Origin of the sequence: Phaeodactylibacter xiamenensis (assembly GCF_000759025.1) — a bacterium.
Classification (GTDB): Bacteria; Bacteroidota; Bacteroidia; order Chitinophagales; family Saprospiraceae; genus Phaeodactylibacter; species Phaeodactylibacter xiamenensis.
Genome location: NZ_JPOS01000012.1, coordinates 403,700 through 460,642 on the forward strand (window position 1 = coordinate 403,700; position 56,943 = coordinate 460,642).

Here is a 56,943-nt window from a genome sequence, read left to right on the forward strand (position 1 = left end):
GGCCATAACCGTACTCCATACCACGGGTTTCCGGTACCCACTGTTGCATAGCCTCGTAGGTACTGCGATTGATGAGCTTGCCAGTATTCAGGGCTTCCATAAACTGCAGGAGGTCATCCGTAGTGGTAAGCAGCCCACCGCCAGCCCAGTCGGCACTCAGGCTTTTGAAGGTACTGATATCCATATCATCTGCATAAAGTTCTGCCATTCGCCCGGTGTAGGGATCCAAAGGGTCCGAACGGAAATACATACTCGTCTGGGTGAGCTGCAGTGGTTCCAGGATTTGGGCTTCCAACACCTCGTGCAGGGGCTGCCGGTACAGCCGTTCTATAATTAGCCCGAGCAGAAAATATTCCGTATCGGTGTAGTAATAACCCTGCCCCGGTGGAAAGTGGGGCTTCAGGTTTTGGCGGGTATAGTCCAAAATGGCCTGAGGTGTCCAGAATTGGTTAGGCTCGGTCAGCATACGCTCCAGAAAAGCCATGCCCTGCTCCGGGCGGTCCTCAAACCAATCGGGCAGCCCGGAGGTATGCTGCAGCAACTGAGCGATGGTGATTTGCCCGGTCATATCCACCCCATTCCACACATGGAGACCGGCGTAGGCATCTTCAGGAAGGTAGTTGCTTAGTGGCGCATCGAGCTCCAGCTTCCCTTCTTCCACCAACAGCATGACTAGTGTGGCGGTAAAGGTTTTACCAATACTTGCGGAATGAAAGGGACTGGCAGGGCTGACCAGGCTGCCGTCTTCAAATTGTCCCCCGGTGAAAGTCCACTGCAGGCCGCGGCCCGGCGCATAGACGGAGAGGAAGGCATTGTGAACCTTGGCCTTATCCAGCTCACGCTGAAACAGCTTTTCAATTTTGCGCTCTGCTTTTTTAAGCCGCTGAGCAGGCCCCGGCTTCGGAGGAAAAAGGAAAGATAGCATCATGGTTGCAGTTAGGATCGTTTTCATTAGCGATCATCTTTGTTTGATACAAAGGTGCTGCAACCTGTTCCGGGAATCGTCCGGGAATGAAAAAGCGGACTTAATCTTAAAATTCGCCGTTAGCTTCCCTGTACACCACCGCAAGGACCACCTGCCCCACTGCCCGGAGGGTCCGTTTGTCGATGATGTCGAGGTCATCATTGTGGGTATGCCAGTGCTCGCCAAAGCCGGTTTGGGTGCCCTGCGCCCGGTTGATGATGTCGATCATAGGTATACGGGCGATGGTATTGACGTAGTAGTGGTCATCGGTAATAGCGCCCCCCTGCTGATTGACAAAGTAATTGCCATAGCCCATATTCTGTGCCAGCGCCCACACTTTATTCATAATCTGCGGGGCATACTGCATGGAAAAATACTCTTTGGGGAAGCGTGCGCCCTTTGCGCCTACCATATCCAGCAGGATACCGTACTTTGGCTTCTGTGCACCGGTGACATGAGGGTTGCGCGACCAGTACTGAGACCCCAATGCGTAAGTATCCGGCGTTTCTCCACCACTTTCGCCAAAGTCTTCGGCATCAAAAAGCACAATATCGACGCCCATCTCGATAGGATTAGCCTGTAGCTGACGGGCGACTTCCAGTAGCACGCCAACGCCGCTGCCCCCATCGTCTGCACCCAGGATGGGCTCGTCCCGGCGCTCTTCACTGATTGGAGAATCTGCAAAGGGGCGGGTATCCCAGTGGGCGGCAAGGAGAATGCGCTTTTGGGCCCCGGGGTTGAACTGGGCAATGATATTGGTGGACTGCAGCACCTCGCCAGTGTAGGCCTTGGCTTCAAAGTCCTGCGCTATGACCTTTGCGCCGAAGCGCTCCAACTGTTCCACCAGCCAGGCTTTGGTCTGACGGTGCCCTTCGGTATTGGGTACACGGGGGCCGAATTCGACCTGCCGGGCGACATAAGCAAGGGCCGAGTCGCGCTCAAATTTTGGTACGCTGACTTTCTCTTTCGGTGGAGGAGGCGGGATGCTTTCACTACTACTATCCGTACCACAACTGCTCAGCAACAGCAACATGCTGAACCCCAGGGCTACAACTATTCTTTGCATGATGTTCATCGCTTAATTCTTAGAAGGATCGAAGTGTTTCCAGCCTTGCGCGGTGATATCGTGAAGTTTGCCTCCTTTGGAATTGAGCTTCACCCCATCTTCGGCAGGCACAATCTCTCCGGCGATGTAGATATCCGCCATATACTTCACCTTATCGAGGTCCTTTGGGTCTACTGTAAACAGCAGCTCATAGTCCTCTCCTCCGCTCAGGGCGACGGTAATCGGGTCCATATTGAAATCAATGGCCTGGAACTGTGCATCCTCGTGAATGGGTACGCCACTTTCTTCAAGCAGCACACCTACGCCCGATTGCTTCGCAATGTGGAAGAGTTCGGAGCCCAGCCCATCCGAAATATCGATCATAGCGGTGGGCACCAGGTCCGCTTTGGCGAAAGCCTCAATCATGTCCTTTCGCGCCTCCGGTTTGAGTTGGCGCTCCAGCAGATAGTCGTGCCCTTCCAGCGTCGGCTGCAGCTCGGGGTCAGACAGGTAAATCTGTTTCTCCCGCTCCAGAATTTGAAGCCCCATGTAGGCGGCCCCCAGGTTGCCGGTAATGCAAATCAGGTCACCCACTTTTGCGGTATTGCGATAAGTCAGGCGCTCTTTATGCCCCTTTCCGATTGCAGTAACGCTGATGACCAATCCTTTGGGGGAAGAGGTCGTATCTCCGCCTATGAGGTCGACATTATACACGCTGCAGGCCGTTCGAATCCCTTCGTACAGTTCTTCCATGGCTTCAACCGAGTAGCGGTTAGACAGCGCCACAGAAACCATAATTTGCTGAGGGATGGCATTCATGGCGTAAATGTCAGAAAGATTGACGACCACCGCTTTGTACCCCAGGTGCTTCAGGGGCGTATACATCAGGTCGAAGTGTATGCCCTCCACCAGCATATCGGTGGAAACAACGGTAAACGCGCCCTGATGGTCGATCACGGCAGCATCATCACCTATGCCTTTAACGGAAGATCTGTGGTGCAGCGGAAAGCGCTGCGTGAGGTGGTCGATAAGCCCAAACTCACCGAGTGTATTGACATCGGTGCGTTTGGGCGTATTAGATTCGTTGGCCATAATTTATATCTTGCTATATTGGCGCGCAAAGGTACGGCCAAACTTACAGACGCTCTATTTTTTCGAGCAGTTCCTTGGTCTCGGTGTAGTCTTCGCCGCTGGCTTTGGCTAGTTCGATGGCTTTCTTTGCGGCGGCTTTGGCCGCTTTTTTGTTGCCTAGTTTGTAGTACAGGGCAGCAAGGGTGTCATTATTGTAGAAAGTGGACTCGATTTCCACAGAGCGCTCGGCCCACTTCACGGCTTCTTTCAGCATCTTCTTGTCGTCTACGCTTTCGTAGAAAGTCCAGGCGATGGAGTTCAGCTCGTTGGCATCTTCGGAAGGATAATCCGTCAGGTAATCTACTGCAGCCTGTGGGAAAGCAGTGGGGTCGTTGACCCGATAGTAATTCATTTTGAAGTTGGCGAAGATTGGTCCCGGGTTGTCCGGAAAAGCAGCTTTGAACTTCGCCTCGGCGTCTGCCATCATCTTTTCTTCTCCATCTGCCGCACTCAACGTCTGCATAATGGCGCGCTGAATCTTAGCGGTAATGTAACGTTCGCTAAAAAGGGCTTCGTAAGCTTCGCGCCGCTTCAGTATTTCCTTGAAATAAGGGTCATCCATTTTAGTTGCCGCCTGGAAAATGAGCTGCATTTCGATCTCTCCTGTCCAGTCTTTCTGAGTACTCAGGTAAGCAGTAGCAATCTCATTGGCATTGGCAGCCATTGCATCAGCCGCAGCGATAGCATAGTTCTTCAGGAATTCAGGATCGCGCTCGCCTGCTTCAAACTTACGCTCCATGCTGGCAATTTGCCTGGATGGGTCCTGCGCTTCCCGGCCGAGCTGCAGAAAAGCTTCTGCATCCTGATAGCCTACGGCGCGGTGTACCAGCTCGCCATTAGCGTCAATGAACAACAAGGTTGGATAAGCCCGCACTTTGTATTTGCGTGCCAGCCCCATTCCTTCACCCTTTTCCATGTCAATTTTAGCATTGACAAAATTATTGTTGTAGTACTCGCCCACCTCGGCTTGGGTGAACACATCCCTGGCCATCATTTTGCAGGGCCCGCACCATTCTGCGTAAGCATCCACAAAAATCAGGCGGTCCTGATCTGCTGCTTTAGCCAGGATTTTTTTCCAGTTGCCGTCTTCAAACTGAATGCCTTCCTGCGCCAGTCCGGCGGTGGCAAGAGCTGCAATCAGTGCTATGGCGATGGATAGTTTCTTCATTGGTATGGTATTTATTGAATTTGCTTGATGTAGTGCTCTACAGCACGAACCGCTAACGGGCTGTCCGCAGCGGCCATTTCCAGTGCACGGTTGGCTGCTTCCAATGCAGCCGTACGGTCTCCGTTTTGCAGGAGAATATTGGAATAGATGAGCACATGCTGGTATTTGGTGGTCTGGGAAGCCGCTGATTCTGCAATATCCTGTGCTTCAGACATCACTTTGTCGTCGTTTTTGAAGGCTTCGGACATGTCTTTGGCAAGTGTAGCCAATGCTTCGGGGTCTTTATCAATACATTTTTTCGCATACTTTTTAGCCGCTTTCCGATAGTCATCGGTTTCTCCCCGGGACTGATAAAAAGCGAGTTGGGCTTCCAGCTCGAAAGCTTCTGCCTCATCGCCCAGGTAGTCATTGCCTTTGCTGATGGCTTCTTCCAGCAACATCTCACTGTCGTATTTCAGGGCTTTCTGCACGGTTGCCTCACAGGCACGGCGCAACTGATCGGCCACTGCCTGTTTGCCCACAATAGCGGAGATGGCTTCCCGCCGCTCTGCCATCATATTAAAAAGTTTGGAATCTGCTTCCGTCACAGCCTCGAACAGGAACTTGAGGTTCAGTTCAGCACTAAGGTCCGGCTCGGTGTCGAAGTATTCATTGGCTACGCGGAGGCTGGACTCCCCGACGTTGTTCAGGGCTTTTACATAGCGGTAGAGAAAAGCAGGGTCTCGCTTGCCTTCCTCGTACTGCGCCTGATACTCCTCCAGGTTATCGGCTTGGGAGAGGGCCGTCTGCCCCAGTTTGATGAGTCCATCCACCTGCTGTGCACCTTTGGCTTTTTGGACGACCTCGCCATCCGGACCAATGAAAAACAAGGTGGGAAAAGCAGAGACCGGGTATTTCTTGCGGAACTCCAGCCCCATCCCTTTTTCCATATCAATTTTCATATTGATAAAGTGGCGGTTGAAGAAGGCACCGACCTCCTCCTGCGGAAAAACATCCCGTGCCATCCGTTTGCAGGGGCCACACCACTCTGCGTAGGCGTCTACGAAAATGATTTTATCTTCCTGAGCAGCCTTCAACAAGGCGTCTTCCCAAGACCCCTGATAGAATTCAATGCCCTGAGCGGACAACAGGGTGCTGCTGCCGGACAGGAAAAAAAGCAGGGCGAAAAATGACAGTATAAAATTGCGCTTCATGAGTTACTCCGTTGCTTGGTTGTTTTGCTGAAATTCTTTGACGACTTCATTAGCTGACTTACCAGATTGAACGACGGCAAGCAGCATTTTAGCGTCTTTGGCAATAGGGTGCTTTGGGAACTGCTGCAGAAAAGCCTCGTACTTCTCCTCAGCCTTCGGCATATTCTCCAGGTCGTTGTCGTAGGTAAAGCCTTGAAAAAACAATGATTCCGGTACTTTTTCAAAATCCGGATAAACGGTGACCACACGGTCCCAAAGATCTATTGCTTTTTCGTACTGCCCAATGCCCCTGGCAACCGCACCGGATTTAAACAGGAAATGAGGCGTAAGGGAATCCTGCTGAAAACGGTCAGCGAAAAGATCCGATTTAATAATAAGGCTGACTGCAGAGGCGGTGTCAATCGTAGGGTTGTCCATTTGTTTTTTCAACGTCCCTTCCAGAGCCAGGATTTCTTCTGCCAGCCGGTCTTTGGGTTTGTCCTCATCCGCCATACGGCTGGGGTCGCCACAGGCTGTAAAAATCAGTGCGGCGAGGGCGAAGGTTAAAATATTCAGGGTTTTCATAATAGGGCGATTGGTCATTTGAGTAATCTGAAAGTAAATAATTCGCGGCAATCTGCCAAGGGTTACACTCCGGAATAACGGGCGATAAGGCGTTCAAACCACGCACCGGGCAATAGCCGCTTGAGTATAAGGGATAACCTTTGCAACGGTTTCCCTATAGCATAGAACGGATGAAGGTGCCCTCTGTTGATACGGCGGGCAATAGTTTTCGCGACAACTTCGGCGGGCAGTCCTTCTTCCACCTCCTGATCAATAATTCTGTAGGCGCGCTCAAAACTCTTGGCGTAAGGGCCATTGGGGTCATAGGCTTTGATCCGGTTGGCGTTGATATTGGTCCGGATATCGCCGGCGTGAATGCCAGTGATCTGAATGCCCAGCCCTCTCATTTCGAGGCGCAGCGACTCCGTGATCAAATCAACTGCTGCCTTGCTGGCACAATATACACTCCGGTAGGGCAATCCGACCTTAGCTCCGATAGAACTAATGGTAAAAATCTGCCCCTGCCCCTGAGCCCGCATGATGGGGAGCGCTGCCTTACATACCCGGATAACACCCAGAACGTTAGTGTTCATGACCCGCTGTACCTCCTCCATACTACAGTCTTCCAGAGGCCCCGCTATGCCGATGCCCGCGTTGTTGACCACGACATCGAGCCGCCCGGCTTCAGCCAATACCTGCTCCACACCGGACGCCACGCTCGCTTCATCCTGTACGTCCATTGTAATCATGCGAATATTGCCCTGATCGCCCCCGGGCGAACGGCTCGTACCAAACACGGTGTGCCCCTGATGGCTGAGCTCCCGGGCAAGTGCTTTTCCCAGCCCAGAACTGGCACCGGTGATAAGGATAACTTTTGACATAAATAGGTTGGGTTAACCGGGATTTCAAACGCAGAAAGTGCATTTTAGACCCTTGCTCCAATAAAGAACAAAAAAATAACGCATGAGTGGAAAGATAGGATAAAAAAAGCCGGTACAATTGTATGTACCGGCTACCAAAATAAACACCTAAAACCCTATTAACTATTTTTGGCTCCGTTAAATGTCAGGGTGCGGAGCCTGCCCCTGATACAGCATCTACTTGATTTCGATGCGCTTTACAGGCTGTCCTTTGACTTCTTCCTTTTTCGGCAGCTCGATAGTCAGCACGCCGTTTTCATACTTCGCTCCGATGCCTTCACCATTTACAGATTTAGGCAGTTGGAAGTTACGGGTGAAAGAAGTGTAATTGAACTCACGGCGGACGAAGTTATCTTCCTTTACTTCGTCTTTGTGCTCTCGTTCTGCTTTGATCAGCAAGTGGTCGTTTTCCACCTGAATGTCAAAGTCATCTCTTTCGAGACCGGGAGCAGCCACTTCAATCCGGAAGTGGTCATGAGTTTCCACGACGTTCACGGAGGGCTGAGTCATCGCAAAATCGCCACCCATGAAGTCAGTGATAGAATTGCCGAAGAAGTTGTCAAACATCTTGCTGATTCCTGTCGGTTGATAATTCACCAGATTTTTCATAGCATTTAACATTTGGTTTAACAAATAGCCTTCTTAGACAGATTTCGTGGGCAATAAGAGCAATGAGCGCACAGATGAAGGTTAACACACTCAGGTACCCATTGCTTTCATTGCATTAACCACTACACTCTACGTAGAAGAACAAATAGATTGCTGCTGAAATTCACTGCTTTGTGTAAAAGCTGTGTAAAAGCAATAGTCTAAGCAATTTCAATTTTGCGGGCAGGCTTGGGCTTAGCTTCCTCTTTTTTAGGAAGGTTGACCTGCAGGACGCCCTGCTCGTAAGCCGCTTCCACTTTCTCTGTATCGATCAGCTTACCGAGGCGGAAGGACCGCTGGAAACGGTAGTTGCCAAATTCCTGCCGCTTGATGGTTTCGCCTTCGCTGGCACTACAGTCGCGCTCCACTTTGATGGTAAGCAGGCCTTTATCCAGCTCAATCTCAAAGTCGGACTTCTGCAGCCCCGGAGCTGCTACCTGAAGCACAAAGTTGTCTTCCCGCTCGATGACGTTCACCGCAGGCTTGAAAGTGCGGGTCGCTACCGGCCGGTGGGCCGCTCCAAATACTTCGTTGACCACCCGGTCAAAGTCGGTGAAAAGCGAGGGGGCTGCAGTACGGTTTGGCTTAACGGTTACAAGTGTCATGGTTGTATTCTTTTTTGTTGGTTGTCTGATTAATTACACTTTAAGCTATGCAATTGGCATACCAACCCCGAAGAGCGGACAAACTTACCGGGAAAACAACAAAAAACATGTCATTTTGACACCAACAACTAATAAAGAGTGCCAAAATGACCGGAAAGTATTTGCATCCCCACAGCACTTCGCGTTTAGAGGTCAGAAAACACGTACCAAAGTAAGCCTATGGGCAAAAAACCTCCTACCCTGCCCGAGCCCTCCGCAATCTTTGCGCCCACTCCTTTGCGACCTTCGCGTGAAACCCTCCGCCCCCTTTGCGTGAAACCGTGAACCCCTCCGCCCCCAACTCTACCAATTTTCCTATCTTGCCCTCCGCAAAAAGACAAACGACATGTTTCAGGACAAGATTTTTGATGGCAAGACCGCCCTTGTCACCGGTGGTCGCAGCGGCATTGGGTACGAAATTGCCCGTCAACTGCTTAACTACGGCGCAGAGGTCTACATCGCTTCCCGCAAGGAGGAGCCCCTGAAAGAGGCAGCAGCAGCGCTCAATGAATTGGGCACCTGCCACCACTTCGCCCTCGACATCCGGGAGCCGGAAAAAATTGATGAGCTGGCGGAATACATCATGGACAAGAGTGGTAAGCTCGACCTGCTGGTCAATAATGCCGGCGGGCAGTTCCCCTCCCCTGCTGAAGGCATTGCCCGAAAGGGCTGGCTGGCCGTCATCAACACTAATCTGAACGGCACCTGGTTTATGACACAAGCCATGGCCAATACCTTTTTCCTCCCTCAGGAATCAGGCAGCATCGTCAATATCATCGTAGATCACTACCGGGGATTCCCGGGCATGTCACATACTGGTGCCGCCCGGGCAGGTGTAGACAACCTTACGAAATCGCTTGCTGTGGAGTGGGCCAACCGAAATGTGCGCATCAATGCCGTAGCGCCTGGCATTATCAAAAGCTCAGGTTTGGAAAACTACCCGCCGGAAATGGTCGCTCAGGTTAGCGGCACGATACCGGTGAAGCGGCTGGGCAAGGTGGAGGAAGTAGCAGAAGCGGTCTTATTCCTGTCGCTGGCCGATTATGTGACGGGCGAGACCCTTTACATAGACGGGGGTTCCCGCCTGTGGGGTGATATGTGGCAGGTCTAATGAAAAGGACAAGCCCTGGAGCCTGCCCTCTGTATAGATTTATTTCAAATTTCACCTTATTCTTCCAGCAACTTCGGGCTCATCCCCATATTGGAGAAGCCGCCATCGTGGTAGAGGTTCTGCATGGTCACCATGCGGGTTAGGTCTGAGAACATGGTTACGCAGTAATCCGCACAGGCTTCCGCCGAAGCATTGCCCAATGGCGACATTTTATCGGCATAATCGAAGAACTCCTGAAAGCCTTTGATACCGCTGCCGGCAGTCGTTACTGTTGGAGACTGGGAAATGGTATTCACGCGTACCTTTTTCTCAGCAAAGTGGTAGCCAAAGCTACGGGCAAAGGACTCGAGCAGCGCTTTAGACTCCGCCATCTCACTATAGTCCGGGAAAGTGCGCTGAGCTGCGATGTAGCTTAAAGCCACAATAGAGCCCCACTCGCTCATCGCATCCATTTTATACAGTTGCTGCATCACTTTGTGGAAAGAGATGGCTGAAATATCAAATGTTTTCTGCATCCACTCATACTTCAGGTCGGTATAGGTGCGGTTTTTTCGCACATTGAGCGACATGCCGATGGCGTGCAGCACGAAATCGATTTTGCCGCCAAGAATTTCCTGTGATTCGCCGAAGAGTTTCTCAAGATCTGCTTCGCTTGTGGCATCGGCCGGGATGACCTCGGCATTAAGTTTTTTGCCCAATTCCTGAATGCCGCCCATACGCAGTGCAACGGGGGCGTTGGTCAGGGTAATGGTGGCGCCTTCTTCCACACAGCGCTCGGCCACTTTCCAGGCGATTGATTTGTCATCAAGCGCACCGAAGATGACGCCGCGCTTTCCTGCTAGTAAGTTGGTACTCATATCGTTTGAATTCTGCTTTTCATTTAACTGCTCTGCAGCAATAATTCTTTAGCCGTATTGATGGCGGACTCGCTGGGCGGGTCCTGGCTGAGCATAGTCGCTATAGCATACACCCGGCCTTCCATTTCGAGGGGGCGGACCTCCGTGACGGTGCGGTCCTCCTTGTCTTTTTTGTACACAAAGTAATGGGCATTAGCCTTGGAGGCGATCTGCGGAGAGTGGGTAATGGACACCACCTGATGCTCATTGCTGAGTTGACGCAAGATAGAGCCCATCTTCAAGGCCACGTCCCCGGAAATACCAGTATCAATCTCATCGAAGATCAGGGTCGGCAGCGGGATGGCACTGGCCACGAGGGATTTCACCACAAGGGTCAGGCGGGACAATTCACCACCCGAGGCCACATCCTTGATCAGCTGCAAGCGGCCGCCCTTGTTAGCAGCAAAGAGGAAATTGACTTCGTCAAACCCGGTAGGCTCGAGGTCTTCCGTTCGGCTGATATCGACTTTGAGCTTGGCGTGCTGCATAGACAGCTGTGCCAGCATTTGCTCGACTTTGTTCTCAAAGCCGCCTACCACGCTATGACGGCGGGTGCTCAGTTCTTCAGCCATCGTCTCCAGCTGTTGGCGCTGCTCCTGCGTGGACTGCTGTAGCCGTTCGATTTCCTGACTGAGGTCACCAATATCATCAAGTTGCTGTTGTAAATCCGCCTGTATATCCAAAAGCTCTTTGATGGAAGCGACCTGATGCTTGTTTTGCAACCGGTAGACCATATCGAGTCGCTCCTGTACTTCCTGTGTGCGCTCCGGGTCATGTTCGGTTTCATCCGCGATAGACTCGAACTCCTGCGCCACATCCCGAAGCTCTTCCACGAGCCCACTAAATCGGCCATAGAGCCCTTCGATACGCCGGTCAAAACTACTGACCGACTTGATGGCCTGCGTCAGTTCTTCCATTTGCCCGATCACCGAGACCTCGCTTTCTGACAACTGCTGAAAGGAAGCCGCCAGCGTACGCTTGATGTCCTCTGCGTTGGTCAGGCGGCTGAGCTCTTCCTCCAGTTCCTCCTGTTCTCCATCCACCAGTTCGGCTGTATTGAACTCTTCCAACTGGAACTGCAGGAACTCGAGCTCCTTGGCAGACTGTTGCTGACGGGCAATAAGGGTTTTGAGCTGTTTTTGATCCTGCTGATAAGCACTAAACAGGCTTTGGTACTGTGCCAGCAGCGGGCGGTTCTCTGCCAGAGCATCCAACAGCCGTAGCTGAAAGGACACTTTGTGAATGTCCAGGTTGTCAAATTGCTGATGCAGGTCGATAAGCGTGGAGCTCAGGTCCTGCAGCACGTTGAGCGTTACCGGTGTATCGTTGACGAACGCCCGGGATTTGCCGGAAGGCGTGATCTCCCGCCGAATGACCACCTGTGGGTCAAAGTCCAGGTCATGCTCATCAAAGAAGCTGCGCAGGTCATAAGCTTCGACATTAAAAAAGCCCTCGATGGTGCACTTAGAGTCCAGATTGTAAAGGGACTTGATGTCCGCACGCCGGCCCATGACCAGGCCCAGCGCGCCCAGCAAAATAGACTTACCGGCCCCGGTTTCACCAGTAATAATGGTGAGCCCCTTCGAGAAGTCGATCGTCAACTCCTCGATGATGGCGTAATTCCGGATGTGAAGGCGCTCAATCATAGCGAATGTTCAAAATTTGCAGGGCAAAGGTACGGCTTTTCCCGATTATTGGAGCCCGGTTAAAAGATGGTGTTTGGTGTCCTGCCGCTACGCGTTTCCGGCGCGTTGCCCGAAATTGGTCAATTGCGGCCGCTTATCAAAGCTGTTGCTCAATAATTTGTCGGCAAATCCGTTATTTTGCCCCCGATTGATGCATGAAATTCGAATAAAATGAAACCAGATAAAATGAAAAAAGTACTATTTACCCTCCTGTCCGTTGTTTTATTGTGGAGCTGCCAAACCGATGGCGGCTCAAATTTGGTGGAAACCGACCTGATGCAGCACGGTGTGCCTGTTACAATTATGGCTCCGGACAGTGCTACAGTCAAGGCCCGCAATATGGGTACGCTCATGAAAGACGTCACGGTCAAAGGCGAAGGAAACTACGACCTGCAAATCATGGCTTCGAGTGCGACGACTAGTGATTTGGCGCGCGTTAAGGCGGAGCAGCTTGCGACCGTCAAGACCAACCGCTACTTCTCCCGAATCGTCAGCGAGGAGGAGAAGGGCTTCCTCTACGAAATGGCCCTCGACACCAACAACCTGAACTACAACTTCCGCTACATCCATCTGCAGGGCGATCAGGAGATCATTTTCTCTGCCGGGATGGCGAGCACCTTATCTCTTGAAGAGGCCGAGCGGATTTATGAGGCGGTGAAGCAGTAAGGGAGAACGATGGAGGGGTAAGCTTCATGAGCAAACCTGATACACATCTCACCGGGTGCATTAACCCAGGCCGGTGTTGGGGCATTCAACCGGTCTGCTATATTTCAAAGGGAAGTAAACCCGGCGAAAGTAGTGCGCCGGGCGAAGTAGTGCCTTAGACAGAAAAAGGCTTCCGCAGTAATTTGCGGAAGCCTTTTTTTCGTACATGTGATTTTCTGAATGGGACCCTAAAATGCTTCTTTTAGTACATCGACATTGAAGAAGATCAGGATCAACAGAAGAATGCTTAGAATGATCATGGGAAAAGGGATTAAAAATGAAAAAATGGGGTTGATATCATTCTTCTCCCGACCTGACACCCAGATGACTGTCAGATCGTTTTAGCATGTTGTTTGTAAAAGAACATCTTATTAACTTTCTCAAAGATACGGATTTTGGCCACTCGCCGCAAGGTGCCTATTGTCTCTATGCCTGCCAAACGACAATACCAAATTCCGTTAAACAAGCATTGCACAAAGAATAAATCACTGACAGCCAGCGTCTAAAAAAGAAATAGGCACTCTCCCAATACCAGGAAAGCGCCTATGTCAAAGTTTTCTTAAAATGTCAGTTTAGAAGGATGAAGCACCTTCGTTCGCGTCATTGTAATTTTCACTCACTTTGCCCCAGTCGATGACATTAAAGAATGCCTCGATATAGTCCGGGCGGCGATTCTGATAGTTCAGGTAGTAGGCGTGCTCCCACACGTCCAGGCCAAGGATAGGCGTGCCGTCCGCGTCCACGACATCCATCAGCGGGTTGTCCTGATTTGGGGTAGAAGTGACGAACAGCTTGTCGTCCCTATCTACGCATAGCCATGCCCAGCCGGAACCGAACTGTGTTGCCGCAGCATTGGCGAATTCATCCTTGAATTTCTCAAAAGAACCAAAGTCGCGCATAATCGCCTTGTGGATATTCATGCGCTCGGATGGCTCGCCGCCACCGTCCGGAGACATTACTTCCCAGAACAGTTTGTGGTTGTAGAAGCCACCGCCGTTATTTCGTACACCAGCACTATGCTTCGATACATGGGCGAGAATTTCCTTAATACTTTTCTTCTCCAGGTCTGTGCCTTCGATAGCGGCATTCAGCTTAGAGGTATATCCTGCGTGGTGCTTTGTGTGGTGGATTTCCATGGTGCGCGCGTCGATGTGCGGCTCCAGGGCGTCATAGGCGTAAGGTAACTTTGGCAATTCGAAAGCCATAATTTTGGAGTTTTGATTAGTTATGGAATTTATTCGTTTTTGTCAACGACCTGCCACTCAAACAGACCGTTCTTACAGGGATAACGCCGAGCCTCATTTTAAGTTTACCCAAAAAGTCGCAGAGTTGACCGGTCCTGCCCGATATCTTTGGCTGTTGGCTCCCAAAATCACCCGCTATGCTGTACCTTAGCGGCGCTTAATTTAGAGATCAAAAACCAATAGGAATATGGAATTCAGAAAGGAAAAAGATAGCATTGGGTACATAGACGTACCTGCTGATAAATACTGGGCTGCCCAGACCCAGCGCTCTTCCGAGAACTTCCGCATCGGTGGCCACACCATGCCGAAGGAGATCATCCGCGCCTTTGCCATTCTCAAAAAGGCTGCGGCTATGACCAATCAGGAGGCGGGCGTTCTGCCGGCTGACAAAGCGGAGGCTATCGCTACGGTATGCGATGAAATCCTGGCGGGCAAGCTGGATGATCAGTTCCCACTCGTAGTCTGGCAGACTGGCTCCGGAACGCAGTCCAACATGAATGTCAATGAGGTGGTGGCTAACCGCGCTCATGTCCTTAAAGGCGGAAAACTGACAGACGAAAAGAAATTCCTCCACCCTAACGATGATGTCAATAAGTCGCAATCCTCCAACGATACGTTCCCTACGGCCATGCACATTGCGGCATACCAGATGCTGGTGGAAACGACCATCCCGGGCATCGAAGCCCTGCGCGATACGCTGGACGCCAAGTCAAAGGAGTTCATGGACGTCGTAAAAATCGGCCGTACTCACTTTATGGATGCTACGCCGGTCACGGTGGGCCAGGAGCTTTCCGGCTATGTGGCTCAGCTCAACCACGGGCTGCGTGCCATTAAGAATACCCTGCCTCACCTGGCAGAACTGGCACTCGGCGGCACAGCAGTTGGTACGGGCCTGAACACACCCGAAGGCTACGCAGAAAATGTGGCGAAGCATATCGCTGACCTCACCGGGCTGCCATTCGTGACCGCACCCAATAAGTTCGAATCCCTGGCAGCACACGACGCTATCGTAGAGTCACACGGTGCACTAAAGACTGTCGCCGTTTCGCTTATGAAGATTGGCAACGACATCCGCATGCTGGCTTCCGGCCCCCGCTGTGGCATTGGCGAGCTCATCATCCCTGCCAATGAGCCGGGTTCATCCATTATGCCTGGCAAGGTCAATCCGACACAGTCAGAAGCCCTGACGATGGCGATGGCGCAGGTAGTGGGCAATGATGTGGCCATCAACGTAGGCGGCATGACCGGGCAGTTTGAACTGAATGTCTTCAAACCGGTGATGATTTTCAACTTCCTGACTTCCGCCCGCCTGATCGGTGATGCCTGTGTAAGCTTTGATGAGAATTGCGCCAAGGGCATTGAGCCTAACTACGACCGTATCAAACAGAATCTCAACAACTCGCTGATGCTGGTGACCGCACTGAATACCCACATCGGGTACGACAACGCAGCGGCCATCGCCAAAAAGGCGCATGCTGAGAACTCCACCCTCAAGGAAGCGGCCATTGAGCTGGGCCTGCTTACGGCAGAGCAGTTTGACGAATGGGTACGCCCCGAGAATATGATTTAAACCGTAATGCATACTGCCCGGAGCGTTATCAATCCGGGCAGTTTTCTTCTAGCTGGTCGCAAAAATCTTCGCCTGGTCGCGAAAGGCTTTGAACTCCAGGGCATTCCCGCTGGGATCGAGGAAAAACATCGTTGCCTGCTCACCGGGTTCCCCCTTAAAGCGGATATAAGGCTCGATGACAAAATCAGTCCCTGCCGCCCGCAGCCGGTCCGCCAGTTTTTCCCAGGTTTCCATGTCAAGAATAGCGCCGAAGTGGCGTACCGGCACCGACTTACCGTCTACCGGGTTGGTCATAGGGTCTGCCGGGCGCTCATCCGTCAGATGTGCCGATAGCTGATGCCCAAAGAAGTCGAAGTCGATCCACCGTTCGGCCCTGCGGCCTATTTTGCAGCCCAGGGTGCCTTCGTAAAACGCCCGGGTTACTTCTATATCGCTAACCGGAAAAGCCAGGTGGAATGGTGTCATCTTTTGATGGCAATATCGTAAAAAGGTCTTAAAACTGCCACCGCACGCAACCGAAAAGTTATTCCTTTGTTACGAAATGCTGAACGCAAACAGCCAGCCAAAATAATTCAGGCCGCTCAAACGTATGATCGTAGGGAGCAACATTTGTAGTAAATAGTGCTCCGTTTGGCGCTGAATATTCACGTTTTAAACCTATTGTAATACTCCGGGCAGAAGCTCGCTGCTAAAGCGGGACCGCCCTGTACATCTTAAGTCAACACCAATGAGAAGATTTGCATTTTCTTTCCTACTGCTTATTGCAGCTGTTAATCTCTGGGCGCAACCGGCTTCGGCCAAATACGCACCGGCACCTACCGACAAAGCGCTGCTCTGGCAAGTTACCGGCAACGGGCTGGAAACGCCATCCTACGTTTACGGCACCATTCACATGATTGGCCGGGACGACTACTTCCTGACCGAGTCGGCGAAGAAAGCTTTTGAGTCTGTTAAGCACGTAGCTTTTGAAATTGATATGGAAGACATGACCGATATGTCCAAAATGATGCCGCTGATGATGAAGGCTTTCATGGTGGGCGATACGACGCTAAAGGACCTGCTGACCGAGGAGGAATACGCACAGGTCAGCGAGCACTTCCAGCAGGTAGGGCTACCAATGATGTTTGTGGACCGCATCAAGCCGATGTTCCTGTCGGTACTGGGCAGCGGCGAAGACATGATGAGCTTCAACCCCAATGCCGAGAGCAGCATGGTTTCCTACGAGATGGAATTCATGAAAATGGCGCAGGAAAGAGAGATGGACATTGACGGGCTGGAGACCGCTGAGTTCCAGATGAGCATGTTTGACAGCATCCCCTATAGCGTGCAGGCCAAAATGCTGATGGATGCCATCAACGCTGAAGGCGGTGGCGCCACTGATCAGTTTGATGAGATGGTCAAGCTCTACAAAGATCAGGATATCTATGCTATGCAGAGCATGATGGACGAGGAAGGCGGCATTGCCGGGTACGAAGACCTGCTGCTGGTGCGCCGTAACCGCAACTGGATCCCCATCATGGAGGAAGCTATGAAACAGCGGCCTACGTTCTTCGCCGTTGGTGCAGGTCACCTTGGCGGTGAGGAAGGGGTGATCGCGCTGTTGCGGGAGGCAGGCTACACGGTGGAGCCGCTTGTGGATTAGTCGCTTAGATTTACTATGATCTGAGTCTTATCAGCGTTATGCTTGATTTGACTTTGATAATTTTGTATATTTACGGTAAATAGTCTTATTTACCGTAAATATGCAAAATCGCGATCCCATTAATCAACTGTTCGCCGCATCAGGTGGTGTACTAAGTACCGCTCAATTAAATAACGCAGGATACTCTCACTATGCCATAAAAAAGCTACTAGAAGATGGCACGATCGAAAGAATCCGACATGGCTGGTATCGACACCTCACACTAGCGAATAATGAATGGGAAGAAGTAAATACTCTTGTAAAGGATGGGGTTTTCTGCCTGCATTCGTCCGCTCAGCTTCATGAGCTGAGTACATTCGTATCTGGGGCGTATCAGGTAGCGATAGACTGGAAAAGGCGAATCAGGCTGCCTGCTTACCCGCCAGTAAAACTTTACTATTGGAAAGATGAACAGTACACGTTGGGAATAAGTCAGAAAATAGTAGATGGTGCTAAGTTAAGCGTCTACGATATGGAAAAAACAGTGTGCGACTTCCTTAAAGCTCGAAATAAGCTTGGCTTGGAGGCGGTAAAGGAGGTAACTCAACATTACTTCGATCACCCTGAACAAGACATCAACAAACTAATGCGCTATGCCCGGAAGTTGGGTATCTATTCAGTAGCCAGGCAATATTTCGAACTAATGGTATGAAAAACACAGTAGCTTCCATACAGGATCGCCTTAGGGCTATCTCGCGCTCGAATGGTCAGAATCATCAGCTAATACTCACGCGTTATTTTCAGGAGCGTTTACTGTACCGACTCGCTCAGTCTGCTTACCGAAGTGATTTTCTACTTAAAGGCGGGACCTTGCTCTATGCATGGGAAGGGCTAACTACTCGCCCAACTTTGGATGTAGACCTACTGGGTTGGCAAATTTCCAATGATTTGAACTCTATCAAGGTAATCTTTCAGGAAATCTGTGGTATTGATTATCCTAAAGACTGTGTCATTTATAATTTTTCAAAGCTGGAAGTGAGCAAGATTGTAAAAGAAGGAAATTACACAGGTGTGCGGATAAAGGTGCCTGTAAATCTGGGTCAAATTAGCCAGCGCCTGCAGATTGACATCGGTTTTGGTGATGCTGTAACTCCAGGTCCGGTAGAAATGGTCTATCCAACGCTTCTGCCAATGGATGAACCTGAAATCCTTGCCTATTCAAAGGAGAACCTCATTGCAGAAAAGTTCGAAGCGATGATTGCACTTGGAGAACTCAATAGCCGGATGAAAGATTTCTACGACCTTTACTCCATTCTTACAAGTGATAATTCTATCGACCTGGGACAGTTAGAGGCTGCTATTCTGGCTACATTCAATAGGAGACGAACTCGGCTAACCAAAGACCACCCTCTCTTTGATCCTGCTTTTGCAAAAGACAAACGGAGAGTAACTCAATGGCGGGGCTATTTAAAGAAGATAAAGCTCGATCCTGGCATTTCATTACATCAGGTAATGACTATAATCCAGGAAAAACTGGAAAGCATTTACGTATCAATGCTGAAAAATAAAAACAATTAGTCTGAAAGTCCGCATAATTTTGAAAATCAGTGCCTTAGGGTGATAAATGACAGTGCAGGCAGGCTCAGATATTCGTATTTTGAATCTCATCTTGCTTTTTCACCATAAACCTGATTATCATGTGGACTAAAGATATCAAGAACGTCAGAGCCGGAACGCTGATTGACGTGCGCTACCGGGAAGAGTTTGACCAATGCAATGTACCAGGATCGGTAAACATTCCGTGGGACCTTCACCTTTACTATCTGGATGAGCTGATGGAATACCCAAAACCGCTCGTCTTTTTCTGCGAAGAAGGCTACCGTTCCGGATTAGTCGCCCTGTCCTTACAAACCCTCGGTTTTGAAGAGGTCTACAACGGCGGATGCTGGCTGGATGTCCTCAACGAACTCGAAGCAGACGTATTAACGGCTGCCTAAAACCATTTTTTATGCATTACAAAACGGCTACGGCCTGGATTTTCGCGGTTCTGGTACTGAGTGTCGTCTTAATGATGCTTTACCCCACGGGCTTGGTAATCGGTCTGGGCATGTTCCTGGTGCCGGTACTACTCCTGGTACAGACCGTGATTGTCTTGCGTTCCAGCGAGCGCAGTGAAAAGACCTTTTCAGACGGGCATTGGTACGAAGACCGCGAAAAGCAATCATAATTTAGTCCTGCCGGGGAACTTATCCGCAGTGCCTGTGTGTAGTATTCCATAATTACTGCATAACTACAGTAGGCAACCGCTGCTGAAAAGTACACCCAATGTTCCAAAAAGGATTTGCTGTTTATGTGGATGCCTTCCGGGGGCTGTCCAAAGAGATATGGCTCCTTTCCAGCGTAATGCTCATCAACCGGGCCGGCACGATGGTCCTTCCTTTCCTTTCTGTTTATCTTACACAAGACGTAGGCTTCAGCCTGTCCCAGGCGGGCTGGATCATGAGCTGCTTTGGCGGAGGCTCCATTCTTGGCGCTTATGCGGGTGGCAAACTTGTAGACCGGATTGGGTTCTACGAGACGCAGTTTTGGTCGTTATTCCTGAGCGGGTTTATCTTCATCGCGCTGGGGCAGGTGAAAGGCTTCTACGGGCTTTGCGCGATGGTCTTCCTGGCCAGTACGGTAGCAGATGCTTTCCGCCCGGCCAACTTCGCGGCTGTAGCCGCTTACAGCCACAGCGCCAACCGGACCCGGGCAGTAGCCCTGCTCCGTCTCGCTATCAATCTGGGCTGGGCTGTAGGCCCCGCCGTAGGTGGCATGGTCGCTATTGCCTATGGGTACGAATGGCTGTTTTGGGTGGACGGGCTGACCTGCATCGCTGCTGCTCTGTTTTTCCGGGCCGCTCTGCCTAAGCGCTTCCTGGAAACCGATGAGGAGGAAGCAACCGAAACGGGTATTTTCCAGGGCAAAGCCCACCACGATAAACGATATTTATTTTTCCTGCTGCTGGCTTTGCTCAACGCGATTGCCTTTATGCAATTGTTTTCTACCCTTCCGGTCTATTTTAAACAGGAAGTCCTGCTCGACGAGGGGCAGATTGGCCGGCTCATGGCTATGAATGGCCTGGTGATCGCCCTGATCGAAATGCCGTTGATCTATGTGCTGGAGCGACGCTTCAGCGCTACACAGATCATCACTCTCGGCACCTTTATGATCGGGCTGACTTACCTGTTATTCAGTGGTCTGGGCACGGCGGCATGGGTCGCCCTTGCTGCCATGCTGATGCTGACTTTCGGGGAAATTCTGAGCCTGCCTTTTATTGCCACGATGGCCATGGGCTTTACCAATAAACGTAACCGGGGCGCTTACATGGGCCTGTTTTCGGTCACCTATTCCCTCTCGCACGTCATCGCCCCTAATTTGGGACTGCAACTGGTAGCCTGGTCAGGTTTCGGAACGCTCTGGTATGTGCTTTTCGCAGCAAGCGCTGTAGCTGCCGGTGGATTTTGGCTGCTGCGCCGGCGGGAACAGTTGCAAATAGCCTGAACATCGAAGGGGCACTCTCGTTATATCATTGAAAATTAGTAAACTAAAGAAGAGAAAATGACTAACGAAACTAAGAATTGGCCAGACCTCGCGATTGGACTGTTTGAACGCCTGACTGGCAGAAATGCAGAAATTTCTTATCAGTTTGATGATTTCGAACTCCACGTGCCCAGCAGTACCGCCGATGATGCAGAGCATGCACAGTGGAAAATGAACGGTACGCTGAAAATCACAACTACTGAGAAATAAGATATCCCTACACTGAACCCTGTGCATTGCTCTCCCCCGAGAGCAATGCCTGTTTTTAGACCTATCGCGATGAATATTTCCACCTATCTTTCCCACCTGTCCATTGAAGGGCAACTCAATCTGGAGTCGCCCCATGGTGAAGCACGTTTTACTGCTTCCCGGCCCGATAATCAGATTCGCCTTCATTTTGAGAACGCCCCGACTTTCCGGCACTTCCTTTCTTCTGTCCGGCCTCATATCCAACCTGCCGAAGCAGGTAAATTACTGGAGTCTTTGAAGCAGATGCCTCAGGACATATCCGTGACCCTTGACCGTAAGGAAATACTGAGCCGTCAACCCGATGGGCAGCTCCGCATTAATTACCGTACCACCGGATGGCAGTGGCTTCGTTGGCGGTTATCGCGTATGTTTTGATATGCAGGTCCGGTTACTTTGAAATCCCCGCTAAAGTGTTGATTTTTGCAGGCTAAACAAAAGTTGGCAATGATCGGCACAGATGTTAATTACGCGGTGGCTTTGTTGAAAGCAGGGCAATTGGTTGCTATTCCTACTGAAACGGTGTATGGCCTTGCCGGCAATGCGCTTGACCTTTCCGCTGTCTCTCAAATTTTTAAAGTTAAGAACCGCCCGAGTTTTGACCCGCTGATCATCCACTTGCCTGCTTTCTCTGCTGTCTCCTCTTATGTAAAAGCCATACCCGAAGCCGCGGCTGCACTAGCTGCCACCTTCATGCCCGGCCCATTGACGTTGCTGCTGGAAAAGTCAGAACAAGTGCCCGATATGGTCACTGCTGGCTCTCCCCTTGTAGCAGTTCGTATTCCAGCCCACCCGGTGGCCCAACAATTACTTAGTCAGCTCGATTTCCCCCTCTCCGCGCCGAGTGCCAACCCTTTTGGGTACATCAGCCCGACCACGGCGGCACATGTCGATGAGCAACTTGGTCCACAAATACCTTATATTTTAGATGGCGGGCCCTGCGAGATAGGCCTGGAAAGCACGATTGTGGGTTTTCCTGATGGTAAGCCTACGGTATTTCGCAAGGGAGGCATCGCTGTAGAGCGCCTGGAAAGTGTAGTCGGTCCGGTTGAGGTTAAGGCTCATTCTTCATCCAACCCACAGGCACCTGGAATGCTAAAAAGCCATTATGCCCCGCGCACGCCCATGGTTTTGGGCAACCCTGAAGACTTCATCGCAAAATATCGGGTTGAAGAGATAGGCTGCATCCGGTTTCAAGAGGCATTTCATGGCGTGCCCAAAGCACAGCAGTTAATTCTATCCCCCTCAGGGGACGATCAGGAAGCCGCCCGGAGGTTGTTTGCAGGAATGCGTCAGCTCGATAGTCAACCCCTGTCCGTTATCGTAGCTGAGCTGCTCCCGGAAGAAGGGCTTGGGCGGGCCATCAATGACCGGTTGCGGCGGGCCGCCGCGCGTTAACCTGAAGTTACTGCGTCTTCACACCACTGCATTGCCGTTTGGAAATCCCCTGCTACTTTATAGGGCACCGGCTGCTTTTGTAGCGCAAAAATACCCTTAAGCGCAGTCCGGATGATGGAGTTTGGAATGTGGTAAGCTGTGCCCTGGCAGTGTTTTTTCATCAGGCTTTCATTCGCCTTCAGCCATTCGGCCTGCATCTTTTGGAATTTAAATCCCGGCAATACAGCATTTTGTGCATCAAAAAGATAGGCAAAGGGCAACGCCCGGTCATAAGCTTCGTATAAATCATTGAGGTACTGCCGGAAATTCTCTTCCGTTGCCTGGCTTCCTGTGAAGGCAACCACCACAACCGGGAAGGCATCGAAGTCAAAAGTAGCGTAAAGGTCCATTCCGAATTTTGATTACATAAAGTTTAAAAAATCCGGAATGCCCCGGATAGATCAATGAAATTAGTATATTTAAATGCCAATTGCCGCCAAATGTTTTTCTCCAAACTCAACTAAACACCAAAACGATGTTGAATTTTTATTCTGCCAGCAACGGGCAGGTTAATTCTAAAAAGGCCATTCAGCAGTGCCTTACTGCTGCGTTAGGTGAAGCGCCGCCCAGCACTTTTCGGGATAAAATGCTGATCGTGGTTCATAGTACCATTGGGCACGACTTTGATGAAATCATAGCTGGTGCCCGCGAAGTTTGCCCGCAGGCAGAGCTCGTAGGTTGTACCTGTGCGGGCGTAATTGGCAAGGAAGGCGCCAATGAAAGCATGCGTGCACTGGGAGTGATGGCAATCGTGCCCGGCGAAGCACAGGAATACCATGTGACGAGCTGCGACAACATCCGCGGGCACAACTCCTATGAAGAAGCCCGAAACATGGCACTGGAACTGAAAACAACAGGAGCGGATATCAATATGATACAATTTCTCGCCTCTGGTATTGATATTGCTGCCGACCGTGCCATTGAAGGCATTGAGTCTGTATTCGGAGAGAACATTCCCATTTTTGGCGGCACCAGCTCTGATAATATGCGCGCTATTAGCTCCTACCAGTTTGCTGATGGTAAGGTATTGGAACGGGGAGCGATCATGATTGGCTATTCTGACCCCACATTGACAGTGGAAATGGGCGTGCACCACGGCAGCGTACCCATTGGGCAACCTTTTTCGGTGACCCGGTCAGAAGGCAACCGGGTTATCGAGATAGAAGGAGAGGCAGCGTGGCCTTACCTGATGAGCAAGCTTGACTTCCCGGCGGATACTCACCCCGGGCCCTGTATCCCGGTAGCGGGTATGGCAGAACTACTGCCTGAAGACTTTCGGGAACCTTATGATAATAATCATATCCTGCGGGTTATCGTGAAAGTAGATGAAGACGGTAGTTTTTATATGCCGGTAGATTGCCCCCAGGGCACCCGCCTTTGGATAGTGGAAAGAGACGAAGAACTGATTTTTGGCGGACTAGACCGAATGATGAAGCGCCTAACGGCCCAAATTGGCAACCGGGAAGTGGCTGCGGTTTTCCACACGGACTGTGCAGCGCGCGGCCGGGCCATGTTTGACGCAATCGTTAAGGATGAGATTATCGAGAATATGCAGCAGCCCCTTACTAAGGGCACGCCCCTACCCTGGCTGGGCATGTATGGGTTTGGGGAATTCACCCGGTTAAAAGCCAAAAACCTTTTTCACAACTATACGACTTCAATTTATGCACTGATCAGACGATAGGCTTATGGACCCCGTTGACTCCCCAGACCAGGATAAGCTCAGCTACGAAGAACTGAGCAGGCTCTGTGCAGAACTGCAGGACCGGGTTACCCGTGGTATCAGTACGCAGCAACAGCTCATCTCCATTAAGAACGAGCTTGATGAGGAACTCAACCGGTTCAAAATCATACAGGATTTTAGTAAAGAAGGCCTTTTCCAGGATTCTATAGAAGGCTTTGCCACTGTGGCAACGGAGTATTTCATACAAGCTTTTCAGCAGCCCCACTGCTTATTTGCTGAATGCCGGGAGGATGGACAACTTCAGGTCATTGGGCAATTTGGGTTCAACAATACGGTGATTCCCTGCGTATTGCCATTACTGTCCAAAGACCTGCCTGAGCGTGCAGGTTTTTTGTTGGGCGAGCACCCGTCTTTTAAAACCAAACTGGCTTTTCTGCAATTGGAGGACGCCCTCGTAGCTCCTATGTACCGCCCCGACAACTCCTTCTACGGCCTCGTCGTTGCTGGTCAGCAGAAAGCCGATCAGCGGTTTTATGATCCCATCAACCCGAAAGACCGGCACGCCTTCACCGTAATGGCTACTAAGGCCAGCTACCTAATGTATAATTTCCGGACCAATGAACTGCTCAAACAGGAAATCAGGGAGCGCCGCCGCATGGAGCAGATGCTCGAAGCCAAAGCCAATGATTTGCTGCGCTCCAATGCAGAGTTGGAACAGTTTGCCTATGTAGTCTCCCACGACCTCAAAGCACCGCTGCGCAACGTACAGGGGTTTGCCGATTTGCTTCGGCGCGATCAGTCGGGCATCAGCCCGGCCAGTCGGGAGTACATCAATATGATCTGGGAGGAAGTAAAGCGGTTTAGCGATATCATTGATGCGCTACTGCGTTATGCCCGGGTCTCCACTTCTTCCATACAGGATATGAAGGAGGTAGACTTTCAGCAGCTGGTTTACAAAATTGAAGGACAGCTATCTTTGACCCTTCAGCAGCGTAAAGCTCAGCTTCAATACCAAAACCTGCCCACCATTCAGGCCAATTACCGGCAAATGCAACAGTTGCTCCAGAACCTGATCATTAATGCCATCAAATTCACCCCGGAAGGCCGTATGCCATTCATCCACCTGGAAGCAGAGCCTACACAAAATGGGTACCGGTTTGCCGTTAAGGATAACGGGATCGGGCTCAGGCCAGCAGACCAGAAACGCATTTTTGGTTTATTCCAGCGGGCCGACCGGGAGCAGCAGTTCGAAGGCAACGGGCTTGGTCTGAGTATTTGCAAGAAGATCGTGGAGCAGCACAAAGGCAAGATTTGGGTGAAATCCGTTGGCCCTGGTGAAGGGAGTACGTTCTTTTTCACCCTACCTTCCAGGCAGTCAGAAGAATAATCCTCCACCTCTGTTCCTTTATTAATCACGCTTCATTTTGGTTTTGAGGTGATTCACCGGCGCTTTATGCCCTTTGACGGCAAAAAGGTGGGCTGGGATATGACAACCCCTTAGCTTTAGGGCAAAATCATAGCTTATGTCACACTCCAATTTGCATACCGTACTTGGTGCCTCCGGCGCAGTTGGCCGGGCCGTCATTGATGAATTACTCAACCAGGGCCTTCCGGTGCGTGCCGTCAGCCGCACGATGGATAAACCTGGTGTAGCTTCAGTGCCCGCAGACTTACTGCATACAGAAGACGCTCAGAGGGTCATCCGCGGATCCTCTCATGTCTACCTCTGTGTCGGGCTTCCTTACTTTGAAGCAGTTTGGAAAAAGGACTGGCCAGTACTTATGCGCAACGTCATCAATGCCTGTGCGGCAAACGATGCCCGGCTCATCTTCCTGGACAACGTATATATGTATGGCCCGGCTCCACTTCAGGTGCCCTTTGACGAATCCCATCCTCAACAGCCGGTGAGCGAAAAAGGGAAAGCCCGGAAGGCTACCCTCGACTTGCTGAAAAACGCTATGGACAAAGGGACGGTACAGGCCGTCATTGGGCGGGCGGCCGACTTTTACGGGCCTTATGCCACCAACAGCATGCTTTATGTTTCATTCCTGGAGCGCATGCTGAAGGGCAAGGCGCCGCAGTTACTTTCTCCAACTGACGTGCCCCACACCTACACAGATACGGTAGATGTTGGGCGGGCGCTGGTCACGTTGGCACTAGCTGAAGATGCTTACGGACAGGCCTGGCACCTGCCGGTGAATCCGCCCATTACCATGCAGGAGGCCACAACTATTTTCAACCAGCTCCTTGGCACTGCTTTCAAAGCCCGGATGATCCCCTTCTGGCTGCAACGTCTGATCGGGCTGTTCGTCCCACCCCTGCGCGAAGTCTGGGAGATGAACTATCAGTTCCGCTACCCTTACGTAATGTCCGACCGGAAATTCCGGGAGCGATTCCCGGAATTTGAGGTGACGGGGTACGAAGAGGGACTAGAACGGATGGTGAAGGGCTTTGGCTCCCCAAAAACTTTACACCGCAGCATTGCAGGGCAGGAAGTCGGGGTATAATAGCAGCAAAAAGCACTGAGCAGTAGACATTTAACCGAAAAATGGTTATTTTTACTAAAACCCTATTGCTATGCGCGACCTCTTACTTACTACCTTGACCATCGCAGCCCTGTTTACCACCAGTTGCACACCGGAAGATTCCGCATTGATGGAGCCTGGCAAGACCGTCCTCACTGGAACTGTAGTGCCCTATAACCCCGCTAGTGATGTGGAAGCACTTGTAGTGTCTTACGAAGATATGAACTCCGGGGAGACGGTCCGGCACCGGTGCCCTATCGACAGCCTGGGGCGCTTTCGACTGGAGTTGGAGTTACCACATACCATTGAAGCTTTCATTGGAGCCCGGGAGTACCACCATATTTTATTGATTCCTAACGAACATATAGCGTTGGTTTACCGTGGCGAGGATGGGTTGGAGGTCAGCGGCAGTGCAATCACGGAGGAGCTGCATCAGCAATTGCACGCATATCTGGAAGCAGATTTTGACGATGGTCCCAATTATGTGTATACCAAAGAGATGGGAACCATGGAAATCGACTCCTTTCTGGCGGCATTGCAGACCATCCGCGAGCGGAGGACAGTTTTTCTTGAGGCCTACCATGATGCGCATGAACTACACCCTTTTTTATATCAGTGGGCACAAAACGATATATACTTCAAGTACCTGAGGCAGAAGCTGAGCTATCGGCTGTTCAAGCCCATTAGCCAGGATATACAGCCTTATAAAGTGGCATTCCCACCCCAATACGCCGCAGAATTAGACGCCTTTGAATACCAGCCCAGCTATGAAGCCAATATGTGGTACCACCGTTTGCTGAACATGCATTTCCAATACTTTCTAGCGGAGACCCAATATCAACTGTACGAATTCGAAAAGATTAGGGGCAATGCAAAGGTGATCAAGCGAGCCCTTCTTGAAGCCGCCCTTGCAACCGAAAACCACACCCTGCGCGAAGCCCTGCTAATCCGAACCTTATACCTCATGGCAGAGTCTACACAACTAACAGATACTGACCGGTGGGCACTATACGAAGAGTACAAAGCGCATATTACCCACGAGGGCCTCCTCAAAGATTTGGAAGCGCTCTACGAGCCTTATACCAATTCAGAAATCGCGCCCACCAATAACGATGGTCAAAGTATAGACCTGGCCTCCGAAGACCTGAAGCAGTTGCTGCAGCCCTACCAGGAAAAGTACATCTATCTGGTCAGCTGGGGTACCTGGTGCGGCCCCTGCATGCGGGAAATACCGCACTACAATGCCTTTCTGGCTAAAATGGATACCAGCCGGGTGCAACCACTGTTCCTTGCCTCCCGGTCGCCGGAGCCGAGGTGGAGGTCCGTCATCGAAGCGCATAACCTGAGTGGAGCGCACCACTTGCTCTCCGCCCGTCAGACCGAACAGCTTTGCGGAGAACTGAAGCTATGCGGTTACCCCAGCCACGCCCTCATCCCACCGGGCGGAACAGCATTGGAAGTCGTGGGTGGCCCCATCGACTACGACCTCAGCGTCAATGAGGCGCTGCTGCAAAAAATGGGAAAGCTGGGGCTGCTTTTGAATACAGACTAGGGCAAACGCACCAAAAATTTGAATGTGATTGGAGCACGTTTGGAACATGTCGCGGAACACGTAAGAGCGGGTGGCGGCTGCCGAAATTGCATGTTCGACGGAGGAGTTTGCGAATTTCTAGCGTTTTTGCTTCCTTTTTTCGCGATGAAAAAAGGAAGAGCCCAGCCGGCTTGAGGCGAAAAACAGACTAAATCGCCATGCCCGAGAGCCCTCATCGCCCGCTTTCATGAAAACTTGGTTTGGTGCGTATGCTCTAAATGAAGACAAGTAACAGCTTACGCCCCCGGTTGCGCTACACCACGAAATTTAGAAAATCGTCCTGGTCTACCGTGTCGTAGGTGGCTTGGGGGTAGGTTTCCAGCCATGCTTTGGGCGGGCGCCGCTTTTTGGGCTTCCATTTAAACTCATAGCCATGTAAGCGCCCATTCCGCTCTTCCACATAGTCGAGCTCAGCGCCGGTATGGGTGCGCCAAAAATGCGTGCGCCCGTAAAGCCGGTCATAGGCAATTTTCTTCATGCGTTCTGCAACTAGGAAGTTTTCCCACAGTGCCCCCACATCTTGCCTTGCAGTCAACGGGTTGAAATTTTCAACAAGAACATTTCTTACACCGAGATCGAAGAAGAAGATTTTCTTTTTCTTCGTAACCTCCTTCCGTAAATTTCGGCTAAACCCACTAAGCCTAAACAGGATGAAGCCCTTTTCCAACAAGTCGATATACCGGTCTACAGTAGGCTGGCTAAGCCCCAGGGATTTGGCTAACTCGTGAATGGATACTTCTGAGCCAATTTGTAGTGCAAGCAACTGTAATAAGCGGTAAATCTTATCTAAATGCTGCACGCCGGACAACTCAAGGACATCTTTGTAGAGGTAAGCAGAAGCCAGCTCTCTCAGGTGGGCAATTTTTTCGTCTGCTCCCTGAATATGCAATATTTCCGGGTACATGCCGTACAACATATATTGTTCAAGCTTTGCTTTGAGCTCAAAGGGCGTATTCCCTTCCGAAAGTTCTTGCACTGCAATAGGGTAAAGCTTGAAAGTACGCGTACGCCCGGTCAGTGGTTCTTTGGTTAGATTGGCAAGTTCGAATGCCGACGACCCGGTAGCGATAATTTTCAGCTCTGGCAAGCTGTCATGCAGGATTTTGAGATTGATGCCAATATCTGTGATATTCTGTGCCTCATCAATAAACAGTAATTCGTTTTTGCCAATCAGTTCTTTCATAAGCTCCAGGTTCCGGCTTGAGAGTGCCCGCTGGTATTGCTGCAAATCTGCATTAACGTAAAGCGACCGGTATGGAAGCCCTTTAAGCAGTTGCCGGACTAAGGTCGTTTTGCCTACCTGCCTTGCTCCATAGACGATTACTATTTTGTTCTGCTGTTGCAGGGCATTTGCTAAATCATTTTGAATACTTCTCTGTATCAACTCCTGTAATTTTTGTCTCTAATCCGGATTTACCAGCCTTAATTTAATGAAATAACGCGATTTCTTAAAGCTAATTTTAAAAAATAACGCGATTTCTTAAAATACATTCCCCTTTACTAACCTGAGATCGCAAACTGCAAGTAACTGTTGCAATCTCTTGCCTAGCTAATTTCGAGCTACTTATTTCAAACAAACCCTCATCTTATTACCGGTTAAAATATCATCAAATAAATTAAACCCTATTTTCAACAGGAATAATCCTCTAAAAAACACATCCCTAAACACCTGACAAACAACAACTAAAGCAACAGAGGAAGAGAAACAACAAAAAAGTGAAAAATTATTTGTTTAAAATCTTGACAAATAAAAACATTTCGTGCATCTTTGTATGCGTAATCAGATACGTAGCATATGGACTTGCCCATTTACATCAGTAAAAAAGGAACGAAAGTAGTAGCCGCTACTGAATTGCATCAGGCGCTGCAGCTCACCGACCACCACTACGCGACCAATGTGAAGCGGTGGATTACGGACATCTACGAGTTCCGGGATGACATTCGCCGGCCTGAGAAGCTTCGTGACTTCGCTAACCGGAAGACCAAGGGCAATCCAATTTTAAAGGATTATTACCTGACCGTAGAGCTGGCCAAGCTCATCTGCCTGTCGTCCAAAAGCAAGGTGAAGCTGAAGTATGCCAAACTGTTGTCGCATACTGAATCGGAAGAAGCGCAAGCCAATACAGCCCGCCTCAATGAAGAAGATGTGATGAGGGTTTTGGAACTGACCAAGGCGATGAGTATGGTGTCCTGTCAGGAAGCGGCAGAAAAGAGCCACCTTAAAGTATACGAGGCCCGCAACGGCGGTCAGACCGCCAACTGGTGGAAATACCGTGCTGAGGTCCTGGGCTATTCTGCGACCGGACTGAGGCGCAAGCTGATGGCGATGGGCAAACCTGCTCAGGGCAAAACGCAACGGCAAATGCTGTTGCAACTTGATGCTTATGAGCTAATCCGTACCGCCGTTATTGATCAGTTCATGGCGATGGGTAAAACCAAAACTTTTGCCTGCAGCATGGGCGATTTGGCGAAGCGTTTTGCCAAAGAGCTACGCATCGAAGTGCAGGACGACCGCGAGGGTATGGCTTCGCTTTTTGCCCCTCGTGCTAATGACCGCCTGGTGCGGGAAATCCGAAGCTTCGAACCCAAGGTGTCTGCTATGACTGCCTGATTGTGATAGTGATGATCACAAAGTTATCTTTAAAGCGGAAACACACCCTTTTGCTGTAAATAATTCCCCCAACGCAGATGAGCGTTGTGAAGCACTATAAACAATTTGTTCGTTTGTTTGACCCATTTTAATCTTAGTCAAATCAATACCATTACCGCTGCTGATTTTTAAGTTGCTGGCTATTTCGTGCAGAGCATATCCAAAAGGGGGGGTATAACCCGGCACGAGTCCACCCGGCTGTTCCAAAAAAATTAGCGGTTAGATGCCCCACCTCCGTTCCCATTGAGGTGGGGTGTTTTTTTATACGGTAGTCTCCTCTACGCCTTCGATCAACACCTGCAATATTTGCGAGGCCGCTTTAGCAATCTTTGTTCCAGGCCCGAAAACGCCCACAACTCCCTGATCGTACAAATACTGATAGTCCTGAGCGGGGATGACACCACCTACCACCACCATGATATCTTCGCGCCCAATAGCCTCCAAAGCTTTGATGGTAGCTGGAACAAGCGTCTTATGCCCGGCAGCCAGAGAAGAGATGCCCAGAATATGCACATCGTTTTCTGCAGCCTGACGCGCCGCTTCTTCCGGGGTCTGGAAGAGCGGACCAATATCAACGTCAAAGCCCAGGTCAGCAAAGCTTGTCGCGATGACCTTGGCGCCACGATCGTGCCCGTCCTGCCCCAGCTTGGCTACCATAATACGAGGACGGCGGCCTTCCAGTGCTGCAAAACGGTCAGCCAGCTCATGTGCCATTTTGAATTCCTGATCGGTTTTAATTTCACTGGAGTACACTCCGGATATTGACTTGGTCTGTGCTACAAAACGGCCGAATTGGCGCTCCATCGCATCCGAAATTTCACCAAGGGTAGCCCGGACTCTTGCCGCATCTACTGCTTTGTCCAGAAGGTTGCCCTCCCCGGTGCGGGCGCACTCGTATATGGCCTCCAATGCTTTTTGAACCGCTTCCTCATTGCGGTTGGCTTTCACCTCATTGATACGGCGGATTTGGGATTCCCGCACAGCCGTATTGTCCACTTCCAGGATATCAATGGGATCTTCCTCATCCAGCCGGAAAACATTGACACCTACAATCTGATCTTTTCCGCTGTCAATGCGAGCCTGTTTTCGGGCAGCCGCTTCTTCGATACGGAGTTTAGGCAGGCCATCTTCAATCGCTTTAGCCATGCCGCCCAGTTCTTCAACCTCCTCGATCAGTTTCCAGGCGCGGTTGACCAACTCATTGGTCAGGTACTCCACGTAGTGAGAGCCGGCCCAGGGATCGACCGCTTTGGTAATATCCGATTCTTTCTGGAGGTAGATCTGTGTATCGCGGGCAATCTTGGCAGAGAAATCCGTGGGCAGCGCAATCGCTTCGTCCAGGCTGTTGGTGTGCAGGGACTGTGTGCCGCCCAGCGTAGCCGCCAGCGCCTCGATGGCTGTACGCCCGACGTTGTTGAAAGGATCCTGTTCGGTAAGGCTCCAACCGGAAGTCTGACTGTGCGTACGCAGCGCCATGGACTTGGGGTTCTCCGGATTGAACTGCTTCACAATTTTAGCCCAAAGCATACGGCCAGCCCGCATCTTGGCAATTTCCATAAAGTGGTTCATGCCAATGCCCCAGAAAAAGGACAGGCGGGGCGCAAAGTCGTCAATCTTCAAACCGGCTTGCAAACCGGCGCGGATGTACTGCAGCCCGTCGCCCAGGGTATAAGCCAGTTCGATATCAGCCGTAGCCCCGGCTTCGTGCATGTGGTACCCACTGATACTAATCGAGTTGAAGCGTGGCATATGTTTAGCCGTGTACTCGAAGATATCCGCAATAATCCGCATAGATGGCAGCGGCGGATAAATGTAAGTGTTCCGTACCATGAACTCCTTGAGAATGTCGTTCTGAATGGTGCCGCTAAGTTGCTCCGGCTTCACTCCTTGCTCCTCGGCTGCGATGATGTAGAAGGCCATGACCGGGATCACCGCCCCGTTCATCGTCATGGACACCGACATTTTGTCCAATGGTATCTGATCGAAGAGGACTTTCATATCCTCTACAGAATCGATGGCCACACCTGCTTTGCCTACATCGCCGCTTACGCGCTCGTGGTCAGAATCATAGCCCCGGTGGGTGGCCAGGTCAAAAGCCACGGATAACCCCTTCTGCCCTTGCTCCAGGTTGCGGCGGTAGAAGGCGTTGCTCTCCTCCGCTGTAGAAAAGCCTGCATATTGCCGGATCGTCCATGGGCGAACGACATACATGGAACTGTATGGCCCTCTGAGGTAAGGCGGCAATCCGGCAGCGTAAGCCAGATGCTTTAGGTCTTTGGAAAAATCAGGGGTGACCGAGGGAGGCACTTCTATTTTCTCAGGTGTTTCCCAGGTTTCTCCCTCAGGAATCTGATCAGTGAGAAGGTCAAAGTCTAGTTCGAGCTTGCTATAATCCGGGCGTGGCATAACAGATGGCTTTTGATACAGCTCCAAATATAAGAAACAGCCGATTACGACTCGAATGATAATTGTCAGGCTATGCCCAAAAAAGAGCAGGGCCCAAACTTCAGGCCACTGCTCTGTCGAAAAACTACCAGTAATTCTTAGTTTGTCACATGGTCAGACAGCCTGAATACAACTGGAACGATAAACTGCACATCAACAGCCCGGCTCCCTGACCTTCCGGAAATGACCCACTGAATCCCCTGTTGGCGCATGGATTGCACAATACGCAGCGCCTCCTCTCCCAGCCCGCCGCCAGGATCACGCACAATAGTTTCACTACTCACTGTTCCGTCTTTTTCCACGATGAACCGGATTTTAGCCGTGCCTTCTATGCCAAGTCGGACGGCTTCTTCCGGGTACTGAATGTTTGATTGCAGGTAGGCATTCAATTGCTCCTTTGCACATTTTTCCCGGTCACTCCGGTCTGCCAGGTCCTCACAGCCTGGAAAGCGGGGCATATTTGGCACCCATTTGAATGTTTCACTGCAACGGATTATCGGCGGCGGGGGTGGCGGCGGGGGTGGTGGTGTCAAAAGCTTTGGGTTGCTCAAACAGGCCTGCTCAAAGATTTCCAAAGGCACAAAAAGGAATACCTCTGTGTCCACAACCTGTCCGCTGCGTTCACCCGGCGTCCACCTTATAGAAGTATCACGAGCCATTTGCCGGAGAAGCAACCGAACAGCACGACCGTATTCTGACCCAATCGTCCGGACCACATCTGCTTCCGGCTCCATCTGCCCATCTGCGCGGATGATAAAGCGGGCGGTAACGCCAGGATACTGAGGCGAAAAGCCTTTCTCTTGCGAAGGGCAGCGTAAATGGGCTCCCAAATACTCCTGAATTCGGGACAGGGTGCATTCGCTGACGGCCCCCTTTACAGTGTTCTCATTGCAAGCTGCTAACTGAGGCACAGCATATGGAGCCACCTGCCTCTGACCAGGCATTCCTGTGCCTCTAAAAGTGAGCATCACAACTACAGAATCTTCTTTGCTCTTGTCTGCCAGATTGTTCTGTGACGCACTCAATCTTAAAAAATGATGCCCACGGAGAGGTATATTGTAGGTCACCCGATGAGCCCTGCCAAACGAGTTGAATGGCACCCAGCGCATTGCCTCCCCCTTATTGACGACTTTCAATAAAGCACTCAAAGCAGCATCAGCGAAGGAGGGCCCCAACCGGTCTCTGGCAACCCGGGCGTTTTCCATGTAGCCCTCAGCAGTAATTTCAAATTGTAAAACTATATAGGCTTCAGGGTTGAGGCGACCTGTTATTTCCGGGCTTACAAGATTACCTAATAAGGCATCCCAAAACAACGCGTCCGTACAACTCCGACGTTGCGCTCTGTCTCCTGTACAAGCAGCAAGGTAAGGGGGCTCATCGCCGTTAAGCCAGATAGATTCTTCCTTAGCGGCACCTTCTTCCGCCTGCCCCCAAGCTAAAAGCGGCCCTAAAAGCAAAAACAACAGTATCCGGTGCATTCTATTGGAGTTTAAATTTGACAGACAGGTTGAACTGTACACGTACCGGCCGCCCCCGCTGTTTGCCCGGCACTGACCACTTCGGCATTTTGGCCACTACCCGCTCCACTTCTCTGCCGCAGCCCCCGCCAATATCCCGAAGAATTTTGACCTGGCTGGCGCTGCCGTCCTTTTCGACCACAAACTGCACATAGACGGTTCCTTCTATGCCATTTTCCCGGGCTGCTCCCGGGTAGCGGATGTGTTTGTAGATGTAGCTGAGCAAAGCCGCGTCGGAGCACTGTCCCCGCTCGGCTAAAGGCAATGCAGCACAGTCTCCAAAAACCGGCATTTCTTCCACGACCTTAAAGATAGGCGGAGCTTCGTCTTTGGGCTTGGGCGGTATTGGCGCAGGTTCATAAATGACCAGTTCCGGCGTACCCACTGCCGGGCCGGGTTCTGAAATAACGGGCAGGTCGATGACTAGCGGCTCTGGTGTGAATGCCGCAATGGGCTCCTCCACAGGTTCTATTTCGGTAGTCGGTAGCTGAGGTGGTTTAGGACGGGGCTGAGCGGATTGGGTGCGCACCACTTCGTATTCCAGCTCATTAGTCAGCATACGTTCTTCATAACGGTCAGGAAAGTGGTCTTCTATAGTCCAGTTAAAAGCGGTGATCACCAGACCTAAAGCGGCGATCAGGCCAAGCTGAAGATTGGCGCTGCGGGCATACCGCAGGCGGGAAATATCTGTTCTTTTCATGATGGCAATGGTTTTGCCACCGGGCCCAGTGTGGTTAATTTTTCGGGAATCGATTACAACCTGACAGATGCAGAAATGTTCTTGTTTGGTGCATAGGGCTTGATTTTTCAAGCATTTGTCAGTAAATAGCGGACAATCGCTGTGCAAGCAGTGTCCATATAGTAGTTTGACGGAAACAAAATAAGCCAGAGCAAGTGATACAATTCGAGCGGTTTGAACTTCAAAATGGCCTGAGGGTCATCGTTCATGAGGACGATAGCACCCCCATGGTGGCAGTAAACGTGCTGTATAATGTAGGGGCAAGGGATGAATCTCCGGAGAAGACCGGGTTTGCCCACCTCTTTGAGCACCTGATGTTTGGCGGCTCTGCCAATGTTTCTGATTTTGATACGCCCATCCAAATGGCAGGGGGCGACAACAACGCCTTTACCAACAATGACATCACTAACTTCTACGAGGTTCTGCCTGCCGAAAACCTGGAAACGGCATTCTGGCTGGAATCCGACCGCATGATGGCCCTCAATTTTGATGAGGAGGTGCTGGAAGTGCAGCGCAAAGTGGTGCTCGAAGAGTTCAAAGAGACCTGCCTCAACGAGCCTTACGGGGATGTATGGCACCATATTGCCGACATGGCCTACAAGGTCCACCCCTACCGCTGGCCCACCATTGGAAAAGTGCCCAAGCATGTAGAAGATGCTACAATTGAGGATGTGAAGGACTTTTTCTACACCCATTACCGGCCTAATAATGCCATTTTATCTGTAGCAGGGAATGTAACTACTGCTGAAGTCCGCCGTCTGGCCGAGAAGTGGTTTGGTGAAATCCCCCGTGGCCCAGAAAGAAAGCGGCAACTGCCTCAGGAGCCCCCACAGAAGCGGTTCGAAAAACGCATCAATGAAGCCAATGTGCCCGTGGATGCACTATACCTGGCTTTTCATATGCCTTCGCGCTACCAAAGGGATTACTATGTGGTCGATTTGATCTCTGATGTACTCAGCAATGGCAGCTCTTCCCGCCTGTACCGCAGGCTGCTAAAGGAGCAACAGCTCTTTACTACCATTGATTGCTACGTCACCGGAAGTATAGACCCCGGCCTCCTCGTTATTGAAGGCCAGCCAGCAGAAGGGGTAAGCCTGGAAGCCGCAGCGGAAGCAATCTGGAAGGAACTGGAATTGCTCAAAGCTTCCCCCATACCGGAGAGAGAACTGGAAAAATTAAAGAACAAGGTGGAAAGCACACTGATTTTCTCAGAGCTCAATGTAGTCAATAAGGCCATGAACCTTGGCTTTTTCGAGTTGCTCGGCGATGCAGACCTCATCAATCAGGAAGCCGCTTTATACCAGGAAATTACCACCGAAGACCTGCACCGGGCATCCAATGCCATTCTCACCGAAGAGAACTGTTCGGAGCTGTTTTATAAGGCAAAACCGGGGCAAATTCCCTCAGCATGAGCTGTTTTTAAGGCAGCCGCAACACATCTGATTCCGTAAATAAATCCGGGACATTGATCTCCAGCCCGGGGTTACCATAAAGCGTACGCGGCACCGAAATATCGCCCAGGTATAATTCGCCCCGGTAGCGTTGCACCGCTTCCTCATACAGCCCTTTTTTGGGGAGTGCCAGGGTAAGTGTTGCCCGGGCTTTGACAGCCGGGGTGTGCACAGTACCAGCTGAAAGCTCAATGCCAGAAGGCGTATCCAGAGCCAGTGTGGGCGATGCCTGCCGGTTGGCCCACTCAATGTAGGCTTTGATGATGCCCTGTGGATCGCCCATCAGCCGGTAGCCGATAAGGCCATCAATAATGAGTTCACCCTCCATACGCGGAGGCAGATCAGTTACAGAGAGGAAGTTCACCCCCATCGCCGATAGTGTCTGATGCTGCTGAGCAGTGGCTTTGGTGAGCTCTTCGGGTGAATGGCTGAGGAAGATTTGTACTTTGGCCCCCCAGTTGATGAGCCGGCGGGCAGCAACCAGTGCGCCTCCACCATTGTGGCCTTTCCCAACCAGAATGGCAACCGACTTACCGGCGGGGATACCATCTAAAAAACGGTCTCTGGCCAGAATCGCCAGGCAGCGCCCCGCGTTTTCCATCATTTGTAAAAGAGTGATGCCATAGAATTCCGTCATCAAACGGTCGACTTCTATCATTTGGGGGACATCAAGAGTGGGGACCTCGTCCCGAAAAACGCGTATGCTGCTCATGGAATGGATTCGTTTCAGTTGCAATAGTACGTATTCTCCGGGAGTTTTTCCGGAATATCAAGGGGTCATTATTCGCTGACATTGATACCTGGTGCCAGAATGGCTTTCCACTCCGGATGCCGGGCGATATAACCTGCCATGTAGGGGCACAGAGGCATCACGACTAAATCATTGTCTCTGGCATAAATCAGAGCCGCTATGGCAAGGTGGCTACCAATGCCATTCCCTTCCAGCCCCCGGGGCACCTCGGTGTGCGATAGAATCAGTTTCTGGCTCGTCATGATATACTCTGCCACGGCCGTTTTCTCCTCGATTTTCACCTCGAACCGGCGGCGCTCAGGATTATGCACCACCGGGTGTTGCGTAAGGTCGATTTTCATTGTTCAAAATTTATGCTGACTTGCTGCACTTCCACGTCCATTTGGGTAGTGTAGCGGCGGTCAGCGTCCAGGCCAAGAAAAAACATATTGACCTGCTGAGGAAATGTGGTGACTAATATCGCATTATATATTTGTAGCCTGCTCAGCTGCTGAGGTGTTAACGGAGTACTTTTGAAATAAAGCACCAGCCCCATTTGCTGCTCCGGCTGCATCCGCAGATAATCCAGGCAGATTTCTTCCCCGCCGGCCCACAGATCGAAGACCTGATCGAAGTAACCCTGAAGGTAGCTGAGCAGCTCCGGGTCTTCCGCTTGCTGAACAATATTGCAGCGGTAGCCATAGTTGCGCAAAAAAGCGGCTTCCACATCATCCTGGAATACCCGGAAGCTCACTTCAAGGCAACGCCTCTCCGGCTCGTATTTCACTGCGGTATAACTCATCTTCAGCGGGTGCCAGCTACAGCAAAGTACGATCAGCAAAACGCCAGCCAAAGACAACCTCATCCTCATGCCGCTACCATTAGCTCCAGGATAATGGTAATAGCGATGCCGCCTGCTGCTCCTGACACCACGAGGTTCCACTCCCGGTGCGGGGCACGCAGGGCACGGGTAAACAACAACAGCAGCAGCATGAATAACCCCACAACGATCAACTGCCCGCCTTCCAGCCCCAGGTTGAAGGCCAGCAGCTGATTGACGATGCTGTTTTCCTCACCAAGCAAAAACCGGAAGTAGTTCGAGAAGCCCATCCCGTGGATCAGCCCAAATACCAGTGCCGCCCCGTAATTAAATACCTGCCTGCGGTCAAATAGCCGCCCACTGTCCTGAACAGTGCCTCGCCGGATGTTATGCACCGCTGCCAGCAAAATAGTGAGCGGAATGAGCAGATCAATCCAGCCCTGCGGCACCCGGATGACATCCAGGGCAGCCAGCGCCAGCGTCAGGCTGTGCCCAATGGTGAAGGCCGTCACGAGTACCAGCACCTTACGCCATTCTTCCCAACGATATAGCGCGCAGAGGGCTACAATAAACAGAATGTGATCGTACCCTTGCAGGTCCAGTATATGGGTGAAGCCCAACTGAAGATAGGTTCCAAACTCCTGCGCGAAGGCATTATGCAGCAACATCATAGCTATCCTTTGTTAATCATCGGGACCTCAATAAGGATCAATTCCGTATCGGTGGTTGCTTCCACTGTTATGGCATCCGTTTCCCAAACGCCGAAACCATCGCGCCGTTCCAGAGGTTGTCCGTTGATGGTGCATTGCCCTTCCAGTACAAATGCGTAAACTCCATTGCCCGTATACCGGATAGGGTACTTAACTGTTTTCCCGGCATCAAAGTCGCCCCGGCTGTATACCGCCTGCTGATGAATGTACAAGACCTCGCCTTCCTCCGGAGACGCCAGCACCTGCCACTGGTTGTCCCGGCCGGCCGGATCGAACCGCCGCTGATCGTAGCGGGGCTTTAATCCCATCTGATTGGGAAAAACCCAGGTCTGCAACAGTCGGCATACTTCCGTTGGGCTTGCATTAGCTTCAGAATGCCGGATACCGGTGCCTGCAGACATCACCTGCACCTCGTTTTCGCGTATGACGCCCTGCCCACCGTTGTTATCGGTATGCTGCAGCCCGCCTTCCAGCTGAATGGTAATGATTTCCATATTCTCATGCGGGTGCATGGGGAATGCGCCACCGCCGGCAATCCAGTCGTCGTTGAGTACGCGGAGCAGCCCGAAGTTCATCCGGTCGGGGTCGTAGTACCGATTGAAGGAAAAGGAATGTTTGCCAATCAGCCAGCTGGCACGGGTTTCGCCCCGGGTATCGGCTTTGTGCAATACACTTTTGAAGCCCGGATCGGCAGCAACGGCCTGTGCAACCGCTACCGATTTAACCGACTCTTGGGGTGCGGCTTCAGAAGCACAGCCCGTTAGTGCGAACATCCCGGCAATGGCCAGAAAGGGAAGGAATATTTTCATGATCCGGTAATTTTATGGGTGAAGGCATTTAGTGGTTTGCGGCTGCGGACGGCTTGCTCACGGCTGCGCAGAGGCTCATCAAGCTGCTCAGGATCGCCCAGGTAGCCCAATGCTATAAAACAGACCGATTCCAGCCCATCTTTGTTCAGATCAAATTCCGCAACGGTTTTTCCATAGTCAAAGCCACCCATCATGTGGCCATAGATATCCAGGTCTGCCGCCTGTAGCAACAGGCTCGTATTGGCAGCACCGGTATCATGCATGTAGTGCCGGTTGGGGCGGCCATTGTAGCTCAGATTAGGCTGAGCAAGGCTGAGTACCAATACTCCCGCATTCTTTGCCCAGACCTGATTGCCCTCATTGAGGCCGGACAGCAAACGGCTGAAACCTGCTTCGTCCGCATGATGCGCGTAGATGTACTGCCAGGGCTGCTCGTTGAATGCACTAGCCGCCCAGCTTGCGGCTTCAAACAGCGTATTGAGGATCACTTGTGGTACGGGCTGACTGGAAAAAGCCCGGGGGCTCCATCGTTTGCCAATCAGCGGGTGTATCGAAGTCTCCGTTTTTGCCGATTTGCTGTCCAGCAGTTGTTGATTCATCATAGCAGAATGTTTCATTTCAATGTTCAAACATCAAAAATAAGGATTTTATTTCTTTTTTGCAACTTTGGAATGGCCGTGACTCGCCATTTACTGCTCAAAAGCGGGAGTTTAACACTGATAGGATAGAATTGTTAACTTTTACGGCTGCTTGTTCGTCTATCTTCTGAACAACTAATGCTGCCCCCTATGACCCTTAGCCGCCAACTCAAGTGGACTGCCTTGTCAAGGGCTGGTTTCCGGTTCCTGTTCTCCTATTTTCTGTTGTTTATCCTATCCAATCAGTCGGGCATTTCCAACCTGCTGAGGGGACTGTGGGACCCTCTGATTTTGGCATTCGCCAAAGCACTGTTCGGCGCAGAAATCAGCACGGAGGTCCTGCATACGGGGAGTGGGGACGGGCTTTACAATTATGCCAGCGTAGTCTTCCTTTTGTCGCTGTCGCTGCTGAGTACGCTCGCCTGGACCACACTGGACAAGCGGAGGGCCTACGATTGGCTGCTACAGGCGCTCATTGTGCTGGTACGCTATTACCTGGTGGTGCAGATGGCGCTTTACGGTATGGCCAAGGTGCTCCACGCCCAATTCCCGGAGCCGGCTTTTCACCGGTTGCTGCAACCCTTTGGCGAGTCTTCTCCCATGGGGCTGCTGTGGACGTTCATGGGTTATTCGTATGGGTACAACCTGTTTACAGGCATAGGAGAGTTACTGGGAGCGGCCCTGCTGCTGTTTCGACCCACCACCACACTGGGCGCACTCGTCACGCTCGGTGTCATGGCAAATGTGATGGTGCTCAATTTCTGCTATGACGTACCGGTCAAACTGCTGTCTACCCATTTAGTCCTCTTCTGCCTGTTCCTGCTGGCGCTTGACGGCCCGCGGCTGGCCCGGCTTTTTGTCCTCAACCAGCCCACTGCTCCTGCCCACGCACCGGAGCTTTTCTCAGGCGCCCGCTACCGCAACATCAAAAATATTCTGAAGAGATTGGCGATAATTGGAGGGCTCGCCCTGGTAGCTATCGTTACTACCCAGTTTACCAATCAGCCTAAGCCGCCCATGTACGGGTTGTACAAAGTGGATACGATGGTGCGCAATCAGGATACCCTACCTCCGCTAATCACGGATGGGCGGCGCTGGCAGCATATTGCAATAGAATTCCCCGGGCGGGCGGTGATACAAACCATGCCGGGGCACCTGCGTTGGTTTGATCTCGAAGTGGACACCTCGGCGCAGCGGGCTGTTTTCTCCCAGGGGCGTTTCAGCGATACGTTGTACTACGACCGTACCGGTGCGGTTACCTGGCTATTCCAGGGCATCGTTCGGGGCGATACGGTGTCTGTAAAGGCTACCCGGTGGGACAAGGAGGGATTCCTGCTGATGGGCAGAGGATTCAACTGGGTGAATGAAAGCCCGTTCAACCAATAGGGGTAAGCCTCTCTAATCATCTGTACGTTGTCTTTTGACTCAAGATTAACAGAGCTTATGCGCTCCTGCTTTTTTGAGGTGCCTTATTTTACAACGATCAGGCTGCCGGAATGTATTTTCTTAGCTCCAATTATCCAAAAGCTGTAATGACCGGTTGGCCAATTTGGAAAGACGGTCATCTTTTGTCCTGTAAATTCCCCCTGATAAACCAGTTGGCCCCGGGTATCATACACAGACAACTCAGCAGGTAGTTCCATCTGAGCCACAACTTCCAGCGGTTGCCCGGACCTTACCGGATTGGGATACACCAAAACCGCCTGCCCCGTTGACCATCCTACAGTAGAGTTGAGATCCCCCTGAAGGATTTGCAGTTGCGCTCCATTCGTACCATTCAGCGCGTCTTCCCATGCAAAGGCGACTTCCTCGCTGTCCGGCAGTACGTCCAGTGCCGCACCTGCGGTCATCCACTGCGTATCCCCCGCGTTGGCATCCCGGCGGGCCAGCTCAAAGGCTTCCGGCTGCCCCGGGGCGTTGGGGTGAAGCTCAAAACCGGAAAGCTGCAGGGTCGTCTCCGGCTCAGCGGTTGGCAGGTTGCCGTAGGTGTTTAGTATCCAGTAACCGGTATCGGGCTGTACCATCGGCCCGGCTACGAGGCTAGGCGGTACATTTAGCCGGGTGGCGACTACTACTGACGCCATGGGCTGATCTGCATTCAGGCTCAGGCTTACGCCGGTCTCCCCGAAAGCATAGCTGCCTGCATTTTGGACCGTTTGCCGCGCACTTTGCCCACCTCCTACCGGTGCCTGCGACAGCGTTCGGGCGGCAGCTCCGGTCAGGAATGCATGGTTGACGCCAGCTTTATTGAGAATGCTGCCCTCCACTTCATTGAATTGGTAATACCCCACCAGCCCCTGTTCTGTTTCGGGGCGGGCTGTGAGGTGGCGGCTTAGGCGTACCTCAGCGGTCGACAACGCCCGGTCGTATATCCGGACCTCATCCATCAGCCCCTTGAAGCCTCTTTGGACCCATCCCCGGTAACTGCCCAGGAAGAGGGCTGTATTGCGGAAATCCACCGCCTCTGGGGAAAAAATATGGGTAGCCGATTCGCCATTCAGGTAAACGGTAATGCCATCAGGCTTTACCACCAAAGCTACGTGCGACCACTCATCGGCAGGCACAAAAAGACCGCTGCTCCACCACCATGCCCCACCCGGCCAGTGGTAGCCTAATTCCATATCTGGCCGGAAATTAAGACCAGCGGCTGGCCCGCTCTCCGTAATGGCAATACCAGTGTATTCCGCCTGTACGCCATAAGGATGTATCCAGGCGGTGATGGTAAGCTCGGGTGCCGTGGCAGGCAGACCGTCAATAATCGCGTAATCGCCCCACTCCTGGGTTTCCATGCACAAGCCGGGAATACTATCTGCCCGGCAGGCTTCCACGGTGATCGGCGGCAGGGCCCGCATGCCACTTTCGCCCGTACCATTAGTAATGCTGAGTACAGCCGTATAAGTTCCGGGAGCTCCAAATACCACTTTAGGGTTGCGGGATTGTGGATCGCTAATATAAGTGGGGGCGGGCTCAAATGCCCACGACCAGGAAGCGCCTTCGTGGCGGAGTACCGAGTAATCATCAAAGTAAAAGGTATCCCGTGAACAGCCAGCCTCCAGCTTGTCCACCGTAGGATGTACCATCAAACGGCTCGGAGTCACCAATGGAGCTTCCCATGCACCGTTACTGTAGGTGCCAACCCGGAGTTTGTCATCCCGGTAAAAAGGTCGGAAAATATTGGTGTTCGTGCGCATCGGCAGGCCTTCGTTGTAGAATGCCCAGTCCTCCATGGTTTCATCCCGGTAGAAAACAGCTTTGTCGGTACCGATATACACCGTACCATCCGTACCCGCCTGAAAGAGCATGGTATGAATGCGGTGCCCGTCCAGCAGCGGGGTCGTTGCATTTTCCCAGGTCTGCCCACCATCAACCGAGTGGAAGACCTTGGCCCCGTCGTTGGCATTATGGGCGAAGTAAGCCCAAATGTCGTTCTCGTTTTCGGGATTGAGGGCCAGCCCGCCGGCACGCTTCGAAACCGGACTACCGGGGAAATCCAGGGCCGTCCAGTTGGCTCCTCCATCTTCAGTGCGCAGCAGGTGCGCCCCGGTGAAAGTAGTGCGCTGGTAAACGTATACGACATCCGGATTACTCCGGCTAACTTCCAGTTGCATCACTGGCTGATCATCGTTGCCAAACTCAGCGATCAGGGTGTAGGAACGTCCGCCATCGGTCGTTTTCCAAATTTTGTTCTCCCGCCCCAGATAGAAATGGTTGTAGCAATGAGGCAAGAACTCGATCTCGCTGGAGTGGGTCGAAAAATAGGACTCCGTGGGGTAGAGCTCCAGCTTTGGTGCCTGCAATACGGCACCGGACAAACTCTGCGGCACAATTTGCGAATTGATATCGGAAAAGTAAGCGATATTACGCCCGCCCGGCTGCACATAGCCGGTTGGTGCCTCCGCTCCGCCCAGCCGCAGGGACTGCCCCTGCTCAAATTCGGGCCGGATAGCCGTATTGCCATTGTGGTAACGCCCACCTACGACCAGGTCTTCATTCCAGGCGCTGCCAAAGCCCCAAAACTCAGAGCCCGTAATGCCGTACTTCCTCGACTCTACCGTGGCAAATTCATCATCGGTGAAGTCTATGCCGCCATCGGTGCCGAGCCATATCCCATCCGGACCGACCGTAATCTCCTGCATGTCGGGGTGGATCCAGGTGTTGCCCTGATAGCCGCCTGTAACGTTGAAAACGGCACCACCATCTGTTGACTTGTACAGGCTGACCCCACCGGTGTAAACGATATCTTCATCGAAGGGCGAAATCGCAAGCACGTAATCATAAAAGCCCTGATACGGGCCTCCCCCACCCTCATTGATCATAATATTTTTGTGGCTGGCAGGCCCACCGCTGTATTCGTAGGGCCCGCCCACGTGAGGCCCCTGAAGGCTCCAGGATTCCCCACTGTCCGTGCTTTTCCACACCCCCAGATAACCATCGTCCCCTGCCTTTGAGTTGCCGATCAGCCCGGCGACCACCAAGTCCGGATCGAGCGGAGAGACGGCGATTTTCGCACCGCCATCATTCAGGAAAGGGCTGCTCTGGTCGGGATTGTACCAGCCTTCGGCTTTAACCGTCCAGCTTTGGCCGCCATCTTCCGACTTTTCAAAAATGCAGCGGGGCTCGGTACCGTGGTTACGTACCAGGTACAGCACCTGTGGATCATCGGGCTTAAATTCGATATCATAAACTGAAGCACCCGTCAGGTGGGACCAGTTCGCACCCTCATCTTCGGTCAGCCAGAGCCCGCCCACGCCCCCAACCAGGATGCGCTGCCCATTTGCCGGGCTGACCGCTATGGCGTTTACGCCGAGTGCAGCCTGTGGCAGGTCGGCGGCATCCAGGATTATCTCCCAACTTTCGCCCCCATCTGTAGTGCGGTAAAGGCGCTCCCAGTCACCGGCGTACACGACCGATGCATTGTTGGGGTCGGTGCGGACGATACGGACGTTGTTCATCATCGTATTGGCAGAGACATGCGCCCAGGTTTGCCCGCTGTTGTCTGACCGGAATACGCCTCCGCTTTCGGTGCCGCAGTACAGCACGGAAGGATTGGTATCCGACTGATCGAGGGTGTAGACATTGACCTGCCAGGATACTTCGAACTGTCCCTGCCCTTGCGTAAACGTCTCAAAAGGGCCAATATTCGTCCACATTCCGGTTTGCCGTTGAGCATCGTATCCGGACAGTGCACGCTGATAGGCCGTTTCCGTTTGGCGGCGTTCCTGAGCCGTTGGCCAATTTAGGCTTCCATCCTGTTGAACGTAGGGTTCTACCTTAGGCCGCCAGTGCTTGTAGTTTTGGGTATGGGTATTTTTTTCAAAGGTATGGGTACGATAGTAAGCCTGATAAGCGCTATCTACCAGGCGGATATTCGGCTCGGGCGCGTACATCAGCCGCGCCCAGGCAGGTGTCTCTTCGGTAATTTCCGGAATGGTTTTCAGCCACTGCAATTGCCCGGCGAGTGGTAGTGCTCCGGACAGGGCCGTAATGATTAGCGTCCAAAGGAGACGTTGAGGAAGGTTACAGGTCAGGTCTGCCATATCACTGAAGTCTGTGTTTTAGACCTGAAATATACAGCATCCGGGGCACTTAACCCTCCTCTACCCGCCGAATCGTGCCTTTTTGGGCATCCATTTCCACCCAGTCCCCGGTTTGGAAGTCTAACTGAGCTGGAATTTGAGTGATGCTCGGCACCTGCGCCTCCCGCAGCATGATGGAAGCATGGGAAAGCAGCCCGCCTACGTAGGATGCCACGCCATCTACCTTTGAGAAAAAGGGTACCCAGCCGGGGTCAAGGGCATCCGCTACCAGAATAATGACTGGAAAGGGGGGAGGCGCTACGGTACGCAGATCAGCGGAAGCTACGCGCCAAACCTGCCCCCTCACTTTGCCGGGATAGACCCCAATACCTTGCTGATGATTTTGCTGACTGGCAGAAACGTTGGACAGCACGGTAACCGGCAGGCGGCGCCCCAACTGATTGCACAGGAAAGTATCCATATCCCAGCCTACTGGTTTTGGCGGTTGCCGCTCTGCCATTTCATCAGCCCGCCATTCATTTTCGAAGAACGCGCTGAGCTCTGCCTGTGTAAAAGACCACGGCGCAAAAGGCAGTTTACCATTGAGCTCTTCGCGGTATTCCCAAAACAACGTCATCGTTTCGTGCCTGATCCACTCCCGGGTGTGGATCAGGTCAATGACTGGACGAAATAACCACGCCCAAAGTGGTTGGCGCTTACGGCGTGGCGGGGGCTTGGATGAAGCAGTGAAGTCCACTCCTTTCCGAAGGGCTTCCCAATCCGCCTCGCTGTATTCCCGAAAACGGGGCTGCCCCAGGTCGGACTCATAAAAGCCCCGGTGCCCAAATGCTTCCAGAAACTGAGTAGTGGACCGTTGCCCTCGTTCCCACTCCCGAAAAGCGTGCAGGTAATCCGTGCTGGCACTCTTTTGCTGTATGGCCGCCGCCAGTCGGTGCAGCAGCCCAAGCCGTTCCAGCAGCCCCACCGGGCCGGACATGGCCCCGGTGAGAATCTGCATATTCGTTACCAATTCTACATAGAGGCTGGAAAAGCTGTCACACCAGTGGCTGAAGGCCTTTGCCGGATCAATGAGCCAAAATGGTTCTCGTTCTGCTTTGCCCAGATCCGTTTCTACCGCTGCTTTGCGCTGCCACGCCTGTATACGCTGCTTTGCCTGCCGCTGCTGGCCCAACACCTTAAAAAAGACTGGCAGCTTAGCCAGGCAACGCCAGGGGCGCAGTCCAACCTGGTAGAAGTCCTCAGCGCCCACCGAACGGCAGACGAGCTGCGTGGGCAGCCCCCAGTGCACCATGGTATCCAGCAAGGCCGAAAGGTTGATCCAGGGCATGCCTCCGGCAGCACGCAGGAAGGCACGCTGCAGAAGGGAAGGGTCTAAATCGCGATAGTAGCCGAACAGGGCAGGACCGGCATCCGTGATCAGGTCGGTCATCAGGCGGGAAGGCTCGGGTGGCAAAATCTCCTTGTGATTGGCCGAAGTCAGTACTTCTTCCGCTTCCTCCGGTGTTGTGATAGGCCTGGCCTGCAACAGCCAGAGCTTTCCTTTGGATACGGCAAATTCGATATCGAGCCCGTGACGGGCGTCCGGTTGTTCAAGAAGCTGCCCGGTGATGTAACTTAGCTGTATGAATGCACGCCTTAGAGGCTTACCGCACGTCTCTGCGCCTTTCCAGAAGTTAAAAATAGCGGACCACCGGACATCCCAGGCGCCAAAGCGGGGCAGTAGGAGGGTTTGGCCGCTCTGCTGCCCGCTCATCAGTGCCTCGCCTAACCCTTCTGTATATTCAAGCTTCCAACTGCCTTCGCGGAAAGCAAAGAGTACGCCACTGAAGTCAGGATCCACCATTTCCTGTACCAGTACCTGCGTGCCTTCCTGAGTCGGATAACTGTTGAAAACATCGGTAATCGCAGACTCCAGCTCAGATTCCCCAACATTCAGCCGGGACAAATACTGTCCGGCCTGACTGTTCTCCTCTCCGTCTTCCGTGAGATAGGAAGAGCGGACGGCCACCGGGAACCGCAATCCTTCGGGGCGCTCGCCGGCCAAAAAGTCAGCATAAGCCACAGAGGTGAAAGCCGGCACCGGCCATCCCAGGGATTCAAGTTGTTGGAGCCGGCTAAGCTTGCTCATGCAGGATGTAGGCTGTTAGTTTTTCATAAAATCCACCAGGGTCTTCCAGCATCGGGAAATGGTCCCAGTCCTCAATAACATCAAAGGTAGCATTTGGGAAGTCGTTTTTCCAAAGCGAAAGGTACTTGGAGGCGACAACCCGCTCCCGGCTTCCCCCGATGAAGTTGAATGCCTCGTACTGAAGCTTTTGCTGCACCTCCCGGTACCAGGCCGGAGTGATCAGGTCGAAAAAAACGGGAAAGGCTGCACACAGAGCATAGTCTTTAAAGAATTGCTTCCGCACCGTCTCCGGGATACTTTCCGGCTGCAGGAACAGGCGTTTTTCCCAGACCGGGCGCATCGGTGGCCAGGCAATCAGTGCCTGCATGGTTTTCCGGATCAACAGCGGCTTCATTAGCTTAGGGAAGAAACGGTGCTCCAGGGATGCGCCAATGATACCATGCAGCAACACCTTTTGGGGCTGCCAGTCTGCTGAATCCGGTAATGCCCAGCCCCGTGCTGCCCATTCCAGCAGCAGGCTTCCGCCAATTCCGTGCCCATATACGATCCATGGCTCCTTCCACAGGGGCGCTACTGTGCGCTGCAAGGCATCAATAAAGGGCACCCATCCATCCGCTGATTCCGGCAGGGTGCGGCCATCAAAGCCAGGCAACTCAGGGAGATGTACCCGAAAAGGCACAGCTTGCTTATCCTGCAGCGCCTCCAGGAAAGGCAGAAAACGGGTGCGCCCACCACCATTACCATGTAACATCAATACATTCATCATACGAATGGAGGAACCCTTAAAGGGAAAAATTGTTGGCGGTTTTGTATCTTCCGGTGCATCAAAATCTACGGTCTACTTTGAAGCGTCCCTTACTCCAAACTCTTAAACAGCTCGATCGCCTCTTCGTACGCATGGGCAGAACCGTGCGGGAGTGGCTGGGGCAACAGCCTACCTGGCCCATCCTTATAGCGCCCTACCGGGGCTACGGAAGGCCCAACTGGATCAGCCTGCGCGGCCGGGTGATCAAGGACCGGCGTATTATTAAAGATGAAGTCAACTCCACCTGGCGGGCATTGATCAACAACTATAAACGGTTCAACAGCCGGGAAGTGATGGGCGCCACCGTGCATGTGGAAGTTAATAGTGAAGCCTTCACGGTACAGACCGATGAAGAGGGCTACTTCCTGCTGGAGCGCCCCCTAAAACAGCCTGTCCCACAACCCAAAGACCAATGGTTTAACGCCAGGGTGCACCTGCGGGAAACGCCCAGGCGAAAAGTCGATGTATGGGCTGAAGTGCCCATCTTAGTGCCACATCCTCAGGCTTCCTTTGGTTGCATCAGCGATGTAGATGACACCATTATGAAGACCGATGTGACTTCATTGCTGAAGCTGCGGGTGCTTTACCATACTTTTCTGAAAACGGCTGACCTGCGGCAGTCCTTCAGTAAAGCTGCGGCTTTTTTCCAGGCCTTACAGCGTGGTATGAGCCAGCAGCCCTGCAATCCGATATTCTACGTTTCGAACAGCCCCTGGAATTTGTACGACCTGTTGGAAGAGTTTCTTGCGCTCAATGACTTGCCGGCAGGCCCAATTTTGCTGCGGGACTTTGGGCTGCCCTACCAGGACCACCCGGAAGGTTATCTGGGGCATAAGCACAGCAGTATCCTGCGTATTATTGATACCTACCCTAACTTGCCCTTTGTCCTCATCGGCGATAGCGGGGAGCAAGACCCTTATATTTATGAAGCGGTAGCCAAAGCCCGCCCCGGGCGCATCCGTGCCATTTACATACGGGATGTCCGTTCGCTGCGGCGGGCTAAAAGAATCCGGCAGTTTATCGCACAAACCGGCGTGGATATGAAGCTCGTGGACAACTATCAGCAGGCGGCTATGGATGCGGCAGAGCGGGGGCTTATTCAGGAAACGTACTTTCAGCAGCTCAATCAGTCAGGCCCAAAAAACTAAGCCTCCAAGCCTCTCTTTCTGCGCCAGCGCCGGATAAGCGGGTAACTAAAGACCGCCAGCAAAATGACCGTACCACCCAGGTAAAAACCCGGTGTCAGCTCTTCATTCTCCCGCAGCAGAATCCAGGCCAGCAGGATACCATAGACCGGCTCCAGGTTGACCGTAAGGTTGGAAGCGAAGGCCGTGAGGTGGTTGAGAGCACGCAGGGCAAGTACGTAAGCCAGCGTGGTGCAAAGGAGAGACAAAACCAGGAGGTACCCCCAGTCCGTCAGGCTGACCGGCAGCAGCTGTACAGGGGTTTCTGAAAAGAACAGGTAAAACGGCAGTACCAGGCAGAGGAAAAGCCAGGCGCTCCCCAGCTCCAGAAAAGTGATGCCCATTTCATAGGACTGCCGGATATATTTTTTATTGAGGGTGGCAAAAAAGGCAGCCAGGAAGGCGGAAGCCAGCCCGACCAGGATACCCGTATTCATAGAGGCATCAGTGCTGCCTACGATGAGCGCCATGCCCGGAATGATGAGCAGCCCGAGCATCAATTCGTACCAGCGTACCCGTTGCCGCATGACCACGGGCTCTATGAGGGACGTAAAAAAAGATGTGGTAGCCATGCAGATGAGGGTGATGGAAGCATTAGACAGCTTGATGGCTCCGTAGAAAGCCACCCAGTGCAGCGCTACGAGTACACCAATGCCCATAAAGCGGAGGATTTGCGCCCGGGTAAAGGCTTTCATCACCCGCCCTACCCGAATGAGCAGCAGCAAGCTCGCACTCGTAATGAGCACCCGCCACCAGACCATAACGAGGGCGGACAGCTGAATAAGGTCGCCGAGAATGGCTGTAAACCCAAATAGAAAAACAGCGATATGCAGCTCCAGATAAGCTCTTTTTTCCTCCTGCATGGCGTTCCGGTTGATTTTGCTGCAAAGCAACGCAAAAAACCAGAAATCATTAGGCCCTGCCCTGTATAAAGTTTGGAGTTCTGTAAACGGGTTTGCGCCTTTCGGTGTTAGGTGGTCATTCATCTTAATATCAAACCAAAACTTAAACCAAAATGGCTGTACAAGTTGGCGATAAAGCCCCGGCATTTGCCCTGAATAATACCGCAAATGAGAAAGTTGCCCTGAGCGACTACGAAGGCAAAAACCTGATCGTTTTGTTTTTCCCCCTCGCCTTCACCAGCGTTTGCACGGAGGAGTTGTGCACCATGCGCGACAATATGGCGGAGTACCAAAAGCTGAACGCTGATGTGGTTGCGATTTCCGTAGATTCTCCCTTCACTCTAGGCAAGTTTAAAGCTGAGCAAAATCTGGATTTCCCACTGCTTTCTGACTTCAACAAGGAGGCTTCTGAAGCTTACGGAGCCATCTACGATGACTTCTTTGGCATGAAGGGGGTTTCCAAGCGTTCTGCCTTTGTCGTAGACAAGGAAGGGGTGGTTCGTTATGCGGAAGTCCTTGATAATGCCGGAAATCTTCCTAATTTTGAGGCCATTAAGGAAACTTTGGGCCAGCTTAACTAGTTGGTGTCAATGAAGCAAGACTATTTCAGCGTATGATCAATGAGTTATTCAATACATCTGTAGAGGAAGTCGAAGAGGTTGTGGTCGAGGACGACTCAGGCACGGGGGAGAAAGCCCAACTCATTGTCTACAATGATGACCATAATACTTTTGACTGGGTAATCCAGTGCTTTATGGACGTATTGGGTCACAGCAGCGAGCAGTCAGAACAGCTGGCGCTCATCATCCACTTCAAAGGCAAGGCGACGGTCAAAACCGCTCCCAAGGATGTGCTGAAGCCCAAAAAAGATGCACTCATTGACCGCGGGCTGTCTGCCGTCATTGAAGAAGGGGGCTAAACGCTTCATTGCGCTGACTACAAAAAATCCCGGGCCGCACAACTGTTGCAGCCCGGGATTTTTGTCCCTAAACGCTGACCGGGATCAATCGTACCCCCGCTCGTCCCTACCTTCCATGAAGTTGATAAAGGCCCGGTTGACGACCCGGTTGCCCCCCGGTGTGGGGTAGTTACCGGAGAAGTACCAGTCACCGTTGTTTTTGGGGCAGGCTTTCTGCAACCCCTCTACCGTTTGGTAAATGACCTTGATCTCTGGCTCTATGCCTTTGGGCGAAACGATCTCTGCAATTTTATCCGAGACAGTTTCGTAATCAAACTCGTCGTAAAGCGCCTGCACTTCATTGGTGATGTCTTCCTTCAGGCTATGTTCCTGTGCCTTGCAGCGTTCGTAAGCTTCGTGCAGGAGGTGGTCCTTGTCGTTTTCCTTTAGCAGTTCCACCAAAGCCCGGAAGGCAACAAACTCCTTCATCTTCGACATATCGATGCCGTAGCAGTCCGGATATCGGATTTGTGGGGCGGAGGAGACAATCACAATTTTCCTGGGCCGCAGGCGGGAGGCAATATTGATGATGCTATCGTGGAGGGTCGTGCCCCGTACAATAGAATCGTCAAGCAAAACGAGGGTATCTTTATGGTTGGTCACGATGCCGTAGGTCACATCGTATACATGTGCCACCATAGCTTCCCGGGAGGTCGTATCCGCAATAAAGGTGCGCTGTTTAGCATCCTTGACTACCAGTTTTTCCATCCTTGGCTTCATAGCCAGGATTTTCTCCAGCTTATCGGGCTTCAGGTCCTTGCCTTTCTTGAGGATTTTATCCTTTTTGATTTCGTTCAGGCTATCTGTCAGCCCTTCCATCAGGCCATAAAATGCAGTTTCTGCCGTATTGGGCACAAAGGAGAAGACTGTGTGCTTAAAGTCAAAGTCCACCTCTTTCAGCACTTTCTTTGTCAACTGCCGACCGAGCTGTTTGCGCTCCAGATAAATGTCACGGTCATTGCCACGGGAGAAGTAGATGCGCTCAAAGGAACAAGCCGCCCGGTCGAGCGGGTCCATACAGCGTACTTCGCTAACGCGGCCATCCTTTTTAACGATGAGGGCGTGCCCCCGTTTCAATTCCTGGATATCGCCAATATGAAGATTGAAAACGGTTTGGATAGCGGGCCGTTCGGAAGCCACGACTACGATTTCGTCATCCTGATAGTAAAATGCGGGGCGGATACCGGCCGGGTCACGCAGTACAAAAGCATCGCCATGGCCAATGAGCCCGGCCATAACGAAGCCGCCGTCAAACTTCTTGCTGGCCCGCCGCAGCAGGCGCTGGATATCCAGGTTTTTGTAGATCAGCTCGTTGACCTCCTGATTGGAATAGCCATCGGGCTTGTACCAGGTGTGGAGCCGCTGCACTTCATCATCCAGGAAGTGGCCAATTTTTTCCAGCACGGTGACGGTATCTGACTTTTCCTTGGGGTACTGCCCCAGCTCCACAAGTTCCTGAAAGAGCTCATCGACGTTGGTCAGGTTGAAGTTGCCGGCGACGAGGAGGTTACGGGTAATCCAGTTGTTTTGGCGCAGGAAAGGGTGGCAGGTTTCCACGCCATTATTGCTGTGGGTACCGTAGCGCAGGTGCCCCAGAAGGAGCTCGCCTACATAGGGCTTATTGTCCTTGAGCCACTGCGGGTCGTTGAGCTGCTCCGGCGTCAGGTCTTTGAAGTGGCGGTGTACCTGCTGAAAGAGGTCATCGAGGTAATTGGAAGCCACACTGCGTTTGCGGCTGATGTACTTTCTGCCGGGTTGTACATCGAGTTTGATGGTGGCCATACCGGCACCGTCCTGCCCGCGGTTGCGCTGTTTTTGCAGCAGCAGTTGCAGTTGATTCAGGCCGTAGAAGGCCGTACCGTATTTTTTATGGTAATAATCAAGCGGTTTGAGCAGGCGGATCATCGCTATTCCGCACTCGTGTTTGATCTGATCGCTCATGGCTGTGTGCCCTTTGTTTAGGAGGAATAAGAAGTTGCCGCAAAGGTAGGGTCTTTTTGGCAATGCACCGATTAAAGTCAGGAAACATCTTCGGCTGCGGACAAGTTGAGCGCCCCGGTCTGAAGTTCATCCGGATTCGTCCAAAGAAGTGGCATTATGGGCGGTGTGGCCTTAACTTCTGCCTGTCTTTGCATGTTAAACAAATAATAATGATATTTCGACACGCATATAACAGCAGTGGCGCACTTGTAATTTCCGGCATGAAAGAAAAAAACGTAGCAGGCATACTCGCATTATTTTTGGGCGGCTTTGGCGTCCACCGCTTTTACCTGGGCCAAACCGGGCTGGGCATTTTTTATATGCTCTTCTTCTGGTTCCCGGTGATGTGGATTGTGGGGCTGATCGATGCGATTGCGTTTTTCTCTATGGACAACGAGAAGTTCGACCGAAAGTACAACCGGGAGCTGCTCTACCGCCGCGAGCAGGAACGCAACTACGACTACCGTGACGACGAGGCTATGCGCCGGATGGAACGCTACGAGCGCCGCCGGGAAAGCCGCAGTGAGCGGAGCTACTACCGCCCTAAGAAGCACAATACGCCGAAGCGCCAAAGCTCCCCAAGCCGGGCTAAGAAACCTGCCAACCCATACAAAAGTACCGGTGTGCAAAAATTCAAGGACTACGACTATAACGGAGCAATTGCCGACTTCAAAAAGGCACTCAAGATTGAGCCCCGTGATGTGGCCACCCACTTCAACATCGCCTGCGCCTACTCCATCAGTGAGCAGCCGGAGGAAGCCTTCCGCCATCTCGATCTGGCTGTGCAGTTTGGCTTCAATGATTTTGAGAAAATCCGGGAGCACGACAAGCTCGCCTATCTGCGCATTCAGGATGAATTTGAGGATTTTGCCAAGAATGGCTTCCGCCTGCCGGGCAATGAGGCAGCGTCTGCGCCTCCCGCATCGTCTAATAAACAGGGAATGCCTGCTGAAGAAGAAGTGGAAGACCATTCTCACCTGCTCGAACAGCTTAAGCAGTTGGGCGAACTGAGAGAAAAGGGCTTGCTCACCGAGGAGGAATTTGCGATTCAAAAGAAGCGGCTGCTTGGATAAAGGCACGCCACGAATTTGTCAGAATTGTACAAATGATAGGGTCCGGCTCAACAGGTTTCGCTAAATTGCGTTAGAACTCATGAATCAGAAAGACATTTAAGCATGACGGCCCAACAGCTTATCTCAGACAGCATTATCCCTTTGCGTACCTCTGAAACGGGAGATACAGCCCTGGGCATTATGAATGACTTCTACGTCCGTCACCTTCCTATCGTCAATGACAAACAGCTGTTGGGGCTGATTTCCGAAGAAGATATTCTGGAGCACGACGCGCATGAGCCGGTGGGTTCCTATCAGCTTTCGCTCATCCGCCCGTACGTTAAGTATAACGATCACCTTTACGAAATCCTGCGCCTGATCGCGGAGTACCACCTCACTTTAATCCCGGTAGTGGATGAAGAGGAGAATTACATCGGGCTCGTCACTATGGAAGATGTGCTGCAGTACTTCACCAAAACGGCTTCCTTCTCCGAGCCTGGCAGTATTGTGGTCCTGGAGATGAGCCGCCACGATTATCAGCTTTCACAGATTGCGCAAATTGTGGAGTCTGAGAATGCCGCTGTGCTCAGCGCTTTCATTACCACCAGTCTTGATTCCATCCGGGTGGACGTTACCATTAAGATCAACCGGCAGAACATTCAGAATATCCTGGCTACTTTCGAGCGCTATGAATACGAGGTCAAGGCTTCCTTCAATGAGATTGAGTACCTCGACTCTTTGCGCGACCGTTATGACTCTTTGATGGCTTATTTGAATGTGTAAAGTCACAACCTCCGCACCACCCCCACCAACAACACCATCGGAAACTGGAAAACCTCATACTCCCTAAATGAAAAAGGAGTGACTTGGCTGCTCAGTACGGAGCGGTTGTTCAGCAGATTGGTGCCCTGAAAGGTGAGCGCCCAGCGGCCGCCATCAAATTGGTAACGGGCATCAAGGGATACCTCATTGAAAAAATCGTAAGACTGCCCGGCTCGGCGAAAGCCATGTAAAGCGGCTGCCCCTTTGACCTGCAGGTTTTCCATGGGCAGGACTTCCCATGACAGCGACAGCTCATCCTGATCGAACCGGGCTTGTGAGCTGCCTTGCTGACGTACCCACCGCTGCGACCGACTGTAGGCCAAACGCAGGGCGGCTGCCTTGCTGATTTCCCACCGGATTTCCGGATTTGCAAAGGCTTGCCACTCCGCTACCCGGCTATCTACGCCATAAAGGATTTGCCGGAAGGCGGACTGCCTGCCCCTGAAGTTGACCGACCATTCCAGACGATCCCCTTTTTGGCTCATCCGCCCGCGGAAAGACCATTCGTGGCCGGCATCCCGCAGGAGGAAAGTTTCCCGTAGCTGATCGATACCGGTGCCGCTGATGCGCTGTTGCAGGGCGAGGCTGCGCAGGGCGTACGACAACTGTAGGTACCAATTGCGCTGGGTGAAAAAGTCCCTGCGCCGGTAAGCCAGGTTCCAAATATGAGAAAGGCTGTTGCGCAGATCCGGATTGCCCTGTTCCAGCTGATTGAAGCCGGTGATCGTTGCCCGGCTCAGCCAGGCTTCCGTTTCCGGAAAGAGCCGGCTGATGCGGTACCCCAATTCAAATTCGCCCACATTCGTCCAGGTGGTGGTGGCTTTGGCGAAAGGCAGGGCCAGCCATTCCCTTTGGCGGGCAGCTGCCTGCCCCTCATCGCGAATCCGCCATTGCATACGGTGGACGGTGGTGC

At 52.0% G+C, this 56,943-nt stretch carries 55 protein-coding genes (2 of these 55 only partly in view); 24 read left to right on the plus strand and 31 right to left on the minus strand.

Translation table 11 applies throughout. The annotated features are described in order from the left end of the window. The 9 genes from IX84_RS05325 to IX84_RS05365 all read right to left on the minus strand — a co-directional run. Nucleotides 1-952 carry the 5' portion of a serine hydrolase domain-containing protein gene (locus IX84_RS05325; protein ID WP_052515775.1) on the minus strand. The gene continues 203 nt to the left of window position 1, outside the view, so 952 of the gene's 1,155 nt are visible here — the first part of the coding sequence; its start codon is at nt 950-952; its stop codon lies beyond the left edge, outside the window. 79 nt (nt 953-1,031) lie between these two features. Next, a complete protein-coding gene (locus tag IX84_RS05330) occupies nt 1,032-2,030 on the minus strand; it encodes a M28 family peptidase (RefSeq protein WP_044217344.1) in 999 nt (332 codons plus the stop codon). A 12-nt stretch (nt 2,031-2,042) separates the two neighbouring features. Next, nucleotides 2,043-3,101 carry a thiamine-phosphate kinase gene (gene thiL / locus IX84_RS05335; RefSeq protein WP_044217159.1) on the minus strand — a complete coding sequence of 353 codons (1,059 nt, stop codon included), beginning with the start codon at nt 3,099-3,101 and terminating at the stop codon, nt 2,043-2,045. A 43-nt stretch (nt 3,102-3,144) separates the two neighbouring features. Next, nucleotides 3,145-4,308 (minus strand): thioredoxin family protein, encoded by a 1,164-nt coding sequence (locus tag IX84_RS05340; RefSeq protein ID WP_044217161.1) that lies wholly within the window; start codon nt 4,306-4,308, stop codon nt 3,145-3,147. 11 nt (nt 4,309-4,319) lie between these two features. Further along, nucleotides 4,320-5,501 (minus strand): thioredoxin family protein, encoded by a 1,182-nt coding sequence (locus IX84_RS05345; RefSeq protein WP_052515776.1) that lies wholly within the window; start codon nt 5,499-5,501, stop codon nt 4,320-4,322. A gap of 3 nt (nt 5,502-5,504) precedes the next feature. Next, the gene (locus tag IX84_RS05350; RefSeq protein WP_044217163.1) at nt 5,505-6,065 is read right to left on the minus strand and encodes a tetratricopeptide repeat protein; all 561 of its coding nucleotides are present in this window, start codon (nt 6,063-6,065) and stop codon (nt 5,505-5,507) included. Between the two features lie 62 nt (nt 6,066-6,127). After that, nucleotides 6,128-6,925 carry an SDR family oxidoreductase gene (locus tag IX84_RS05355; protein ID WP_044217165.1) on the minus strand — a complete coding sequence of 266 codons (798 nt, stop codon included), beginning with the start codon at nt 6,923-6,925 and terminating at the stop codon, nt 6,128-6,130. Nucleotides 6,926-7,141: 216 nt separating this feature from the next. Next, nucleotides 7,142-7,573, minus strand: coding sequence for an Hsp20/alpha crystallin family protein (locus IX84_RS05360; RefSeq protein ID WP_202965206.1), 432 nt, complete (start codon nt 7,571-7,573; stop codon nt 7,142-7,144). Nucleotides 7,574-7,773: 200 nt separating this feature from the next. Beyond that, nucleotides 7,774-8,217 (minus strand): Hsp20/alpha crystallin family protein, encoded by a 444-nt coding sequence (locus tag IX84_RS05365; RefSeq protein ID WP_044217169.1) that lies wholly within the window; start codon nt 8,215-8,217, stop codon nt 7,774-7,776. A gap of 385 nt (nt 8,218-8,602) precedes the next feature. On the opposite strand from IX84_RS05365, the gene IX84_RS05370 reads away from it, so the two are divergent. Further along, nucleotides 8,603-9,367, plus strand: a complete 765-nt coding sequence (locus IX84_RS05370) for an SDR family oxidoreductase (RefSeq protein WP_044217171.1) — start codon at nt 8,603-8,605, stop codon at nt 9,365-9,367. Nucleotides 9,368-9,423: 56 nt separating this feature from the next. On the opposite strand, the gene IX84_RS05375 is transcribed toward IX84_RS05370, so the two are convergent. After that, nucleotides 9,424-10,224: an enoyl-ACP reductase FabI gene (locus tag IX84_RS05375; RefSeq protein WP_044217173.1), complete on the minus strand. Its 801-nt coding sequence runs from the start codon at nt 10,222-10,224 to the stop codon at nt 9,424-9,426. Between the two features lie 23 nt (nt 10,225-10,247). Beyond that, nucleotides 10,248-11,909, minus strand: a complete 1,662-nt coding sequence (gene recN, locus IX84_RS05380) for a DNA repair protein RecN (protein ID WP_044217175.1) — start codon at nt 11,907-11,909, stop codon at nt 10,248-10,250. 225 nt (nt 11,910-12,134) lie between these two features. Here recN and IX84_RS05385 point away from each other — a divergent pair, with 225 nt between their 5' ends. After that, the gene (locus tag IX84_RS05385; protein ID WP_152604921.1) at nt 12,135-12,614 is read left to right on the plus strand and encodes a hypothetical protein; all 480 of its coding nucleotides are present in this window, start codon (nt 12,135-12,137) and stop codon (nt 12,612-12,614) included. Between the two features lie 611 nt (nt 12,615-13,225). On the opposite strand, the gene IX84_RS05390 is transcribed toward IX84_RS05385, so the two are convergent. Further along, nucleotides 13,226-13,858 (minus strand): superoxide dismutase, encoded by a 633-nt coding sequence (locus tag IX84_RS05390; protein ID WP_044217179.1) that lies wholly within the window; start codon nt 13,856-13,858, stop codon nt 13,226-13,228. A gap of 226 nt (nt 13,859-14,084) precedes the next feature. Between IX84_RS05390 and fumC the strand changes: the two genes are divergently transcribed. Further along, nucleotides 14,085-15,467: a class II fumarate hydratase gene (gene fumC / locus IX84_RS05395; protein ID WP_044217181.1), complete on the plus strand. Its 1,383-nt coding sequence runs from the start codon at nt 14,085-14,087 to the stop codon at nt 15,465-15,467. A gap of 48 nt (nt 15,468-15,515) precedes the next feature. On the opposite strand, the gene IX84_RS05400 is transcribed toward fumC, so the two are convergent. Then, nucleotides 15,516-15,932 (minus strand): VOC family protein, encoded by a 417-nt coding sequence (locus tag IX84_RS05400; protein ID WP_044217183.1) that lies wholly within the window; start codon nt 15,930-15,932, stop codon nt 15,516-15,518. Between the two features lie 262 nt (nt 15,933-16,194). Here IX84_RS05400 and IX84_RS05405 point away from each other — a divergent pair, with 262 nt between their 5' ends. From IX84_RS05405 to IX84_RS05445, 9 genes are all read left to right on the plus strand, one after another. Next, nucleotides 16,195-17,109 carry a TraB/GumN family protein gene (locus IX84_RS05405; RefSeq protein ID WP_044217185.1) on the plus strand — a complete coding sequence of 305 codons (915 nt, stop codon included), beginning with the start codon at nt 16,195-16,197 and terminating at the stop codon, nt 17,107-17,109. 100 nt (nt 17,110-17,209) lie between these two features. Continuing rightward, the gene (locus tag IX84_RS05410; protein ID WP_052515777.1) at nt 17,210-17,800 is read left to right on the plus strand and encodes a type IV toxin-antitoxin system AbiEi family antitoxin domain-containing protein; all 591 of its coding nucleotides are present in this window, start codon (nt 17,210-17,212) and stop codon (nt 17,798-17,800) included. Beyond that, nucleotides 17,797-18,666 carry a nucleotidyl transferase AbiEii/AbiGii toxin family protein gene (locus IX84_RS05415; RefSeq protein WP_044217186.1) on the plus strand — a complete coding sequence of 290 codons (870 nt, stop codon included), beginning with the start codon at nt 17,797-17,799 and terminating at the stop codon, nt 18,664-18,666. Before IX84_RS05410 ends, IX84_RS05415 begins: the two co-directional genes overlap by 4 nt. A 119-nt stretch (nt 18,667-18,785) precedes the next feature. After that, entirely contained in the window at nt 18,786-19,085 is a 300-nt protein-coding gene (locus tag IX84_RS05420) for a rhodanese-like domain-containing protein (protein WP_052515778.1), read from the plus strand. Nucleotides 19,086-19,096: 11 nt separating this feature from the next. After that, on the plus strand, nt 19,097-19,315 hold the full coding sequence (locus IX84_RS05425) for a hypothetical protein (protein WP_044217190.1): 219 nt from the start codon (nt 19,097-19,099) through the stop codon (nt 19,313-19,315). 98 nt (nt 19,316-19,413) lie between these two features. Then, the gene (locus IX84_RS05430; RefSeq protein WP_044217192.1) at nt 19,414-20,631 is read left to right on the plus strand and encodes an MFS transporter; all 1,218 of its coding nucleotides are present in this window, start codon (nt 19,414-19,416) and stop codon (nt 20,629-20,631) included. A gap of 57 nt (nt 20,632-20,688) precedes the next feature. After that, on the plus strand, nt 20,689-20,880 hold the full coding sequence (locus IX84_RS05435) for a hypothetical protein (protein WP_044217193.1): 192 nt from the start codon (nt 20,689-20,691) through the stop codon (nt 20,878-20,880). A gap of 69 nt (nt 20,881-20,949) precedes the next feature. Continuing rightward, on the plus strand, nt 20,950-21,294 hold the full coding sequence (locus IX84_RS05440; protein ID WP_044217194.1) for a hypothetical protein: 345 nt from the start codon (nt 20,950-20,952) through the stop codon (nt 21,292-21,294). A gap of 63 nt (nt 21,295-21,357) precedes the next feature. Further along, on the plus strand, nt 21,358-22,314 hold the full coding sequence (locus tag IX84_RS05445; protein ID WP_044217196.1) for an L-threonylcarbamoyladenylate synthase: 957 nt from the start codon (nt 21,358-21,360) through the stop codon (nt 22,312-22,314). Here IX84_RS05445 and IX84_RS05450 read toward each other — a convergent pair. After that, nucleotides 22,311-22,703, minus strand: coding sequence for a hypothetical protein (locus IX84_RS05450; protein ID WP_044217198.1), 393 nt, complete (start codon nt 22,701-22,703; stop codon nt 22,311-22,313). The two genes, IX84_RS05445 and IX84_RS05450, sit on opposite strands and share 4 nt — an antisense overlap. 125 nt (nt 22,704-22,828) lie before the next feature. Between IX84_RS05450 and IX84_RS05455 the strand changes: the two genes are divergently transcribed. The 4 genes from IX84_RS05455 to IX84_RS05470 all read left to right on the plus strand — a co-directional run bounded on the left by IX84_RS05455 (nt 22,829) and on the right by IX84_RS05470 (nt 28,114). Next, nucleotides 22,829-24,037 (plus strand): FIST signal transduction protein, encoded by a 1,209-nt coding sequence (locus IX84_RS05455; protein ID WP_044217200.1) that lies wholly within the window; start codon nt 22,829-22,831, stop codon nt 24,035-24,037. Nucleotides 24,038-24,041: 4 nt separating this feature from the next. Beyond that, nucleotides 24,042-25,424: a sensor histidine kinase gene (locus tag IX84_RS30710; protein WP_052515779.1), complete on the plus strand. Its 1,383-nt coding sequence runs from the start codon at nt 24,042-24,044 to the stop codon at nt 25,422-25,424. 136 nt (nt 25,425-25,560) lie between these two features. Beyond that, a complete protein-coding gene (locus IX84_RS05465) occupies nt 25,561-26,544 on the plus strand; it encodes an NAD-dependent epimerase/dehydratase family protein (protein ID WP_052515780.1) in 984 nt (327 codons plus the stop codon). Between the two features lie 70 nt (nt 26,545-26,614). Next, entirely contained in the window at nt 26,615-28,114 is a 1,500-nt protein-coding gene (locus IX84_RS05470; RefSeq protein ID WP_044217202.1) for a TlpA family protein disulfide reductase, read from the plus strand. A 292-nt stretch (nt 28,115-28,406) separates the two neighbouring features. Here the strand turns inward: IX84_RS05470 and IX84_RS05475 are convergent, their stop codons facing one another. Next, nucleotides 28,407-29,537, minus strand: a complete 1,131-nt coding sequence (locus tag IX84_RS05475) for an ATP-binding protein (protein ID WP_044217204.1) — start codon at nt 29,535-29,537, stop codon at nt 28,407-28,409. 411 nt (nt 29,538-29,948) lie between these two features. Between IX84_RS05475 and IX84_RS05480 the strand changes: the two genes are divergently transcribed. Continuing rightward, entirely contained in the window at nt 29,949-30,764 is an 816-nt protein-coding gene (locus tag IX84_RS05480; protein WP_044217207.1) for an antA/AntB antirepressor family protein, read from the plus strand. A gap of 15 nt (nt 30,765-30,779) precedes the next feature. Here IX84_RS05480 and IX84_RS32810 read toward each other — a convergent pair whose 3' ends face one another. From IX84_RS32810 to IX84_RS30720, 4 genes are all read right to left on the minus strand, one after another. Next, complete coding sequence (locus IX84_RS32810; RefSeq protein WP_152604924.1) at nt 30,780-31,010, minus strand: hypothetical protein; 231 nt, start codon at nt 31,008-31,010, stop codon at nt 30,780-30,782. Between the two features lie 54 nt (nt 31,011-31,064). Continuing rightward, a complete protein-coding gene (gene scpA, locus IX84_RS05485; protein ID WP_044217209.1) occupies nt 31,065-33,209 on the minus strand; it encodes a methylmalonyl-CoA mutase in 2,145 nt (714 codons plus the stop codon). A gap of 137 nt (nt 33,210-33,346) precedes the next feature. Then, a complete protein-coding gene (locus tag IX84_RS30715) occupies nt 33,347-34,726 on the minus strand; it encodes an energy transducer TonB (RefSeq protein ID WP_052515781.1) in 1,380 nt (459 codons plus the stop codon). Between the two features lies 1 nt (nt 34,727). Next, entirely contained in the window at nt 34,728-35,465 is a 738-nt protein-coding gene (locus IX84_RS30720; protein WP_152604925.1) for an energy transducer TonB, read from the minus strand. A 194-nt stretch (nt 35,466-35,659) separates the two neighbouring features. Here IX84_RS30720 and IX84_RS05500 point away from each other — a divergent pair, with 194 nt between their 5' ends. Beyond that, the gene (locus IX84_RS05500; RefSeq protein ID WP_044217211.1) at nt 35,660-36,916 is read left to right on the plus strand and encodes a M16 family metallopeptidase; all 1,257 of its coding nucleotides are present in this window, start codon (nt 35,660-35,662) and stop codon (nt 36,914-36,916) included. 7 nt (nt 36,917-36,923) lie between these two features. On the opposite strand, the gene IX84_RS05505 is transcribed toward IX84_RS05500, so the two are convergent. The 6 genes from IX84_RS05505 to IX84_RS05530 all read right to left on the minus strand — a co-directional run bounded on the left by IX84_RS05505 (nt 36,924) and on the right by IX84_RS05530 (nt 40,626). Further along, the gene (locus IX84_RS05505) at nt 36,924-37,667 is read right to left on the minus strand and encodes an NAD(P)H-hydrate epimerase (protein WP_044217214.1); all 744 of its coding nucleotides are present in this window, start codon (nt 37,665-37,667) and stop codon (nt 36,924-36,926) included. Nucleotides 37,668-37,735: 68 nt separating this feature from the next. Beyond that, nucleotides 37,736-38,047: a GNAT family N-acetyltransferase gene (locus IX84_RS05510; protein ID WP_044217216.1), complete on the minus strand. Its 312-nt coding sequence runs from the start codon at nt 38,045-38,047 to the stop codon at nt 37,736-37,738. Next, nucleotides 38,044-38,556, minus strand: coding sequence for a DUF6702 family protein (locus IX84_RS05515; protein ID WP_152604926.1), 513 nt, complete (start codon nt 38,554-38,556; stop codon nt 38,044-38,046). The genes IX84_RS05510 and IX84_RS05515 overlap by 4 nt, the downstream gene beginning before the upstream one ends. Beyond that, nucleotides 38,553-39,176 (minus strand): HupE/UreJ family protein, encoded by a 624-nt coding sequence (locus IX84_RS05520; protein ID WP_238578231.1) that lies wholly within the window; start codon nt 39,174-39,176, stop codon nt 38,553-38,555. The genes IX84_RS05515 and IX84_RS05520 overlap by 4 nt, the downstream gene beginning before the upstream one ends. A 2-nt stretch (nt 39,177-39,178) precedes the next feature. After that, a complete protein-coding gene (locus tag IX84_RS05525) occupies nt 39,179-40,024 on the minus strand; it encodes a pirin family protein (RefSeq protein WP_238578232.1) in 846 nt (281 codons plus the stop codon). Continuing rightward, nucleotides 40,021-40,626 carry a nitroreductase family protein gene (locus IX84_RS05530; protein ID WP_160213671.1) on the minus strand — a complete coding sequence of 202 codons (606 nt, stop codon included), beginning with the start codon at nt 40,624-40,626 and terminating at the stop codon, nt 40,021-40,023. Before IX84_RS05530 ends, IX84_RS05525 begins: the two co-directional genes overlap by 4 nt. A gap of 186 nt (nt 40,627-40,812) precedes the next feature. Here IX84_RS05530 and IX84_RS05535 point away from each other — a divergent pair, with 186 nt between their 5' ends. Then, nucleotides 40,813-42,048, plus strand: a complete 1,236-nt coding sequence (locus tag IX84_RS05535; protein WP_152604928.1) for a hypothetical protein — start codon at nt 40,813-40,815, stop codon at nt 42,046-42,048. Between the two features lie 83 nt (nt 42,049-42,131). Here IX84_RS05535 and IX84_RS05540 read toward each other — a convergent pair whose 3' ends face one another. From IX84_RS05540 to IX84_RS05550, 3 genes are read right to left on the minus strand one after another with little or no spacing between them, the layout of a single operon-like run. Then, nucleotides 42,132-46,199: a LamG-like jellyroll fold domain-containing protein gene (locus tag IX84_RS05540; protein ID WP_044217220.1), complete on the minus strand. Its 4,068-nt coding sequence runs from the start codon at nt 46,197-46,199 to the stop codon at nt 42,132-42,134. Between the two features lie 49 nt (nt 46,200-46,248). Next, entirely contained in the window at nt 46,249-48,327 is a 2,079-nt protein-coding gene (locus tag IX84_RS05545) for a PEP/pyruvate-binding domain-containing protein (RefSeq protein ID WP_044217222.1), read from the minus strand. After that, the gene (locus IX84_RS05550) at nt 48,314-49,093 is read right to left on the minus strand and encodes an alpha/beta fold hydrolase (protein WP_081968624.1); all 780 of its coding nucleotides are present in this window, start codon (nt 49,091-49,093) and stop codon (nt 48,314-48,316) included. Before IX84_RS05550 ends, IX84_RS05545 begins: the two co-directional genes overlap by 14 nt. Before the next feature lie 77 nt (nt 49,094-49,170). On the opposite strand from IX84_RS05550, the gene IX84_RS05555 reads away from it, so the two are divergent. Then, on the plus strand, nt 49,171-50,280 hold the full coding sequence (locus IX84_RS05555) for an App1 family protein (RefSeq protein WP_152604929.1): 1,110 nt from the start codon (nt 49,171-49,173) through the stop codon (nt 50,278-50,280). On the opposite strand, the gene IX84_RS05560 is transcribed toward IX84_RS05555, so the two are convergent. Next, nucleotides 50,277-51,179, minus strand: coding sequence for a DMT family transporter (locus IX84_RS05560; protein ID WP_044217228.1), 903 nt, complete (start codon nt 51,177-51,179; stop codon nt 50,277-50,279). The genes IX84_RS05555 and IX84_RS05560 overlap by 4 nt on opposite strands. A 152-nt stretch (nt 51,180-51,331) precedes the next feature. On the opposite strand from IX84_RS05560, the gene IX84_RS05565 reads away from it, so the two are divergent. Continuing rightward, nucleotides 51,332-51,799 carry a redoxin domain-containing protein gene (locus tag IX84_RS05565; RefSeq protein WP_044217230.1) on the plus strand — a complete coding sequence of 156 codons (468 nt, stop codon included), beginning with the start codon at nt 51,332-51,334 and terminating at the stop codon, nt 51,797-51,799. A gap of 32 nt (nt 51,800-51,831) precedes the next feature. Then, nucleotides 51,832-52,137: an ATP-dependent Clp protease adaptor ClpS gene (locus IX84_RS05570; protein ID WP_044217232.1), complete on the plus strand. Its 306-nt coding sequence runs from the start codon at nt 51,832-51,834 to the stop codon at nt 52,135-52,137. Between the two features lie 84 nt (nt 52,138-52,221). Here the strand turns inward: IX84_RS05570 and IX84_RS05575 are convergent, their stop codons facing one another. Continuing rightward, complete coding sequence (locus tag IX84_RS05575; protein ID WP_044217234.1) at nt 52,222-54,117, minus strand: amidophosphoribosyltransferase; 1,896 nt, start codon at nt 54,115-54,117, stop codon at nt 52,222-52,224. Between the two features lie 209 nt (nt 54,118-54,326). Here IX84_RS05575 and IX84_RS31835 point away from each other — a divergent pair, with 209 nt between their 5' ends. Both IX84_RS31835 and IX84_RS05585 read left to right on the plus strand, forming a co-directional pair. Next, a complete protein-coding gene (locus IX84_RS31835) occupies nt 54,327-55,229 on the plus strand; it encodes an NINE protein (protein WP_063978252.1) in 903 nt (300 codons plus the stop codon). Nucleotides 55,230-55,331: 102 nt separating this feature from the next. Beyond that, a complete protein-coding gene (locus IX84_RS05585; RefSeq protein ID WP_044217238.1) occupies nt 55,332-55,991 on the plus strand; it encodes a CBS domain-containing protein in 660 nt (219 codons plus the stop codon). Between the two features lie 2 nt (nt 55,992-55,993). Here the strand turns inward: IX84_RS05585 and IX84_RS05590 are convergent, their stop codons facing one another. Beyond that, nucleotides 55,994-56,943, minus strand: partial view of a carboxypeptidase regulatory-like domain-containing protein gene (locus IX84_RS05590; RefSeq protein WP_152604930.1) — the 3' end only. The gene runs 1,735 nt beyond the window's last position; 950 of the gene's 2,685 nt are visible here — the last part of the coding sequence; the start codon falls outside the window, past its right edge; it ends in the stop codon at nt 55,994-55,996.

Excerpts from the sequence above, each read along its gene's own strand:
- IX84_RS05330 (WP_044217344.1), bottom strand. The coding sequence starts at position 2,030 with ATGCAAAGAATAGTTGTAGCCCTGGGGTTCAGCATGTTGCTGTTGCTG.
- thiL (WP_044217159.1), bottom strand. The coding sequence starts at position 3,101 with ATGGCCAACGAATCTAATACGCCCAAACGCACCGATGTCAATACACTC.
- IX84_RS05340 (WP_044217161.1), bottom strand. The coding sequence starts at position 4,308 with ATGAAGAAACTATCCATCGCCATAGCACTGATTGCAGCTCTTGCCACC.
- IX84_RS05345 (WP_052515776.1), bottom strand. The coding sequence starts at position 5,501 with ATGAAGCGCAATTTTATACTGTCATTTTTCGCCCTGCTTTTTTTCCTG.
- IX84_RS05350 (WP_044217163.1), bottom strand. The coding sequence starts at position 6,065 with ATGAAAACCCTGAATATTTTAACCTTCGCCCTCGCCGCACTGATTTTT.
- IX84_RS05355 (WP_044217165.1), bottom strand. The coding sequence starts at position 6,925 with ATGTCAAAAGTTATCCTTATCACCGGTGCCAGTTCTGGGCTGGGAAAA.
- IX84_RS05360 (WP_202965206.1), bottom strand. The coding sequence starts at position 7,573 with ATGAAAAATCTGGTGAATTATCAACCGACAGGAATCAGCAAGATGTTT.
- IX84_RS05365 (WP_044217169.1), bottom strand. The coding sequence starts at position 8,217 with ATGACACTTGTAACCGTTAAGCCAAACCGTACTGCAGCCCCCTCGCTT.
- IX84_RS05370 (WP_044217171.1), top strand. The coding sequence starts at position 8,603 with ATGTTTCAGGACAAGATTTTTGATGGCAAGACCGCCCTTGTCACCGGT.
- IX84_RS05375 (WP_044217173.1), bottom strand. The coding sequence starts at position 10,224 with ATGAGTACCAACTTACTAGCAGGAAAGCGCGGCGTCATCTTCGGTGCG.
- recN (WP_044217175.1), bottom strand. The coding sequence starts at position 11,909 with ATGATTGAGCGCCTTCACATCCGGAATTACGCCATCATCGAGGAGTTG.
- IX84_RS05385 (WP_152604921.1), top strand. The coding sequence starts at position 12,135 with ATGAAAAAAGTACTATTTACCCTCCTGTCCGTTGTTTTATTGTGGAGC.
- IX84_RS05390 (WP_044217179.1), bottom strand. The coding sequence starts at position 13,858 with ATGGCTTTCGAATTGCCAAAGTTACCTTACGCCTATGACGCCCTGGAG.
- fumC (WP_044217181.1), top strand. The coding sequence starts at position 14,085 with ATGGAATTCAGAAAGGAAAAAGATAGCATTGGGTACATAGACGTACCT.
- IX84_RS05400 (WP_044217183.1), bottom strand. The coding sequence starts at position 15,932 with ATGACACCATTCCACCTGGCTTTTCCGGTTAGCGATATAGAAGTAACC.
- IX84_RS05405 (WP_044217185.1), top strand. The coding sequence starts at position 16,195 with ATGAGAAGATTTGCATTTTCTTTCCTACTGCTTATTGCAGCTGTTAAT.
- IX84_RS05410 (WP_052515777.1), top strand. The coding sequence starts at position 17,210 with ATGCAAAATCGCGATCCCATTAATCAACTGTTCGCCGCATCAGGTGGT.
- IX84_RS05415 (WP_044217186.1), top strand. The coding sequence starts at position 17,797 with ATGAAAAACACAGTAGCTTCCATACAGGATCGCCTTAGGGCTATCTCG.
- IX84_RS05420 (WP_052515778.1), top strand. The coding sequence starts at position 18,786 with ATGTGGACTAAAGATATCAAGAACGTCAGAGCCGGAACGCTGATTGAC.
- IX84_RS05425 (WP_044217190.1), top strand. The coding sequence starts at position 19,097 with ATGCATTACAAAACGGCTACGGCCTGGATTTTCGCGGTTCTGGTACTG.
- IX84_RS05430 (WP_044217192.1), top strand. The coding sequence starts at position 19,414 with ATGTTCCAAAAAGGATTTGCTGTTTATGTGGATGCCTTCCGGGGGCTG.
- IX84_RS05435 (WP_044217193.1), top strand. The coding sequence starts at position 20,689 with ATGACTAACGAAACTAAGAATTGGCCAGACCTCGCGATTGGACTGTTT.
- IX84_RS05440 (WP_044217194.1), top strand. The coding sequence starts at position 20,950 with ATGAATATTTCCACCTATCTTTCCCACCTGTCCATTGAAGGGCAACTC.
- IX84_RS05450 (WP_044217198.1), bottom strand. The coding sequence starts at position 22,703 with ATGGACCTTTACGCTACTTTTGACTTCGATGCCTTCCCGGTTGTGGTG.
- IX84_RS05455 (WP_044217200.1), top strand. The coding sequence starts at position 22,829 with ATGTTGAATTTTTATTCTGCCAGCAACGGGCAGGTTAATTCTAAAAAG.
- IX84_RS30710 (WP_052515779.1), top strand. The coding sequence starts at position 24,042 with ATGGACCCCGTTGACTCCCCAGACCAGGATAAGCTCAGCTACGAAGAA.
- IX84_RS05465 (WP_052515780.1), top strand. The coding sequence starts at position 25,561 with ATGTCACACTCCAATTTGCATACCGTACTTGGTGCCTCCGGCGCAGTT.
- IX84_RS05470 (WP_044217202.1), top strand. The coding sequence starts at position 26,615 with ATGCGCGACCTCTTACTTACTACCTTGACCATCGCAGCCCTGTTTACC.
- IX84_RS05480 (WP_044217207.1), top strand. The coding sequence starts at position 29,949 with ATGGACTTGCCCATTTACATCAGTAAAAAAGGAACGAAAGTAGTAGCC.
- scpA (WP_044217209.1), bottom strand. The coding sequence starts at position 33,209 with ATGCCACGCCCGGATTATAGCAAGCTCGAACTAGACTTTGACCTTCTC.
- IX84_RS30715 (WP_052515781.1), bottom strand. The coding sequence starts at position 34,726 with ATGCACCGGATACTGTTGTTTTTGCTTTTAGGGCCGCTTTTAGCTTGG.
- IX84_RS30720 (WP_152604925.1), bottom strand. The coding sequence starts at position 35,465 with ATGAAAAGAACAGATATTTCCCGCCTGCGGTATGCCCGCAGCGCCAAT.
- IX84_RS05505 (WP_044217214.1), bottom strand. The coding sequence starts at position 37,667 with ATGAGCAGCATACGCGTTTTTCGGGACGAGGTCCCCACTCTTGATGTC.
- IX84_RS05510 (WP_044217216.1), bottom strand. The coding sequence starts at position 38,047 with ATGAAAATCGACCTTACGCAACACCCGGTGGTGCATAATCCTGAGCGC.
- IX84_RS05515 (WP_152604926.1), bottom strand. The coding sequence starts at position 38,556 with ATGAGGATGAGGTTGTCTTTGGCTGGCGTTTTGCTGATCGTACTTTGC.
- IX84_RS05520 (WP_238578231.1), bottom strand. The coding sequence starts at position 39,176 with ATGATGTTGCTGCATAATGCCTTCGCGCAGGAGTTTGGAACCTATCTT.
- IX84_RS05525 (WP_238578232.1), bottom strand. The coding sequence starts at position 40,024 with ATGAAAATATTCCTTCCCTTTCTGGCCATTGCCGGGATGTTCGCACTA.
- IX84_RS05530 (WP_160213671.1), bottom strand. The coding sequence starts at position 40,626 with ATGATGAATCAACAACTGCTGGACAGCAAATCGGCAAAAACGGAGACT.
- IX84_RS05535 (WP_152604928.1), top strand. The coding sequence starts at position 40,813 with ATGACCCTTAGCCGCCAACTCAAGTGGACTGCCTTGTCAAGGGCTGGT.
- IX84_RS05540 (WP_044217220.1), bottom strand. The coding sequence starts at position 46,199 with ATGGCAGACCTGACCTGTAACCTTCCTCAACGTCTCCTTTGGACGCTA.
- IX84_RS05545 (WP_044217222.1), bottom strand. The coding sequence starts at position 48,327 with ATGAGCAAGCTTAGCCGGCTCCAACAACTTGAATCCCTGGGATGGCCG.
- IX84_RS05550 (WP_081968624.1), bottom strand. The coding sequence starts at position 49,093 with ATGATGAATGTATTGATGTTACATGGTAATGGTGGTGGGCGCACCCGT.
- IX84_RS05560 (WP_044217228.1), bottom strand. The coding sequence starts at position 51,179 with ATGCAGGAGGAAAAAAGAGCTTATCTGGAGCTGCATATCGCTGTTTTT.
- IX84_RS05565 (WP_044217230.1), top strand. The coding sequence starts at position 51,332 with ATGGCTGTACAAGTTGGCGATAAAGCCCCGGCATTTGCCCTGAATAAT.
- IX84_RS05570 (WP_044217232.1), top strand. The coding sequence starts at position 51,832 with ATGATCAATGAGTTATTCAATACATCTGTAGAGGAAGTCGAAGAGGTT.
- IX84_RS05575 (WP_044217234.1), bottom strand. The coding sequence starts at position 54,117 with ATGAGCGATCAGATCAAACACGAGTGCGGAATAGCGATGATCCGCCTG.
- IX84_RS31835 (WP_063978252.1), top strand. The coding sequence starts at position 54,327 with ATGATATTTCGACACGCATATAACAGCAGTGGCGCACTTGTAATTTCC.
- IX84_RS05585 (WP_044217238.1), top strand. The coding sequence starts at position 55,332 with ATGACGGCCCAACAGCTTATCTCAGACAGCATTATCCCTTTGCGTACC.